This is a genomic window from Rhodoferax sp. GW821-FHT02C08, assembly GCF_059421805.1.
In genome coordinates, this window is record NZ_JBWKVR010000031.1 from 1 (window position 1) to 55526 (window position 55526).

General features: G+C 62.7%; 53 protein-coding genes and 2 pseudogenes (1 of these 55 running past the window's edge). 25 read left to right on the forward strand and 30 right to left on the reverse strand.

Annotation, left to right across the window (positions count from 1 at the left end):
- The first annotated feature begins 93 nt into the window (after positions 1–93).
- Positions 94–684 (forward strand): hypothetical protein, encoded by a 591-nt coding sequence (locus AC07VY_RS24165; protein WP_495099728.1) that lies wholly within the window; start codon positions 94–96, stop codon positions 682–684.
- 21 nt (positions 685–705) lie between these two features.
- Here AC07VY_RS24165 and AC07VY_RS24170 read toward each other — a convergent pair whose 3' ends face one another.
- Positions 706–1152 (reverse strand): SRPBCC family protein, encoded by a 447-nt coding sequence (locus tag AC07VY_RS24170; RefSeq protein ID WP_495099729.1) that lies wholly within the window; start codon positions 1150–1152, stop codon positions 706–708.
- A 289-nt stretch (positions 1153–1441) separates the two neighbouring features.
- Here AC07VY_RS24170 and AC07VY_RS24175 point away from each other — a divergent pair, with 289 nt between their 5' ends.
- Positions 1442–1876, forward strand: coding sequence for a DUF2846 domain-containing protein (locus tag AC07VY_RS24175; RefSeq protein ID WP_495099730.1), 435 nt, complete (start codon positions 1442–1444; stop codon positions 1874–1876).
- Between the two features lie 108 nt (positions 1877–1984).
- Here the strand turns inward: AC07VY_RS24175 and AC07VY_RS24180 are convergent.
- Together AC07VY_RS24180 and AC07VY_RS24185 are read right to left on the reverse strand one after the other, a co-directional pair.
- A pseudogene (locus tag AC07VY_RS24180) lies at positions 1985–2101 on the reverse strand (glutaminase); the annotation flags it as partial.
- A gap of 58 nt (positions 2102–2159) precedes the next feature.
- A complete protein-coding gene (locus tag AC07VY_RS24185; RefSeq protein ID WP_495099731.1) occupies positions 2160–3164 on the reverse strand; it encodes a zinc-dependent alcohol dehydrogenase family protein in 1005 nt (334 codons plus the stop codon).
- A 98-nt stretch (positions 3165–3262) separates the two neighbouring features.
- Between AC07VY_RS24185 and AC07VY_RS24190 the strand changes: the two genes are divergently transcribed.
- Positions 3263–4138 (forward strand): LysR family transcriptional regulator, encoded by an 876-nt coding sequence (locus AC07VY_RS24190; RefSeq protein ID WP_495099732.1) that lies wholly within the window; start codon positions 3263–3265, stop codon positions 4136–4138.
- A gap of 93 nt (positions 4139–4231) precedes the next feature.
- On the opposite strand, the gene AC07VY_RS24195 is transcribed toward AC07VY_RS24190, so the two are convergent.
- Positions 4232–5146: a glutaminase gene (locus AC07VY_RS24195; RefSeq protein WP_495099733.1), complete on the reverse strand. Its 915-nt coding sequence runs from the start codon at positions 5144–5146 to the stop codon at positions 4232–4234.
- Between the two features lie 288 nt (positions 5147–5434).
- Here AC07VY_RS24195 and AC07VY_RS24200 point away from each other — a divergent pair, with 288 nt between their 5' ends.
- Together AC07VY_RS24200 and AC07VY_RS24205 are read left to right on the forward strand one after the other, a co-directional pair.
- Positions 5435–6079, forward strand: a complete 645-nt coding sequence (locus tag AC07VY_RS24200; RefSeq protein WP_495099734.1) for a hypothetical protein — start codon at positions 5435–5437, stop codon at positions 6077–6079.
- Positions 6080–6164: 85 nt separating this feature from the next.
- Entirely contained in the window at positions 6165–7196 is a 1032-nt protein-coding gene (locus AC07VY_RS24205; protein WP_495119507.1) for a hypothetical protein, read from the forward strand.
- 55 nt (positions 7197–7251) lie between these two features.
- Here the strand turns inward: AC07VY_RS24205 and AC07VY_RS24210 are convergent, their stop codons facing one another.
- The 3 genes from AC07VY_RS24210 to lplT form a co-directional block, all read right to left on the reverse strand.
- Positions 7252–7740, reverse strand: a complete 489-nt coding sequence (locus AC07VY_RS24210; RefSeq protein WP_495099736.1) for a glutathione peroxidase — start codon at positions 7738–7740, stop codon at positions 7252–7254.
- A 34-nt stretch (positions 7741–7774) separates the two neighbouring features.
- Positions 7775–8650 carry a DMT family transporter gene (locus AC07VY_RS24215; protein ID WP_495099737.1) on the reverse strand — a complete coding sequence of 292 codons (876 nt, stop codon included), beginning with the start codon at positions 8648–8650 and terminating at the stop codon, positions 7775–7777.
- 213 nt (positions 8651–8863) lie between these two features.
- Complete coding sequence (lplT, locus tag AC07VY_RS24220; protein WP_495099738.1) at positions 8864–10144, reverse strand: lysophospholipid transporter LplT; 1281 nt, start codon at positions 10142–10144, stop codon at positions 8864–8866.
- A 291-nt stretch (positions 10145–10435) separates the two neighbouring features.
- Here lplT and alr point away from each other — a divergent pair, with 291 nt between their 5' ends.
- Positions 10436–11557 carry an alanine racemase gene (alr, locus tag AC07VY_RS24225; RefSeq protein ID WP_495099739.1) on the forward strand — a complete coding sequence of 374 codons (1122 nt, stop codon included), beginning with the start codon at positions 10436–10438 and terminating at the stop codon, positions 11555–11557.
- A 60-nt stretch (positions 11558–11617) separates the two neighbouring features.
- On the opposite strand, the gene AC07VY_RS24230 is transcribed toward alr, so the two are convergent.
- Entirely contained in the window at positions 11618–12160 is a 543-nt protein-coding gene (locus tag AC07VY_RS24230) for a gamma carbonic anhydrase family protein (protein WP_495099740.1), read from the reverse strand.
- Between the two features lie 95 nt (positions 12161–12255).
- On the opposite strand from AC07VY_RS24230, the gene AC07VY_RS24235 reads away from it, so the two are divergent.
- The 4 genes from AC07VY_RS24235 (at position 12256) to AC07VY_RS24250 (ending at position 17862) form a co-directional block, all read left to right on the forward strand.
- Positions 12256–13269 carry a glycosyltransferase family 2 protein gene (locus AC07VY_RS24235; protein ID WP_495099741.1) on the forward strand — a complete coding sequence of 338 codons (1014 nt, stop codon included), beginning with the start codon at positions 12256–12258 and terminating at the stop codon, positions 13267–13269.
- A complete protein-coding gene (locus tag AC07VY_RS24240; protein WP_495099742.1) occupies positions 13266–14177 on the forward strand; it encodes a glycosyltransferase family 2 protein in 912 nt (303 codons plus the stop codon). The genes AC07VY_RS24235 and AC07VY_RS24240 overlap by 4 nt, the downstream gene beginning before the upstream one ends.
- Positions 14178–14262: 85 nt before the next feature.
- Positions 14263–16239: an acyltransferase family protein gene (locus AC07VY_RS24245; RefSeq protein ID WP_495119508.1), complete on the forward strand. Its 1977-nt coding sequence runs from the start codon at positions 14263–14265 to the stop codon at positions 16237–16239.
- A gap of 186 nt (positions 16240–16425) precedes the next feature.
- Entirely contained in the window at positions 16426–17862 is a 1437-nt protein-coding gene (locus tag AC07VY_RS24250; protein ID WP_495099744.1) for an oligosaccharide flippase family protein, read from the forward strand.
- 13 nt (positions 17863–17875) lie between these two features.
- On the opposite strand, the gene AC07VY_RS24255 is transcribed toward AC07VY_RS24250, so the two are convergent.
- Both AC07VY_RS24255 and AC07VY_RS24260 read right to left on the reverse strand, forming a co-directional pair.
- A complete protein-coding gene (locus tag AC07VY_RS24255; protein ID WP_495099745.1) occupies positions 17876–19795 on the reverse strand; it encodes an alpha-amylase family glycosyl hydrolase in 1920 nt (639 codons plus the stop codon).
- Positions 19796–19967: 172 nt separating this feature from the next.
- On the reverse strand, positions 19968–20396 hold the full coding sequence (locus AC07VY_RS24260) for an Hsp20/alpha crystallin family protein (RefSeq protein WP_495099746.1): 429 nt from the start codon (positions 20394–20396) through the stop codon (positions 19968–19970).
- A gap of 210 nt (positions 20397–20606) precedes the next feature.
- Here AC07VY_RS24260 and AC07VY_RS24265 point away from each other — a divergent pair, with 210 nt between their 5' ends.
- Complete coding sequence (locus AC07VY_RS24265) at positions 20607–21572, forward strand: AraC family transcriptional regulator (RefSeq protein ID WP_495099747.1); 966 nt, start codon at positions 20607–20609, stop codon at positions 21570–21572.
- 109 nt (positions 21573–21681) lie between these two features.
- A complete protein-coding gene (locus AC07VY_RS24270; protein WP_495099748.1) occupies positions 21682–22998 on the forward strand; it encodes an Nramp family divalent metal transporter in 1317 nt (438 codons plus the stop codon).
- A gap of 74 nt (positions 22999–23072) precedes the next feature.
- Here AC07VY_RS24270 and AC07VY_RS24275 read toward each other — a convergent pair whose 3' ends face one another.
- The 13 genes and pseudogenes from AC07VY_RS24275 to AC07VY_RS24335 all read right to left on the reverse strand — a co-directional run bounded on the left by AC07VY_RS24275 (position 23073) and on the right by AC07VY_RS24335 (position 35466).
- A complete protein-coding gene (locus AC07VY_RS24275; RefSeq protein ID WP_495099749.1) occupies positions 23073–23882 on the reverse strand; it encodes an oxidoreductase in 810 nt (269 codons plus the stop codon).
- A 33-nt stretch (positions 23883–23915) separates the two neighbouring features.
- Positions 23916–24704, reverse strand: coding sequence for an SDR family NAD(P)-dependent oxidoreductase (locus tag AC07VY_RS24280; RefSeq protein WP_495099750.1), 789 nt, complete (start codon positions 24702–24704; stop codon positions 23916–23918).
- 51 nt (positions 24705–24755) lie between these two features.
- Positions 24756–25850: pseudogene (locus AC07VY_RS24285) on the reverse strand (alkene reductase).
- Positions 25851–25927: 77 nt separating this feature from the next.
- On the reverse strand, positions 25928–26896 hold the full coding sequence (locus AC07VY_RS24290; RefSeq protein ID WP_495099751.1) for an alpha/beta fold hydrolase: 969 nt from the start codon (positions 26894–26896) through the stop codon (positions 25928–25930).
- Positions 26897–27043: 147 nt separating this feature from the next.
- Complete coding sequence (locus tag AC07VY_RS24295) at positions 27044–27748, reverse strand: SDR family oxidoreductase (RefSeq protein WP_495099752.1); 705 nt, start codon at positions 27746–27748, stop codon at positions 27044–27046.
- Positions 27749–27772: 24 nt separating this feature from the next.
- Entirely contained in the window at positions 27773–28780 is a 1008-nt protein-coding gene (locus AC07VY_RS24300) for an NADP-dependent oxidoreductase (protein WP_495099753.1), read from the reverse strand.
- Between the two features lie 92 nt (positions 28781–28872).
- Positions 28873–29247, reverse strand: a complete 375-nt coding sequence (locus AC07VY_RS24305; RefSeq protein ID WP_495099754.1) for a hypothetical protein — start codon at positions 29245–29247, stop codon at positions 28873–28875.
- An 83-nt stretch (positions 29248–29330) separates the two neighbouring features.
- Positions 29331–29930, reverse strand: a complete 600-nt coding sequence (locus AC07VY_RS24310; protein WP_495099755.1) for a TetR/AcrR family transcriptional regulator — start codon at positions 29928–29930, stop codon at positions 29331–29333.
- 141 nt (positions 29931–30071) lie between these two features.
- On the reverse strand, positions 30072–31034 hold the full coding sequence (locus tag AC07VY_RS24315) for a threo-3-hydroxy-L-aspartate ammonia-lyase (protein WP_495099756.1): 963 nt from the start codon (positions 31032–31034) through the stop codon (positions 30072–30074).
- Positions 31035–31056: 22 nt separating this feature from the next.
- Positions 31057–32034, reverse strand: a complete 978-nt coding sequence (locus AC07VY_RS24320; protein ID WP_495099757.1) for an ornithine cyclodeaminase family protein — start codon at positions 32032–32034, stop codon at positions 31057–31059.
- 16 nt (positions 32035–32050) lie between these two features.
- A complete protein-coding gene (locus AC07VY_RS24325; protein WP_495099758.1) occupies positions 32051–32680 on the reverse strand; it encodes a helix-turn-helix transcriptional regulator in 630 nt (209 codons plus the stop codon).
- A 134-nt stretch (positions 32681–32814) separates the two neighbouring features.
- Positions 32815–34206 (reverse strand): YXWGXW repeat-containing protein, encoded by a 1392-nt coding sequence (locus tag AC07VY_RS24330; RefSeq protein WP_495099759.1) that lies wholly within the window; start codon positions 34204–34206, stop codon positions 32815–32817.
- Positions 34207–34380: 174 nt separating this feature from the next.
- Positions 34381–35466, reverse strand: coding sequence for an MBL fold metallo-hydrolase (locus AC07VY_RS24335; RefSeq protein ID WP_495099760.1), 1086 nt, complete (start codon positions 35464–35466; stop codon positions 34381–34383).
- A gap of 76 nt (positions 35467–35542) precedes the next feature.
- On the opposite strand from AC07VY_RS24335, the gene AC07VY_RS24340 reads away from it, so the two are divergent.
- Complete coding sequence (locus tag AC07VY_RS24340) at positions 35543–36172, forward strand: TetR/AcrR family transcriptional regulator (RefSeq protein ID WP_495099761.1); 630 nt, start codon at positions 35543–35545, stop codon at positions 36170–36172.
- Between the two features lie 102 nt (positions 36173–36274).
- On the opposite strand, the gene AC07VY_RS24345 is transcribed toward AC07VY_RS24340, so the two are convergent.
- A complete protein-coding gene (locus AC07VY_RS24345; protein WP_495099762.1) occupies positions 36275–36733 on the reverse strand; it encodes a hypothetical protein in 459 nt (152 codons plus the stop codon).
- 143 nt (positions 36734–36876) lie between these two features.
- Positions 36877–37791 carry a LysR family transcriptional regulator gene (locus AC07VY_RS24350; protein WP_495099763.1) on the reverse strand — a complete coding sequence of 305 codons (915 nt, stop codon included), beginning with the start codon at positions 37789–37791 and terminating at the stop codon, positions 36877–36879.
- Positions 37792–37888: 97 nt separating this feature from the next.
- Between AC07VY_RS24350 and AC07VY_RS24355 the strand changes: the two genes are divergently transcribed.
- Positions 37889–39097: an MFS transporter gene (locus AC07VY_RS24355; protein WP_495099764.1), complete on the forward strand. Its 1209-nt coding sequence runs from the start codon at positions 37889–37891 to the stop codon at positions 39095–39097.
- Between the two features lie 137 nt (positions 39098–39234).
- Positions 39235–39906, forward strand: a complete 672-nt coding sequence (locus AC07VY_RS24360) for a TetR/AcrR family transcriptional regulator (protein ID WP_495099765.1) — start codon at positions 39235–39237, stop codon at positions 39904–39906.
- A 15-nt stretch (positions 39907–39921) separates the two neighbouring features.
- On the opposite strand, the gene AC07VY_RS24365 is transcribed toward AC07VY_RS24360, so the two are convergent.
- Both AC07VY_RS24365 and AC07VY_RS24370 read right to left on the reverse strand, forming a co-directional pair.
- Positions 39922–40875 (reverse strand): DUF2145 domain-containing protein, encoded by a 954-nt coding sequence (locus tag AC07VY_RS24365; RefSeq protein ID WP_495099766.1) that lies wholly within the window; start codon positions 40873–40875, stop codon positions 39922–39924.
- Positions 40872–41357: a hypothetical protein gene (locus AC07VY_RS24370; RefSeq protein WP_495099767.1), complete on the reverse strand. Its 486-nt coding sequence runs from the start codon at positions 41355–41357 to the stop codon at positions 40872–40874. The genes AC07VY_RS24365 and AC07VY_RS24370 overlap by 4 nt, the downstream gene beginning before the upstream one ends.
- Positions 41358–41441: 84 nt before the next feature.
- Between AC07VY_RS24370 and AC07VY_RS24375 the strand changes: the two genes are divergently transcribed.
- The 3 genes from AC07VY_RS24375 to AC07VY_RS24385 all read left to right on the forward strand — a co-directional run bounded on the left by AC07VY_RS24375 (position 41442) and on the right by AC07VY_RS24385 (position 44002).
- Positions 41442–42119 (forward strand): DUF3313 domain-containing protein, encoded by a 678-nt coding sequence (locus AC07VY_RS24375; RefSeq protein WP_495099768.1) that lies wholly within the window; start codon positions 41442–41444, stop codon positions 42117–42119.
- A gap of 61 nt (positions 42120–42180) precedes the next feature.
- Positions 42181–42774: a helix-turn-helix domain-containing protein gene (locus AC07VY_RS24380; protein WP_495099769.1), complete on the forward strand. Its 594-nt coding sequence runs from the start codon at positions 42181–42183 to the stop codon at positions 42772–42774.
- Positions 42775–42832: 58 nt separating this feature from the next.
- Positions 42833–44002, forward strand: a complete 1170-nt coding sequence (locus AC07VY_RS24385) for an MFS transporter (protein WP_495099770.1) — start codon at positions 42833–42835, stop codon at positions 44000–44002.
- Here AC07VY_RS24385 and AC07VY_RS24390 read toward each other — a convergent pair.
- Positions 43994–45715: a GGDEF domain-containing protein gene (locus AC07VY_RS24390; RefSeq protein ID WP_495099771.1), complete on the reverse strand. Its 1722-nt coding sequence runs from the start codon at positions 45713–45715 to the stop codon at positions 43994–43996. The two genes, AC07VY_RS24385 and AC07VY_RS24390, sit on opposite strands and share 9 nt — an antisense overlap.
- A gap of 258 nt (positions 45716–45973) precedes the next feature.
- On the reverse strand, positions 45974–48064 hold the full coding sequence (locus AC07VY_RS24395; protein WP_495099772.1) for an EAL domain-containing protein: 2091 nt from the start codon (positions 48062–48064) through the stop codon (positions 45974–45976).
- 296 nt (positions 48065–48360) lie between these two features.
- On the opposite strand from AC07VY_RS24395, the gene radA reads away from it, so the two are divergent.
- The gene (radA, locus tag AC07VY_RS24400) at positions 48361–49731 is read left to right on the forward strand and encodes a DNA repair protein RadA (protein WP_495099773.1); all 1371 of its coding nucleotides are present in this window, start codon (positions 48361–48363) and stop codon (positions 49729–49731) included.
- Positions 49731–50501: a metallophosphoesterase family protein gene (locus AC07VY_RS24405; protein ID WP_495099774.1), complete on the forward strand. Its 771-nt coding sequence runs from the start codon at positions 49731–49733 to the stop codon at positions 50499–50501. The genes radA and AC07VY_RS24405 overlap by 1 nt, the downstream gene beginning before the upstream one ends.
- Here the strand turns inward: AC07VY_RS24405 and AC07VY_RS24410 are convergent.
- Positions 50498–51742, reverse strand: a complete 1245-nt coding sequence (locus tag AC07VY_RS24410; RefSeq protein WP_495099775.1) for an MFS transporter — start codon at positions 51740–51742, stop codon at positions 50498–50500. The two genes, AC07VY_RS24405 and AC07VY_RS24410, sit on opposite strands and share 4 nt — an antisense overlap.
- Positions 51743–51922: 180 nt before the next feature.
- Here AC07VY_RS24410 and AC07VY_RS24415 point away from each other — a divergent pair, with 180 nt between their 5' ends.
- From AC07VY_RS24415 to AC07VY_RS24435, 5 genes are all read left to right on the forward strand, one after another.
- A complete protein-coding gene (locus tag AC07VY_RS24415) occupies positions 51923–52867 on the forward strand; it encodes a branched-chain amino acid transaminase (protein ID WP_495099776.1) in 945 nt (314 codons plus the stop codon).
- Positions 52864–53070 carry a zinc-finger domain-containing protein gene (locus AC07VY_RS24420; protein ID WP_116607525.1) on the forward strand — a complete coding sequence of 69 codons (207 nt, stop codon included), beginning with the start codon at positions 52864–52866 and terminating at the stop codon, positions 53068–53070. Before AC07VY_RS24415 ends, AC07VY_RS24420 begins: the two co-directional genes overlap by 4 nt.
- The gene (gene waaF / locus AC07VY_RS24425) at positions 53060–54067 is read left to right on the forward strand and encodes a lipopolysaccharide heptosyltransferase II (protein ID WP_495099777.1); all 1008 of its coding nucleotides are present in this window, start codon (positions 53060–53062) and stop codon (positions 54065–54067) included. The genes AC07VY_RS24420 and waaF overlap by 11 nt, the downstream gene beginning before the upstream one ends.
- 164 nt (positions 54068–54231) lie before the next feature.
- On the forward strand, positions 54232–55263 hold the full coding sequence (locus tag AC07VY_RS24430; RefSeq protein WP_495099778.1) for a GGDEF domain-containing protein: 1032 nt from the start codon (positions 54232–54234) through the stop codon (positions 55261–55263).
- Between the two features lie 89 nt (positions 55264–55352).
- Positions 55353–55526: the beginning of a protein adenylyltransferase SelO gene (locus AC07VY_RS24435; RefSeq protein ID WP_495099779.1), read on the forward strand. Its footprint extends 1326 nt past the window's final position; the window shows 174 of its 1500 coding nt (coding positions 1–174); it begins with the start codon at positions 55353–55355; its stop codon lies off the right edge, out of view.

Consider the following 55526-nt stretch of genomic DNA (forward strand, 5'->3'; position numbering starts at 1 on the left):
ACGCCCAAGTGGCCGAAATCGGACCCTGGTAGATGCATGGGCCTATTTTGAAGAGGCTTGTTCAGCGTTGCCTTAAAGGAAAGACAAGGTTCTATGAGCTTCTTCGAGACCTACGGCAAAGAGATATTTGCACTCCTGGTGCCTATGTTCACCTGGACGTTAAACACAATCTTCAAAGCAAAGACAAAGCTCCAGGTCGCTCTGCCGCATCAGTTCACGTTTCTGGTTCAGGAGCCGCTGATCGACGGGGACGGCAATCAGGTAAAGCCAAATCAAACAGTACAAACAAACTCGTTCATTATTCGCAATGCAGGAAAAGTCTCAGCTACAAAACTTGAGCTAGTTTTCAACTGGAAGCCGATGTGCTTGAACCTATGGCCTGTCCGGCACTATGAGGAACATATTGAACCTGACAATCGCTATGTGCTCATTTTTGATAGCTTGGCACCAGGAGAAGTCTTGGGCGTTGAGGTTCTGTCAGTCAATGCGGATCTGCCGAATTTGACGACGGTTCGCAGCGCGGAGTGCGTGGCTCAAACTATCAATATGTATCCTCAGCCCATAGTCAAAAAGTCAGTCCAATATGTAGCTGCGGTTTTGATTGCACTTGGTCTGGCTACGGCAATTTACTTGGCGTTGCTGCTGATTCAGTTTCTCGTTTTGCGCACTCCAGTAGGGTATTAGCCAAAATGTGATGGATGTGCGTTAACTCGAACGAAAAGCTACTTGTTGAGGCCTGCTATTCGCTGCATCTTCCACTACGCGTTTGAGGGACTGCAGCACATCGGGGAAATCCGCCGTCACCATAGGCCCAAAGTCCGCAGCGCCGGGCCCGGTGATCTCGGTGCTGTAGGCGACCTTGACGCGCCCAGGTGCTAGTGGTTCGATGCGGTGGTGGACGAGCACGCGTGTGCCGTCAATGACGGTTTCGTCTGTGAAGCATTCGTTGCGGCGCACATCGACCAACGTGCTGGTGAATGCGTCCTCTCCAGGAGGCTGCATGGAGAAGGTCGTGCCGTTGGCAAATGCGCCATGCATCTCTATTTTTTCAATGCCGCTATTCCATTGCTTCCAGCCTGCAACATCGGCAAATAGATCCCAGACTTGGGCGGGCGTGGCGGCTATTTCGATGTCCTCTTCATGCTTCCACATGGGTTCTTCCTTGTTGCGTTACTAAGGAAGTGATCGTATGAGGGGTCCACTGACAGCATGGTGTCAGTAGCCTCGCGGTGACGCATGTTTCGGCTGACGCATTCGGTTACCCAGGATGGGGGACAAAGTGCGCGCCGGCGCGCGCGTGCAACCCGGTGGAGGCCCTATCGGGTGTGAGAATGGGCCGCCCAAATTCCAAGCCGCCAGGCGTGGATGTCTGGGCGTGTGCAAGATCTTGTGATCCTTCACAAGTTTCCATTTTTCTCATCACCTACAGAAAGATTTTCCAATGAAAAGCCTTATCGCCGTAACGGCCCTTGCCTTGAGCCTGGTCGGTTGCGCATCCGTCAACATGGGTGACCCCAAGCAAGACGCGGCGTTGAAGACATTCACGGTTCCACAAGACAAAACCGGTGTCTATATCTATCGCAATGAATCCATGGGTGCGGCCATCAAGATGAATGTGGAACTTGACGGCCAGTCCATCGGACAGACGGCCGCCAACACGTATCTGTACAAGGAAGTTGCCCCAGGAAAGCACACCTTCACGTCCAAGGCAGAGAACGATAGTTCCGTCGAGATAGACGCTGCTCCTGGAACACTGCTCTATCTCTGGCAAGAGGTCAAGATGGGTATTCTCGGTGCGCGCTCCAAGCTCCAACCGGTTGACCAGGCGCAAGGTCAGAAGGGCGTACAGGAAACGAAGCTCGCAGAAACCAAGTAGTCGGATAAGGGTCTGCGCGCCGCGGAAATGCAGCTTAGGGGCATCGTGTCGAGGTGCATGCTGCGTTTCCAGCAGCGCTGAAATCTACCTGGGCGCGTCAGCCCAAACCTAGAAAATCGTCAAGCCCGTGCGCCCCACAAACAGCTCCAGCGCGGGCGACCAGACGCACAGGGTGAGCTGGTCGGGCACCATGGCGACGATACCGCCGCCTACGCCGCTTTTGCAGGCAGGCCGATGCGGTAGATGAACTCGCAGCTGTGGTGCGGACCCCGTTTGCTCAGCCTCAATGCACGATGGCCAGCTTCCCAAAGTGGCGTCCACCGGCACTGAGTTCGGCATAGGCTGCGCCGGTGTCGGCGATATCGAAGATCCGGTCGATCACCGGCACGATGCGGTGGGCGGCAATGGCGCGGGTGGCCTGGGCCAAGTCGGCGACCGAACCGGTGTTGTTGCCGACGATGCGCAAGCCCTTGACGATGATGGGCATCAAGTTGATGGACGCTGCCGTGCCGGAGAGAAAGCCCACCGTGAATACCGTGCCGCCCATTGCCGCTGCGTTGAGCGAGCGGGCGATGGTGGCCTCGCCCACTGTCTCCACCACCAGGTCCGCGCCGCGCCCGTCGGTGAGCTTGAGCACTTCGGCGTCCCAGGCTAGGGTGGCGCGGTAGTTAATCGTATGGTCGGCGCCGAGCTGGCGTGCGCGCTCCAGCTTTGCATCGGAGGAGGAAGCGAGGATCACCGTGGCGCCCGACGCCTTGGCGAACTGCAGGGCGAAGATGCTGACGGCACCCGTGCCCAGCAGCACCACCACCGACCCTGGCCGCAGCGTTGCCGAGCGCACAGCGTTCCAGGCCGTGGTGGCGGCGATGGGCAGCGCCGCGCCTTGGACGAAATCCAGGTGCGCGGGCAAGGCGACCAGGCTGTGGGCGGGCACGGCGACGTAGTCGGCCAGCGAACCCGGCAAGTTGATACCCCGCATCGCGGCTATCTTGTGCGGCGCCATGGCGCCGTCTTGCCAGCCCGGCATGAAGTGCGGCACCACGCGGTCGCCCACCGCCCAGCCGCTGACGCCTTCGCCCAGGGCCACGACTTCGCCCGCGCCATCGGCTACCGGCACCATGGGCAAAGTCACGCCGGGTATGGCGCCAAGGGCGACGGCGACGTCGAGGTAGTTCAGTGTGGCGGCGCGCATGCGCACCAGCACTTCGCCATGGCCGGCCTGGGGGTCGGGCAGCTCGGTGCTTTGAAACGCGCTGAGGGAATGGGCGGTGAGTTGGACTGCGTGCATGGTGCTTTCTCTGAAATGAAGGAAGCTGATAGTGTTATTAATAAATTAACAGAGATAAACTGCGATTTGGTTGATAGATTTGAAATCAGGAGTGGTGAATGGATGTGTTCAGCAGCATGCAGGTCTATGTGCACGCCGTGGAAAAAGGCAGCCTCAGCGCGGCCGCCACGGCCTGCGGTATTTCGGCGACCATGGCGGGCAACCACCTGCGGACGCTGGAAAAGCGCCTGGGCATGCAGCTGCTGCAACGCACTACCCGGCGCCAGCATCTCACCGCCTTTGGCGAGGACTACTACCTGCGCTGCAAGGAAATCCTCCGGCTGGTGGCCGAAACCGATGCCCAGGCGCAGAACCAGCAGCTCGCGCCGGCCGGCAAGCTGCGCATCACCGCACCCGTGAGCTTTGGCGCCGAAGCCCTGATGCCGGCCCTGTCGGACTACATGGCGCGCTACCCCGAGGTGAGTGTGGATGTGGCCTTAAGCGACCACACGGTGGATCTGGTGGAGGAGGGTTTCGAGGCCGCCATCCGCATTGGCCCGCTGCCGGATTCGCTGATCGCCCGGCCGCTGGCGCCGTACCGGCTGATGGTCTGCGCATCGCCTGACTACCTGGCGCGCCGCGGCACGCCGGTCCGGCCCGAGGATCTGGCCCAGCATGAATGTCTGTCGTTCTCGCTCGCTGCCTTGCAGCACTGGCCTTTGACAGGGGAGGAGGGCACCTGCCAGGTACCGGTGTCGGGCCGGCTGCAGGTCAATAACGGGCAGGCGCTGCGGGTGGCGGCGCTGCACGGCTTGGGCATCGTGCTGCAGTCGGCCTTTCTGCTGCAGGCCGATGTACAGGCTGGTCGCCTGGTGCAATTGCTTCCCAGCTACACCCTGCCCAGCCGGCCGATGAGCCTGGTCTATCTGCCCGACCGCTACCGCTCGCCCAAGCTGCGCAGCTTTGTGGATTTTCTGGTTGAGCGGTTCAGCTAGTGGGGTGGTGATTGCTATCGTAAATGTAGCTATTGGTGCAGGTAGTACTTGCGCCAGCGGCCTATTTTCCTTGAATTCTTAGGTCGCTAAAGCTTAGAAAATCGACAAACCCGTACGCGCCGCAAACAGCTCCAGCGCCTGCATGCCCAGCAGCGAATTACCGCTGCCGTCCAGCGCTGGCGACCAGACGCACAGGGTGAGCTGGTCGGGCACCACGGCGACGATGCCGCCGCCTACGCCGCTCTTGCAGGGCAGGCCGATGCGGAAGGCGAATTCGCCGGCGGCGTCGTAGGTGCCGCAGGTCAGCATCAGCGCGTTGATGCGGCGTGTTTGGCTGGAGCTAACGACGGTTGCGTCCGCGCGGTAGGGGTGGCGGCCGTCGCGGCACAGGTAGCCGGCGGCGCGGGCCATTTGCTGGCAGCTCATGCGGATCGCGCACTGGTGGAAGTACAGGTCCAGCACGGCGGCCACCGGGTTGTCTAGCTTGCCAAAGCTCTTCATGAAGTTGGCCAGCGCATGATTGCGAAAGCCGGTTTGGGCTTCGGACCGGGCCACCTCGGGGTCCAGGTGCACCGGCTCGTCGCATAGCTCGGACAACAGGTCCAGCACGTTGCCTACGCCGTTGCCGTGCGACAGCAGCCGGTCGGCCACGGCGATGGCGCCGGCATTGATGAAGGGGTTGCGCGGCTTGCCTTGCTCGTTCTCCAGCTGCACCAGTGAGTTGAACGGGTTGCCCGAGGGCTCGCGGCCTATGCGCTGCCACAGCGCGTCGCCCAGGTGCTGCATCGCCATGGTCAGCGAGAACAGCTTGGACATGCTCTGGATGGAGAACGGCGTGGCGTAGTCGCCGCTGGCCGCCTCCAACCCGTCGCAGGTGCGCAGGGCGATGCCGAATTGCTGCGGCGACACGCGGGCCAGCGCCGGGATGTAGCTGGCCACCTGGCCTTGCACGCCCAGCTGGGGCCGCACGGCAGCAACGATGTCGTCGAGGATGGCTTGGAAGTTCACGCAGGGCTCCACTCAGAAATGAGTCTGGATTGTCCTGCATCCTGGCTGGCTGAGTAAACGGTTTGCTATGTAAACAATAGCTGCTTGCGCAGGTGAAATGTGCGCTGGGAGCCGATTCGGTTTAAATGCTTCATGCACCAGACCCTGGGGTTTGCGCCCGGCAGCGCATCCTGACAGGCTGTTGCAGGGCCACCACGTGTATGCATTCGGTAAAGGGCTTGTCACAAAGCCTACGTACGCTGCCCATGCGCTGTTAACTGAGAAAGTCTTGCTCAGGTACCAGTCACCATGAATCGCTGGATCGCGCGTTCGCGCCAGATCCGAAACCTTCGTTTTCAGGAACCCCGTATGAAATTCATAAAGATCGCTTTGTTGTTTGTTTGGATGGCCGCCCTCAGCGGTTTTGTCGGTGCACAAAACCTCAGTTCCCTCAATACCCGCTTCGAAGGTTGGCTCGGCAAGAACCAGCGGGGCTATTACTTGGATGGGTCAGAGTGGCACTATTGCTTCAGCAACAAGGGTGGTAGCTGCGGTACCGTAGGTTTGACGACCGGCCATTCGCAGTGCAGAACCACTGGCTTCAATATCGGTGGCAAATGGGCGATCCCGACCCGGATCGGTGGCATGGAGATCAATGCCGGCGCCAACCATTCCTGGACGGCCTGCAACATCCGAAGCGAAACCGTTACCTGCGGCCCCAACGTGGGCTACAAGGGCCGTGCGGTGATCAACTTCAGCGAACGCTGGGGGCGCATGCGCGTGTTGGGCGGTAACACCTACCTCACGCTGAATTCGAGTTGCCCCGCCGGCTGGCGGTCTGACTGGATGGGGGGGTCAAGCTGGCGCTGCACATACGATGGGGGCACCAATTACACCGTCGATGGCTATCTGCCAGAGTGGCGCGGCAGCAGCTGCCAGTACTCAAAGATCTAAGCACTTCGCGAACTGAGAGGCAGCAGAAGCGTATGCCAGTTGGACGCTTCTGCCTGCCCACGCACACTATTTCCAGAGGATTGCAGTGCCTTCCAAAATCTATTTTTCCTCGCCCCGCGTACCTGTGAAAGCCATCATCGGCGGATGTTTGCTGATCGCGGCGGGGATCTACTTTTTTGCCCGTAGCGGGTATGGTGCAGACCAGGCCGAAGCGCCGCAGGCAGGCAGTTCCAGCGCCCAGCCATCCCAAACGCCAGTGGTCTTTGGTGCGCAAGCGTCTATGTCCGCTGTGCCGAGCGGTTTCCAGGGGACGCTTGTCTCCGCCGATGAACCAGACGTCAAGGTATTCACGCCCGAAGAAGCGGCTGAGAGTCTCAGGGCCTTGTTTGACAAGATCATGAAGCGGGAAGACCTGTCGTCGAAGGATGTCGAGGAACTACAGGCGCGGCTCCTGGCGTCGATAGAGGGCAACCCTGCGGTTGCCAAAGTCGTGGAGCAGTTCTATCACAACATGCCGGCCGAGCAGGGCATGGAGCGGGACATGCTGCGCTCGCTGCTGGTCGGGTCGGCGGCGGGTCGGGGCATCGTTTTGCAGGAGGCGAACGCCATCTGGGCGGGCAAGAGCGAAGCCAAGTTCGCCGAGATGTACGAGACCTACTTCAACCTGCCGGGCCAGGCGCCGCAGGAGGTGCTTACCCGAGCGATGGCCGATTTGAAGGCGGGTGCGCAAACGGATGAGCGAACTGCTGTCGCGCGGCTGAACTTTATTGGCATGCTGGAGGATCAGAAAAATAGCGATACCGCCAACCTGCGAAGTGATGCCGTCCCGCTGTTGAACCAACTGGCGGAGAGCCAGGGCAGCGACGTGGTGCGGGCGCTTGCCGTCCAGAAGCTGTACCGCCTGAGCTCGCCTGCGGAGGCTTCCAACATCGCCATCACGCAGCTGTCCAAAGGTGCCTATGGCGACCTGGTCCGAGAAACACTGAGTTCGGTGAGCAGCGGCGATGTGGAGCTCACGCCGAACCTGCGTGTCGCGTTGACCACTGCCGTCAAACGCCCGGCCGCCTCCGCCGAAGAGAAGCAGCAACTCAACCAAGTCCTGGCCTCGCACAGCTGAGGTACGCGTTCGCCGCGCATGGTCAAAAGCCTGGGCGGCGGAAGAAGCGCCGGCTTTAAATTGCCAATGCCGCCTCGATGTCCTTTTGCAGGCTTTGGGGCGTATCCATTGGCGCATAGCGCTTGAGTACCTGGCCGTCCTTGCCGACCAGAAATTTGGTGAAGTTCCATTTGATCGCCTTGGTGCCCAGCAGGCCCGGGGCCTCGTTGACCAGCCATTGGTACAGCGGGTCGGCACCGGCGCCATTGACCTCGATCTTAGCCATCATCGGGAAGCTGACGCCGTAGTTCACTTGGCAGAAGCTGGCGATCTCGTCGTTGCTGCCCTTGTCTTGCGCGCCAAACTGGTTGCACGGAAAGCCCAGCACCGTCAGGCCCTTGGCACCGAAGCTTTTGTGCAGCTCTTCCAGCCCGGCGAACTGCGGCGTGAAGCCGCAGGCGCTGGCCGTGTTGACGACCAGTAGAACCTGGCCTTTGAACTGCGACAGGGCGACGGGTTGGCCGGCAATGTCTGTGGCGCTGAAGTCGTAGATGGAGGTAGTCATGCCTGCGATTTAAGCAGACTTCTCCCTGACGCGTTTATTCACTGCGTGCTGCCAACACCGACGCCAGCAGTATCAGCGCCGCTCCCACCAGCGTGCGCAGCGACAGCGTGGCCGCCCCCAGCGCCACCGAGGACACGCTGGCAAACACGATTTCGGTCAACATCACGATGGAGCTGTTGCTGGACGACATGCGTGCCGCACCATACTGCAGCCCCATATTGCTGATGAAAAACAGCAGGCCCAGCAGCACGATGGCGCTGCCCCAGCCCAGCTGTAGCGCAGGGATAGCCGGCACCAGCCCAAACTGTCCGCCCAGGGAAGCGGCCAGCCCAGCCATCAGCACGCCGCCGCCAAACATGGCACACATGCGCTCGGTGCCGGGCACATCCTGCAGGCGGCGTAACAGCACATTGGTCAGTGCGAAGCTGAAGCCACCCAGCAAGGCCAGTCCGTCCGCCGCCGAAAACGCCATGCCGGCCACCGCGCTCAGGCCGCCCTCGGGCCACAGCACCACTAGCACGCCGACCAGCGCCAATACCAGCCGCAGCAGCGAGGCCCGCGTAGGCCGCTCGCCCAGCACCAGCCAGGCCAGCAGCACGGCCCAGCCGGGCATCAGATAGAACAGCAGCACCACGCGCACCACGTCGCCAATCGCCACCGCCCAGTTGAAGCCCACATTCGTCATGCCGGTGGCCAGCAGCAACAGCCATAGCTCCGGCCGGCGCAGCAAGCCGCGTACAGCAGCGGGGCGGGCCAGCAGCAGGCCCGCCAGGGCCACGGCGTACAGCAGGGAGGTGGACCACAGCGGATGCAGGCCCAGTTGCTGCAGCTGGCGGAACGGCCACCAGGACACGCCCCAGATAAAGGCGTTCAGCATCAGCGCGAGAGCGGGGAGCAGGGCGGCGGGCATGCGGGAGACGTGTATCTTTGTCAGTGGAGCCTAGGGTGGTGGGTAGTTGTTCCACTGCGGCTAGCAGCCAGAGCGCACGCCTTCCAGGAACACCGCAGAACTGGCTTTGCCAGGCTGCTGGTGTTGCCCCCTGCGTGTCGTATCGGTTTTTCAAACCGATACGAGGGGGGCTGGCAAAAGACGCGAAGCGCTGCAGCCTGGGGGTGAGCCAAGTCAGTGGGTGTTGTCGGTACGGGCCAGCATCAAAAGATGGTCGACCTCGTCCTTGTATTTGATGCAGTTGTTGGCATGCCAGCGCTTGATCAGCCACATGAAGCCGGCCACCACCAGGCCAAAGGCGGTGATGGCGCCAAAGGACGACAGGCCCAGGCCGGTGGAGACGCTGTAGAAGGCGCCCAGGGCCAGGATGCACAGCTGCTCGTTGAAGTTCTGCACGGCGATCGAGCGGCCCGCGCCCATCAGATTGTGGCCGCGGTGTTGCAGCAGGGCATTCATCGGCACCACCATGAAACCGCCCAGGCCGCCTAGCACCACCAGGAATGGGACGGCCAGCCAGACGTTGTGGATGAAGTTCATCAAGATTACCAGCAGGCCCATCAGCAGGCCCAGTGGGATGACCTTGGTAGCGGTGTCTAGCCGCATGCGCATGGACGCTGCCACGGCACCTGCAGCGGTGCCTATGGCGACTACGCCCAGCAGGCTGGTCGATTGGGTGATGCTATAGCCCAGCGCGGTGGCGCTCCAGGCCAGCACGATGTATTTCAGGTTGCCGCTGACACCCCAGAACAGAGTGGTGGTGGCCAGGGTAATCTGGCCCAACTTGTCGGTCCACAGCCGGGAGTTGCAGCGCCAGAAGTCGGGCAGCAGGGCCAACGCGTTGCTTGGCATGGGACGCATTTCCACCCCAGTATCGGGAATGCGGGTGTTGAACCAAGCGGCCAGCGCGTAGACGGCGATGAGCACGCTCACGGCGGCTTGCGGCGGGGTGCTGATGCCGGTGTCCAAGAAGGGGAAGTCTAGTGCCAGCAGCTTGGCCGACACCGCCGGCCCTACCAGTTGCCCGCCAAACAGCACGCCCAGAATGATGGATGCAATCGTCAGGCCTTCGATCCAGCCATTGGCCTGCACCAGCTGCGAGGCCGGTAGCATCTCGGTCAGGATGCCGTACTTGGCTGGCGAATAGGCCGCCGCACCCAGGCCCACCACGGCCGTGGCCAGCAGGGGGTGGATACCAAACAGCATCATCAGACAGCCCGCCATCTTGATGGAATTGCTGGCCAACATCACCTTGCCCTTGGGGAACGCGTCCGCCAGCGCGCCCAGCCAGGGGGCCAGGATCACATAGAAAAGCGCAAACATGGGAACCAAGGCGGCCTGTTGCCAGGGAGCACCTCCGGCACCTCGGATCATCGCGATGGACGCCACAAAAAGCGCCTGGTCGGCCAGTGACGAGCAGAACTGGGCCGACATGAGGGTAAAGAAACCGCGCTTCATTAAATGCTTGTGGCGGCATCAGTCTGGCTGATGCAGGTTGATTTAAGACAAGTCTCCAGGGACAGCGGGTTATATCACGCGGTGGAATGCCAAAATCCCGGAATAACCATTCCCCCCCAGGCTTCGCGCACTGCGTGTCGCTTTCGCCAACCCCCTACAGGGGGCGAACCCTTGTGGCCCGGCAAAGCCGGTTCCACGGGTTCCCTTGGTGTGAGCGTTCTGACTCTGCAGCTTGGGGCGAAATAGTCAAAATCCAGCAACCCCATTTGTTTGCCCTACCGGAACCCACCCATGCCGCGTCCCATTCAGGCCACCATCCACACCGACTCCTTGCGCCACAACCTGGCCCGCGCCCGCACTGCCGCGGGGGATGCCCGGGTCTGGGCGGTGGTCAAGGCCAATGCCTACGGCCATGGCATCGAGCGTGTTTTCGAGGGCCTGCGCGGCGCCGATGGCTTCGCCCTGCTGGATCTGAACGAGGCCGAACGCGTGCGCGCCCTGGGCTGGCGCGGCCCGGTGCTGCTGCTGGAAGGCGTGTTCGAGCAGCGCGATCTGGAGCTGTGCTCGCGCCTGGACCTGTGGCACACCGTGCACTGCGATGCCCAGATCGACATGCTGGCCGTGCACAAGACGAATGTGCCGCATCGCGTGTTCCTGAAAATGAACACTGGCATGAACCGCCTGGGCTTTAGCCCTGAGCGCTACCGCTCGGCCTGGACCCGGCTGAACCTGCTGCCCCAGGTGGACGAAATCTCGCTGATCACCCATTTCAGCGACGCAGACGGTCCGCGTGGCGTTGCCGAAGCCATGGCCGTGTTCAACGCCGTCACTGCCGACCTGCCCGGCGAACGCAGCGTGGCCAATAGCGCCGCCACTCTGCGCCACACCCCCGGTGCGCCCCTGCAGCAGCCCGCGCTGGCGGCCCAGGTGGCGGGTGACTGGGTACGCCCCGGCATCGCCATTTACGGCAGCGCACCCGACTTTCCGGCCTACACCTCGGCTGATTGGGGCCTGCAGCCGGCCATGACGCTGACTGCAAAAATCATAGCTACGCAAGACCTGCAGCCGGGCGCTACCGTCGGTTATGGTTCCAACTTTGCGGCCGAGCAGGCGATGCGTATCGGCATCGTGGCCTGCGGCTATGCCGATGGCTATCCGCGCATCTGCCCCACCGGCACCCCGGTGCTGGTGGACGGCGTGCGCAGCCGCACCCTGGGCCGGGTCAGCATGGACATGCTGGTGGTCGACCTGACGCCCACGCCCCAGGCCCAGATCGGCACACCCGTCACTCTGTGGGGCCGGGCTGCGAATGGCGTTGTGTTGCCGATCGACGAAGTAGCACAGCAGGCCGGCACCGTGGGCTACGAGCTGATGTGCGCTCTGGCCCAGCGTGTGCCGGTGGTGGTCGAGTAAGCCAGGTTACTCATATTTTGATAGCTGCCAGCGCAAGTATTTACTGGGCGGAGGTGATTTTTACACTTTGGTTTCGCTGGCGAGAAAATTGTCCTTTACGCGCACATAGTGCTCGGCCGAATAGCGCAGATAGGCGATTTCCTCGGGGGTGAGCGCCCGCACCTTGGCGGCCGGCCGGCCCATGTACAGGTAGCCGCTCTCCAGTACCTTGCCCGGGCCTATCAGGCTGCCCGCGCCGACCATGGTGCGCGCCGGTACCACCACGTCGTCCATAACGATGCTGCCCATGCCGATCAGGCACTCGTCGCCAATGCTGCAGCCGTGCAGGATCACCGAATGCCCGATGGTCACGTAGTTGCCGATCAGCAGCGGCGAGCCTTCGGGCTTGCTGGCGCTCTTGTGCGACACATGGCCCATGCTCAGGTCCTGGATATTGCTGCTGTGGCCGATGCGGATGCGGTTTACGTCGCCGCGCAGCACGGTGTTGCACCAGACCGAGCTGTCGACGCCGATTTGCACGTCGCCAATCACCTGGGCCGAGGCGTGGATGAAAGTGCGTTCGGCCAGCACAGGCCGGGTATCGAGGTAGGAGGAGGTTGCCATGGAATGTGTTTGTATACAAAGCAAAGGTCCATCATAGGACAGCCCAGGCCAGGACCCGTCTTAGAATGCCGCCACGCTGTCCCCTGGAACCCCTTATGCCTGCAAGCGACGTCTCGGTCGTGATTCCTGCCTACAACGCCGCCCATTTTCTGGCCGATGCATTGCATGGAATTGCCCAACAAACGCTGCAGCCACGGGAGGTGATCATCGTCAACGATGGCTCCACCGACGATACGGTGCAAACCGTGGCGGCCTGGATTGCCGCCCATCCGCAGCCATACCCCATCCACTTGCACAACCAGTCCAACAGCGGCATTGCGGCAACGCGCAACCAGGGCATTCGGCTGGCGCAGGGCGAGTGGCTGGCCTTTTTGGATGCGGATGATATTTTCGAACCCGAGCACATTGCCGAGCTGATGCGTGCACTCGCTGCGGAACCCACGGCCAAAGGCGCGTACGGCGCCGGCCGTTTGTTGGCCAAGGGCGTGCTGCAAGACATGCTTTACGACGACTACTGGGACAGCCCCTCGCGCAAATTCGGCGCACCCATTGCGGGCACCGATTTCTACCGTATCGATAAGCAGATACTGCCGCGCATGATCAAGGGCAATTTCATCAAGCCGTCCAGCCTGGTCGTCTCCAGGGCTTTGGCCAACGAGGTGGGTTTGTTCAATGAAAAGCTGGCCACGGCCGAAGACCGAGAGTTCCTGGTACGCCTGCTGCTGAAGGCCAGCTTTGTGTACGCCCCGGTGGCCATCACCCAGTACCGATGGCATGACGACAACGCATCGCATGTGCGCAACGCCCGCCGCAATGCGGAAAACGGGTTGTTGGCCATCAAGATCATCCGAGACAATCCAAACATAGGCCTGGGGCCCGTGGAAATCGGGGCCTGTCAGGACGCGATTGCAAGCACCTTGCAGGAGTATTTCTATATGTGCAGCCAGCACGGTGTGGCTGCCTATGCGCAAGGCATGCGCTTTGCGCAGCGGCATTTCGGATGGGCTTCGGCACAAGCCTCCTTGCGGGTCAAAAACCTGGTTCGGAGCGTGATGGCCCTGTTTGTGGACCCACTTAAACGTCCTGCCAAAGATTACCCAGATTTATGAACCCCCAAGACATCTCTGCGAGCACTTTTTCTCTGGGGGAACCCCTGGTCAGTGTCATCATTCCCACAATGGCCGTTGCCGAACGCGCAGAACTCTTGCGCCGTGCAGTGCAGTCCATCCGTGACTCGTCTTCTCAGCCCGTGCGCATCATTACCGTCGTGAATGGCAGCCGCTTTGATGCCGCAGTGTGCGACTGGTTGAAGGCGCAGCCGGACATACAGTTTGAATACGTGGCCAAGCCCTCCTTGCCCAATGCCATTCTGAGAGGCCGGGAGCTGGTGGAGACGGAGTTTTTCTCGGCGTTGGATGACGACGACGAGTACCTGCCGGGCAGTACGGACCAGAAACTGGCACCCTTGTTAGCCGACCCGCAGGCCGATCTGGTGGTGGGCAATTACTATCGCCGCCGCGGCGGTAAGGACCTCCTGTGCTACGACCGTCTCGCTGACGTGCCTGCCCGCCCGCTGGACATGCTGATGGAGTTCAACTGGCTGCACAACGGTAATGCGCTATTCCGTTCTGCGCCTGTGGGAGCGGAGTATTTCCGTAATTACCACCACTATGCGGAGTGGACATGGGTCGGTTTCCGGTTGGCGTTGGATGGCAAGAAAGTTGCCGTCGTAGATGCCCCTGTGTTCCGTTGCGACGAGGAAACCCCAGGGTCTTTGTCCAAATCTACAGCCTACTTTAAAGCCTATATACCGCTGTTTCAGCGCATGCTGGACCTGGCGCCGCCGCCTCGCATCGCGCGCCTGATTCAGCGCAAGATGGGCGCGGCACACCATGATGCCTCGGTTACTGCGCTGGAGGCCGGCGAACGCAGCTTGGCACTGCGGCACCATTGGCAAAGCCTGGTTCGCACAGGCGGGCTGCGGTATCTCAGCTATACACGGCATTTGCTACGGTAATGCCTGAAACCTTGAACCGGCTTTAAGTATTTCCAATGGCTTATATGGTTCGCATTTTTTTATGAATGCATGTGGGTAATTATGTTTGCGCCGCAGCTCTTTAAAAATGCACCATATCCATCCCACTGTAAACCACTTTAAATATCGCTCCGATATCGATGGACTGCGCGCCGTTGCCGTTCTTGCTGTGGTGGGTTTTCACGCATTTCCATCCTGGGTGCACGGTGGATTTGTCGGTGTCGATATATTCTTTGTCATTTCCGGTTTTTTGATTTCTTCCATTATTTTTCTGAATCTGGAAAAAGATAAATTCAGTATTATTGATTTTTACGATAAGCGAATTCGAAGAATATTTCCGGCTTTGCTGGTGGTGATGCTGGGTAGTTTGGTATTTGGCTGGCATTTGCTGTTGGTGGATGAGTACAAACAGCTCGGAAAACATCTTGTCAGTGGCGTTGCATTTATTACCAACTTTATTTTGTGGAAAGAAAGCAGCTACTTTGATAATGTGGCAGAAACCAAGCCCATGCTGCACTTGTGGAGTTTGGCGGTGGAAGAGCAGTTTTATATATTCTGGCCCATTTTGCTAAGCTTCTTCTGGGGGCGGAGACGGGTTTTGGGGCTTGCTATTGCATTGATATTGGCAGGCTCTTTTGGGATGAATATATATTGGACCAGCAACCATCCCGATGCAGCATTTTATTTGCCGATGCCGCGTTTTTGGGAGTTGCTGGCCGGGGCCGTGCTTGCATATATCGCCATGTACAAGCCGGCGGTACACCAGCGGTACCCAAACGAACAGTCTTTCGCTGGGGCGGCGTTATTGGTGGTCGGTCTTGTTTATATCGACAAGACGCAACATTTTCCGGGCTGGTTGGCATTGCTTCCGGTCATCGGCGCATTTTTGCTTATTTCAGCTGGGCCCAACGCATGGGTCAATAGACATGTTCTAGGCTCCAAAGTATTGGTGTCGATTGGCTTGATCAGCTATCCGCTGTATTTGTGGCACTGGCCTTTGCTGTCATTTGCCCATATTTTGGAGTTGAATAGCCCTGAAATTAAATTGGCAGCAGTTTTCCTGTCATTTGTGTTGGCGATAGCCACCTATTTCTGGGTAGAGAAACCGGTTCGCTTTGGCGCGTACGGCAAAGAAAAATCCTTTGCCTTGCTGGGTAGCATGCTGTTGGTTGGTGTTGGTGCAGGCTATATTTATGCGCAGAATGGATTGGCCCGAATTGACGGTGGTGCGGTGGACCGGCCTGAGTTCTACAGGTATTTCTCTAATATTCCCAATGGCCGATTGGTGGAGGTGTTTGAGAAGAACTTCCGCCATGACTGCAATTTCTCTGATATTCAAAAAGAAATTTCGGGCGATAAAAACAGAACTCCCAAAGATGAAATCCCCAGCAGCTGCTACGCCAGGGACACCGCCAAATATGACAAAGCGGTATTCATATGGGGTGATTCGCATGCGCAAATGCTGAATTTTGGTTTGACCAAGAATCTGCAAAGCAACTGGCAGGTATTGCAGGTGGCTAGCTCGGGTTGCAGACCATCGGTGGATGTAGTCTCCGATTCATCTACCAGCTCTTGCGTCCGGTCCAACTGGTTTGCTCTGAAGGCGATTGCGCAGGCACGTCCTGATGTGGTCGTCGTGGCGCAACGTGCAGGGCATTCCGAAGTTGCGGCGCAGCTAATCAAGGCAAAACTGACGCAGCTCGGCGTCGCCAAGGTGGTTTTTACCGGGCCGACACCGGAGTGGGATTCCGATTTGCCCAAAATCATTGTTCGAAAGCTATGGAACGATACGGCGCACAGGAGCTTGGAAGGAATCGATGCAACGATTCTTGAAAAAGATAGGCTGTTGAAAAAATCGTTCAACGACACGCGGCTGCTGTATGTGAGCTTGGTCGATGTTTTTTGCAGTGTCGAAGGCTGCATGACATTTATCGGCGACGACCGAAAAAATGGCATTACAACCTGGGATTACGGCCACCTCACCCCGGTCGCCTCCGATTTTCTTTCTCGGACTGTGCTAGCGCGTGCGGTGGCTGGCAATTGAGCCAGCGCAATGGCTCGGCTGGCCGCTTCCTCGGCGCGCTTGGTTTTCACGGTCTGCAGCGGGGCATTCGGCTGCCCAGATGTTTGACGCTGTCTCTGATTCTTCGGTCCCTTGCCATGCATGGTTGCATGGCCTAATACGGCCTTCTTGCGTGCGCGTTGTTCTGCAAGCTATGTATTCCACACCATGTCCACTCGTAAATCTTTAGTTTTCTCGTTTCTGGACCGCTATGCGAGTTTGGCGATGTCCATCGTTTCGTCCATGGTGATTGCCCGTTTGCTCACACCTGCGGAGATCGGGGTGTTTTCCGTCACCATGGTGTTGTTGATGTTCGTGGCTTCGGTGCGGGATATGGGCGCCGGCTCCTACCTGGTGCAGGAAAGAGAATTGACGACCGAGCGCATCCGGGCGGTGTGGGCGGTGCAGCTGGGTTTGGGTGTGGGTCTGGCGCTGCTGGTATTGCTGGCCAGCTACCCGGTGTCGTTGTTTTACAAAGAACCCCGCATGCGCGACATCATGCTGGTGATCGCCTTGAACTATGCGGTCAATCCGTTTGGCTCTTTGACCTACGCCTGGTTAATGCGCGAGATGCGTTTTGACAGTGTTGCGCTGATGCGTTTTGCTTCTGCACTGAGCGGTGCATTGGTGTCCACCTTCATGGCCTGGAAGAACTTCGGCCCCATCAGCCTGGCCTTTGGGTCGTTGACGTCCACGGTGGTGAATGCGCTGATGGCCACGTATTTTCGGCCGAAGTCCTTCCCTTGGCTGCCCGGGGTGGCGGAAATCCGGCGTGTGCTGGCGTTCGGCTCGCGCTTGTCCGTCAGCTCCATCGTCGGCGTGGCGGCTGGCGGTGCGCCCGAGCTGCTGCTGGGCAAATTGCAGAGCCTGGCGTCGGCGGGCTTGTATTCGCGTGCAAATGGCCTGGTGCAGATGTTTACCCGCCTGGTCACGGATGCTGTGGGCTCGGTATGTTTGCCCTGGTTTTCCAAGCAGTCGCGCGAGCAGGGCGATTTTGTGGAGCCCTTTGTGAAAGCCACGGCCTATGTGTCGGCGGTGGGCTGGTTTTTTTGCAGCATGGTGGTGTGCATGGCCCACCCCATCATTCACGTGCTCTACGGCACGCAGTGGGATGAATCCGTGATCCTGGCCCGGCTGCTGGCGGTAGGCACGGCGCTGAGCGTGCCCACCTCTTTGTGCGGCGTCGCCTTGCTGTCGTCGGGCGCGGTGAGCACGATTGCCCGCTTGACCATCGTCAACGCGCTGATGACCATATGCCTGGTGGCCGTGGGCGCACTGCAGGGGCTGGTGGCGGTGAGTTGCGCGTCGATTCTGGGCTCTGGTGTCTACGCCGCGTACAGCATGCGCCTGACGTCCAGGCACATCGGCCTGGACCTGTCGCTGCTGTGGCCTGTCCTGGCGCGGAGTGGGCGCGTTACGCTGTTCGCGGCCATTGGGCCTGTGCTGGTCTTGGTGTTGTTTGGCCCCACCCCCGAGCATTCTTTGCTGGTTGTGGTGTTTGCTGGCTTGCTGGGTCTGGCGGGTTTTGTGACGGGCGTGTTCTTTTTCAAGCACCCGCTGCAAGAAGAGCTGCAGTCAGTTTGGGCCAAGATTCGCCGTCGTTGATAGGGCTGAATTTCTAGACCTGTCCGGCCCCGCCACAGGCCAGCCACAGCACCTCATACGCTGCCAGCGTCACGCCGCCCTGCAGGGCCAGGGTTTTGCCGCTCAGCACATCCACCGCCGTATCCGGCTGGGCCGAGAACACCCGCGCCGGGCAGTGCTGTGCTTGTTCGCTGAAGTTGGCCAGTACCAGCACATGCGTCCCCGGCGCGCCGCGCATATAGCCCAGCACACTGGGGTTACCGGCGCGAAAGCCGGTGAGTTGGCCGCCGGCGAATACCTCCAAAGACTGGCGTACTTCCACCATGCGGCGCAGGCCCTGGTAGATCTGGCCGGGCACACTGTTCTTGGTGGTCCGCTGCGCATACAGACTGGCGACGCGGGCTGGGCGGTGCACCCAGCGGCTGTCGCCGACCTTGGCCGGGTCGCTCAGATAGCTGGGGTCGTTCGGCGTGCCTACCTCATCGCCCAGGTAGATCAGCGGTATGCCTCCGGTACTCAGGGCCACGCTGTGCAGCAGCAGGATGCGCGCTGGCGCCAGCGGATCGCCTTGCTCGATGCCAGCCAGTGAGGCGCAGGTGCCGCTGATGCGGCAGTCGCCGGTCGCAGGGTTGTCCTGGAACGGCACGCCGCGGGCGAAGCTACCCTCGAAGCGGTTCACGTAAAAGCGGTTCAGAAACTGCCGGTGTGCAAAGCCGTGGATGCCCAGCTGGATCGCGTCCTCGTCGGCGAATGTCCAGCCTATGTCGTCGTGGCTGCGCACATAGTTGACCCAGCTGGTGTCCGGGTCCAGGTTGTGGCGCTGCTCCAGCGCCTGTTGCAGCAAATTCACCTCGCGCGTGGCCAGGCTGTTCCACAGCAAGGCCATCTGCAGCGGGTTGTACGACAGCTGGCATTCCTGCGGCGAGATGTACTTCACCACGTCGTCCGGGTGCACGATGGCCTCGCTCTTGAACAGCATGCTGGGCGCGGCGATCCGTACCAGCGCGCTGAAGGCGCGGATCACCGTGTGTGCTTCCGGCAGGTTCTCGCACACCGTGCCGAGTCGCTTCCACACAAAGGCCACCGCGTCCATACGCAGGATCTCGGTGCCCAGGTTGGCGATGGCCAGCATCTCGCCGGCCATGGCGGTGAAGACGGCGGGGTTGCTGTAATTCAGGTCCCACTGAAAGCTGTTGAAGGTGGTCCAGACCCAGCGGCCGTCGGCCAGCTGCGAGAACGCGCCCGGGTGCTGGTCGGGGAAGATCTCGCGCACGGTTTGGTCATACGCATCGGGCAGCGTGCGGTCGGGGAACAGGTAGTAGAAGTCGGTGTACTTGGGGTCGCCGGCCACGCAGGCGCGGGCCCAGTCGTGCTCATCTGAGGTGTGGTTGAAGATGAAGTCCAGCACCAGGCTGATGCCCTCGGCGCGCAGCGCGGCGGCCAGGGCCTGCAGGTCGGCCATGGTGCCCAGGGCCGGGTTCACCTCGCGGTAGCTGCTGACCGCGTAGCCGCCGTCGCTGTTGCCGTCCGGGCATTTGAACAGCGGCATCAGGTGCAGATAGGTCAGGCCCAGTTCCTTGAAGTATGGGATCTGCTTCAGCAGCCCTTTCAGATTGCCCGCATACAGGTCCACGTAGCACACGCCGCCCAGCATCTTCTGCGACTGGAACCAGCGCGGGTTTTTCTCGCGCTGCAGGTCCAGCGCCTGCAGATCGGCCGGGCGCACCAACCAGGCGTCGAAGCCCACGGCTAGCAAGTCGACCAGGAAGTCCAGAAAGTCGGGCCGCACGCCATACAGCGGCGCCAGCTCGGCCACCAGGGTGGGGAAGTGCGCGTCCAGCCGGGTGGCAAAGGTCTTCCAGGCCTTGCGCGCGGCCTTGGCTTCCGGGCGTGCGGCCAGCTGGGCCGTGACGTGTTGCTGGGCGAGCTGGGTTTGGTGGGCGAGGGACAGCATGGGCGGCGTATTCCGGTGGTCAGAATCAGGTTTTCAAAGCGCTTTGAATGTAGCAAAGATTGAAACCTGCTTGTGCCTCCAAGCACACAGGGGAAACACCGAGGTGGCCCGCCCCAGGAATACACAGGCAGGTCTCAGAATTCCTTCCAAGAGCTGCCTGTGCACGCGCCCATCAGTCGATGGCCAGACGCTGCGAGCTGGTGGCCGCTTTCTTGGGCAGGGTCAGGGTCAGCATGCCGTTGTCGTACTTGGCTTTGGCCTGGCCCGGGTCTACCTCTTGCGGCAGCTGGAAGCTGCGCGCCACCGCGCCGTAGTAGCGTTCGCTGCGCAGCAGTTTTTCGCCGTGGGCTTCACGGTCCTCCTGCTTTACCTCGGCGCGCAGCGTGACCGTGCTGCCTTCCAGGGACACCTGGATGTCCTCCTTGCGCACGCCGGGCACTTCGGCGTTGACGGTATAGGCGCCGTCGGTCTCGTGCACGTCCAGCTTGATCTGGGCGGGCGAGGGCAACGGGTCGCCATGCAGGGGACGGACGTACAAACTGGGCACCACGTCGCGAAAGAATTCATCGAACAAGCTGCCGCGGTTAACCAATGCATTCATGGGATTGCTCCTTTCTTACTGGTGGTGGCGACACCCCTGTGGTGGCGCCATACTTCTCAAATATTGGCCGTTGGCGTAGTTTCAAGAGCTGTTTGCGCAATCGCAGATGTGACTTTTTGTTGAACCAAGCGCTATAAAGAAAACAGGTCGCTGGCGCACATGTTGCGTGCGTCTGCAGCTAGCAATTCAATAGCGCTACACTGCGCCACCATGTCCTTGCCCCTTTCGCCGCGCAGCCATGTTGCCGAGTACACCCAGCGCATGAACCGGGTGCTGGACCACATCGACCGGCACCTCGATACCCCGCTGGACCTGGCGGGCCTGGCCGATATTGCGCACTTCTCCGCCTTCCATTTCCACCGCGTGTTTGCCGCCTGGATGGGCGAGACCCTGGGCGACTACCTGCGCCGGCGCCGACTGGAGGTGGGTGCGCTGCAACTGGCCCGCCTGCCGCAGGCACCGGTGCTGCAGATTGCGCTGGCCGTGGGCTTTGGCTCGGGCGAGGCCTTTGCGCGGGCCTTCAAGCTGCGCTTTGGCTGCACGCCCAGCGCCTGGCGCGCGGCCACACCGCAACGCTGGGCGGACGAGTTGGCCCATGTGCGCCGCCAGCAAGACCGCAATCTGGATCAGGCCCAGCGCAAGCCGGATCAGGCGGCCCACCGTGTTTCTGGGAACCATCAAGGTCTCAACAACCTGGAGCCTCTCATGCACGTCAGCATCGCCACCCTGCCCCCTACCCGTATTGCCTATATGCGCCACATTGGCCCTTACGGCGCCACTATCAGCCGCTTCTGGGCCGAGCAGTTCATGCCCTGGCGTAGCGCCCAGGGGCTGGATGGCGCGGCCTGCTACGGCATAGGCCGCGACGACCCCCACGTCACCCCGCCGGCCCAGTGCCGTTACGACGCCTGCGTGCAGGTGCCCGACGACTTTGTAGGCCGCAGCCCGGTCAGCGTGGCGGAACTGCCCGGTGGGCGCTACGCGTTGGGCGAGTTCCGTGGTACAGGCGTACAGATCGGCCTGGCCTGGAGCGAGATGCTGCGCGACTGGCTGCCCGCCAGCGGCATGCAGGCCGACGCGCGGCCGTTCTTCGAGTACTACCCTGTCGGCAGCTATCACGACCCCGCGACGGGCGTGTTCTCCTGCCAGATCTGCCTGCCCGTGCGGGCCTTGTAAGCTTTAAAGAAAATAAGGCTCTAGCGCAGGTAGGATCTGCGCAGACAGCTATCACAAGCATAGCAATTTCGCATCATACTTTGCTGCCCACCACCCTATACTGGGTCGCATGTTTTCACTGCCCCGCACCGCCACCGCTCCCTTTTGTCCGTCGGAAGTCAAAGGCTCGGTGGGCGACGCCATGGGGCTGCCCCTGCACAAAAAGCTGCTGCGTTACGCCGGGCCCGGGCTGCTGGTGTCGGTGGGCTATATGGACCCCGGCAACTGGGCGACGGACATTGAATCCGGCTCCCGCTTTGGCTACGGACTGCTGTTCGTGGTGCTGCTGGCCAGCCTGGCGGCCATGCTGCTGCAAACCCTGTGCGTGCGCCTGGGCCTGGTGACGCAAAAAGACCTGGCGCGCCTGTGCCGCGAGCAGTATTGGCCAGGTGTGAACCGCTTCCTGTGGCTGGGCGCCGAGCTGGCCATCGTGGCCCGCGACCTGGCCGAAGTGCTGGGCAGCGCGCTGGCCTTGCATCTGCTGTTCGGCGTGTCGGTGCCGGTGGGCATTGGCATCACCGCGTTGGACACCGTGCTGGTGCTGGGCTTGCAGGGCGCGGGCTTCAGGCGCGTGGAGGCCATTGTGCTGGGCCTGGTGCTGACCATCGCCGGCTGCTTCATGGTCGAGCTGGCCATGGCCCAGCCCAATTGGCTGGGCGTGGCCATCGGTTTTGTGCCCAGCCTGGAGCGGCTGCAGCAACCCGGCGCGCTGTACCTGGCGATTGGCATCGTCGGCGCCACGGTGATGCCGCACAACCTGTACCTGCACACCAGCATCGTGCAGACGCGCCGGGTCCATGCCTCCGAGGCGGGCCTGCGCGATGCGTTGCGCTTCACCACGCTGGACACCCTGGTGTCCCTGTCATTGGCCTTGCTGGTCAACGCCGCCATCATGGTGCTGGCGGCCAGCGCCTTCAACAGCAACGGCCACCGCAGCGTGACCGACATTGCCGATGCCTACCATCTGATCGAACCGGTGGTGGGCAGCGCCCTGGCCGCCAGCCTGTTTGCGATCGCCTTGCTGGCCTCGGGCCAAAGCTCCACTTTCACCGGCACCATCGCTGGCCAGATCGTGATGGAGGGCTTTCTGGACCTGAAGATACCGTGCTGGCAGCGCCGCCTGTTGACGCGGGTGCTGGCCCTGGTGCCGGCCTTCATCGGCGTCTGGTGGCTGGGCGAGGACGCCATCGGCAAGATGCTGGTGCTCAGCCAGGTGGTGCTGAGCTTCCAGCTGCCCTTTGCCATGTGGCCGCTGATCCGCTTCACCAGCAGCCGCGCGCTGATGGGCCGCCACGCCAATGGACCATTGCTGAAGCTGCTGGCCTGGGCCTTGTTTGCCATCATCAGCGCGGCCAATGTGTGGCTGGTGGTGCAGGTGCTGGCGTAAGACATGTTCAAAGAAGAGCCCGCACATGGCGGGCTCCAGCCTTTGCCCGCAACGCCTGTGCGTGCAGGGGGCCACTAGGCCAAGCCGAACTGCTTGTGCAGCACCTTATCGAACAGGGAGCGTGGCAGAAAACGCCGGGCAAATGCACCCTGCCGAGCAGACTTGCCAGAGGGGTAGCGCAGGTGCGGAGTTTGATCGCGCGCCGCGAGGACGATGGTTTCGGCCACGCTTTCAGCGGTATCTGCTATGGCCATGGCGCGCTCAAACGCGACAAGATACTTTGCGCGGCTTGCGTTGTAGGCGGCGAGCGGCGTATCGGCGAGGACCGTGCTGGCTTCAAAGGATGTCCGGGTGGCACCGGGTTCTATGACTGCGACACGCACGCCAAACTCGCGTACCTCATGGTCCAGCGCCTCGGAATAGCCCTCCAGCGCATGTTTGGTCGCCGAGTAATGGGCGCTGTACGGTGCAGGAATAAAGCCCAGCCCGGAGCCCACATTGAGGATGCGCCCACGTCTCTGTCCACGCATGATGGGCAGGACCGCATTGGTCACTCGGACGACGCCGTGGTAGTTGGTTTCGAACAGAGCGTGGACTTGCGCGATCGAGCATTCTTCGGCAGCGCCCGTGATCCCGGAACCGGCATTGTTGACCAGCACATCAATCTGCCCTTCCAGCCTTTGCAACTCGCTGACGGCAGCTGCGACAGAGGCGTCGTCGGTGACGTCAAGCGCCAGCATCGGAAAAGGCCGCTGACCCGATTGAGCTCCGCGTCGGCTGGTGCCGTAGACCGTGTAGCCTGCTGCCAACAGCTTGATGGCCGTGGCTTCACCGATGCCTGATGAGGCGCCCGTCACGAGCGCCACAGTTTTATCTTTTTTCATAAAAGTCCTGTTGTAGCCTTATTCCCGTTGGGCCTACGAGGCAACCTGGTAACGCTCCGCCGCATGTGCCTGACGGATGTCCGCCAGTAGTGCTTGCCGTGCGGCGTCCAGGGCATCCCAGCGTGCGGCGTCCTGCAGTGGCGGGATCGTCACCGGCTCTCGGCGATCGAAGCCAATCAGTGCGGCATCAACCAACTCGCCCACTTCCATCACCTCGGGCAGGGTATTCACGTCGATGCCTGCACGCCCCCAGATTTCCGTGCGGGTTGCCGCCGGCAGTACGGCCTGGATATACACCCCCTTGGGCAGGAGTTCCAGACTCAGTCCTTGCGACAGGAATAACACGAAGGCTTTGGTGGCACCGTAAACCGACATGCCGAATTCCGGCGCCAGTCCCACCACGGAGCCGATATTGACGATTGCGCCATTGCCGGCCTGCGCAAGCCGCGGCGCGATGGCGCTGGCGAGTCGAACCAGTGCGGTGGTGTTGAGCGCGACGATGCGGCCAACGTCGTCGGTCGCCTGGTCGATAAAGCTGCCGGACTGGGTGGCCCCGGCATTGTTGATGAGGATGCCGATCCGGGCGTCATCGCGCAAACGTGCTTCAACCGTGGCCAGGTCGGCGGTCTGTATGAGGTCGGCCTGCAGGATATCGACGGTGACGCCATGCGCCTGGCGCAGGCGGGTTGCGAGCGTATCCAGACGTGCTTTGTCGCGGGCAACCAGTACGAGGTTGTGGCCGCGTTGTGCAAAGCGCTCGGCATAGGTGGCGCCGATGCCGGAAGAGGCGCCGGTGATAAGGACGGTGGAAGGGGTGGTCATGTGTTTACTCTCTGGGTTGGGTGAATCTATGTGGAGGTGCAGGCGGCCTCGTCAGTCCTTGCGGGTACCTGCGTTGGCAAGGCTTGGGTAATCGGTATAGCCCTTGGGGCCTGGCGTGTAGAACGTCTCCATGTCTACGGCGTTCAGCGCTGCATTGGCCTGCATACGTTGCACCAGATCGGGGTTGGCGATGAACGGGCGGGCGAAGGCGATGAGATCTGCCTGGCCTGCCTGGAGTGCCACCTCCGCTCCGGCAAGATCGAAACCACCGGCTAGGATGAACAAGCCCCGAAACGCAGCACGAAGACGCGATTTCAACTCAGCCGGCACCGGCGGTGCACCGAGCGCCGAGTGGTCTAGCACATGGAGGTACAGCAGGCCCAACTTCGAGAGTTCCTGGGTCAGTTCCAGGTACTGGGTTTCCAACTCAGGGTAGGCACCCATGTTGTTGAACACGCCGTAGGGCGATAACCGGATGCCGACGCGGTCGGCACCGATGGCGGCCACCGTGGCGCGGGCTACTTCCAGTGCAAAGCGATTGCGGTGGGCGATGCTGCCGCCATAGGCGTCGCTGCGCTGGTTCACATTCGCGTTCAGGAACTGCTCGATCAGATAGCCATTTGCTGCATGCAGTTAGATCCCGTCGAATCCCGCTTCGATAGCGAGTCGGGCAGACTGGGCGTACTCCTCCACGGTGTGGGCAATGTCGGCTTCGGTCATCGCCCGGGGCATGCTGTGTGGCAGCATGCCCTGCGCGTCTGTGTATATCTCGCCAGGGCACACGTCTGCCGTCGACCCGAGTACACCCGCGCCCGCTGGCAGATTGGCAGTCTGGCTCACGCGGCCGGTATGCATGAGTTGTACGAAGATCTTGCCACCCTTGGCATGGACCGTATCGGTGATTGCTTTCCATCCGCGCACCTGGGCATCATTGAAGAGCCCAGGTATGCGTGCGTAGCCCAGTCCGTTGGGAGAGGGCGAGGTGCCCTCGGTGATGATCAGGCCAGCCGTGGCACGCTGACCGTAGTACTCTGCCATCAAGGCATTCGGTGTATTGGCATCGACGGCGCGGTTGCGCGTCATGGGAGCCATGACGGTGCGGTTGGCGAGTTGAAGCGAAGCAGCAATGAGAGGTTCGAAAAGCATGGTGGTCCTTTGATCTTGGAAGCAGTGAAGCGGGGGTGAATGGTTGGGCTTGGCCGCGACAAGCCAGGCCCAGTTCGCTAGCGCACGAGGAAGTCGAGCGCCTTGGGTACAAAGTCGGCGTTGTGTTGAAACACTCCGCCATGACCGGCATCGGGATAGATGACGAGGGTGCTGTTCGGCAGGCGCCGCGCCAGGTCGTGCGAATTGGGTGTCGGGACCATCCGGTCCTCGTCACCGTTGACGACGAGAACCGGTTGCTTGATCACGGAGAGGTCCACGGGCTTCTTTTGGCCCCATGCGCTCAATGCCTGCAACTGCGCTACATAAGCACCGACGGCGATCTCTTTGTCACGCCCCTGTGAACGCTCCTTCAAGCGCTCGAGGAACGCCTTGCCAGCCTCAATGCCATGGGGTGTGCGGGTGAAGAACAAGTACTGCTTCGGGTCTTGGCCCGTGAACGTTGCGCGGAGCAGGTCGTAGTTTGCGACGCCAGCGACCGTGCTGATACCTTCACCACCGGCGGGCCCCGTCCCGGCCAGAATCATCTTGCGAACGAGTTGTGGATCCTTAAGCACAATTTCCTGGGAAATCATTCCACCCATGGAAAAGCCAAAGAGGTCCACTTGTGTGAAGCCCATCCCTTTGATGAAGGTGATGGCATCGTCCGCCATTTGCTCCATCGAATTTGCGGGCGAGCCGGTGGACGCGCCGACGCCACGGTTGTCGAACACGACCACGTGGTGTTTTGCAGCCAGGCCATCCACGACCCGTGGGTCCCAGTTGTCCAGTACCGCGGCCAGGTGGTTCAGAAGCACCACCGGCGTCCCGCCATTGTGCTGTCCGAGTTCGCGGTAGGCGAAGTCCACGCCTCCAGCGGAGAGCGTTTTCGTTGGCACCTGGGCCCAGGTGATTCCCGCCGCTTGCGACGCTGCCGTTTGGCGGGTCTGGGCTGGGTCAGGCTGGCTGTCACCCGCTGTCGCCGCCTGTGAGGCGAGCGGTACGATCAATGCGACGGTCAGGGCGATTGCTTTTAATGGATTGCGCATTGGCGGATGTTCCAGGTTGAAGTCTGCTTGACAGGGGCGGCTGTGTTGGCAGCCACGCCATGTCGTTTTGAGCACGAGGTCTGCGCCCCTTGGGGGGCGATAAGGGTCATTCGGGAATGGATCGTTGACGGAGGGATTGAATCGATCTCACGCGCTCTGTGGCAGGTAGCTGGGCCTGGCTGCCGTCATCCCCTGCTTGACCTGCTGGGTGAGTTCGTCGGCCAGTACCTCGTCGAGGCCCGATTCGAGTCCGTCCAGCGCGCGCTGAACGATTGCCTCCGGGCTGGATTTCGGCACATCGAACCCGCGCGTAAGGTCGGTATCAACGTAGGCCATGTGCAGGCCCAGCACCTGGGTCTTCTGCACCGCAAGTTCGTTGCGCAGTGCATTGGTGAGTGACCAGGCTGCAGACTTGCTGGCCGAGTAGGCAGCCAAGTCGCCACCGTTGACCCAGGAGGCAACGGACAAGACGTTGAGCAAGGCACCGCCGCCATTGGCCTTGAGGATGGGCGCGAAGGCCTTGCTCATGCGCAAGACGGCGAAGAAGTTGGTCTCGAAGATGCGCCGTGCGACGTCTTCGCTATCGGCGTCAAGAAAACCTCCGGGTTGGGCAATACCTGCGTTGTTGATCACCAGCGTGACGTCCGATGCCAGCGCTGCGGCGGCGGCCACATCTTGCAAATTATTGACGTCGAGCCGCAGGGCTTGAACACCGGGCTGGGTCACGGTGGAGGGGTCACGCGCGGCCGCATAGACCTTGCGGGCGCCTCGGGCCAGCAGTTCACGTGCAAATGCCAGGCCGATGCCGCGATTGGCACCCGTGACGAGGACAACAGAATTCTCGATCTTCATAGCAAGCTCCAAAAATGAGGGAAATCAGACAGACTTGACCTTGACGACGACCTTGCCTTTGGCGCGGCCTGCTGCGACGTAGGCCAGGGCCTCGTTGGTTTGTGCGAACGGGAACACCTTGTCGACCACGGGGCGGATGACGCCCGCATCGATGAGCTGGCTAATCTGCCGCAGCTGGCTGCCGTTCGCCTTCATGAAGAGGAACGAGTAGTCCACGCCCCGGCTCTTGGCCCTGCGGCGTATGCCCGCGCTCAGCATGCGCATGACCAGCCGCACGAACCCGGGGGCGCTGATCTCTTGGCCGAATGCCGGGTCCGGTGGCCCGGAGATGGAGATGAGTTTGCCGCCGGCCTTGAGCACGCGCAGGGACTTTTCCAGCGTCTTACCGTCCTGGCTGTTCAGCACCACGTCGTAGTCTTTCAAGACATCTTCGAAATCCTGTGTCTTGTAGTCCACGACCACGTCTGCGCCGAGGCTCTTCACCAGTGCGACATTGCCCGCGCTGGTTGTCGTGGCGACGGTGGCGCCCAGATGCTTCGCCAACTGGATGGCGAACGTGCCGACCCCGCCGGAGCCGGCCTGGATGAAGACCTTCTGCCCCTTCTTCAGCTGGGCCCTTTCGACCAGAGCCTGCCATACCGTCAAAGCCACCAGGGGAATGGAGGCGGCTTCCTCCATGGTGAGGTTCTTGGGTTTGAGCGCCAGAGATGCTTCCTTGACCGGGACAAACTCGGCGAATGTGCCGATCCGGAAATCATCCGGCCGCGCATAGACCTCGTCGCCCGGCTTGAACTGCCGCACGCGCGGGCCGACCTTGACAACCACCCCGGCCACATCGTGGCCCAGGATCAGGGGCAGCTTATAGGGCAGGATGAGCTTGAACTCACCGTCGCGGATCTTCGAGTCGATCAGATTCACGCCGGCGGCATGTACCTGCACCAGGACCTCGTCGTCGCGCAGCGTTGGCTCGGGCATGTCTGCGGCCCGCAATGTGCGCTGTTTGCTGTATCTCTCAAGAATGAATGCTTTCATGGTTTTCCTTGTTGCTGGTGAATCCAGCGGGGTAAACGGTCCTGTCAGCCTGCGCTGCAAGGTGTGTTCTTTGTTCGGTGATGGGTGGTGAATTACCTGGTACGGGCGGCATGTAGAAGCGCTACAGCGAGTACGGTGTCGATGGCGACCGCCGCCAGGATGTCGGGCCGCGCATGGTTGTTGACAAGCTCCGCGGTGCCCAGCGCTGCAAGCAGCAGACAGGTGACGAATGCACCCCTCAGCATGGCCGTGCGGGCTGGCGACGGCGCGGCATTGCGTGCCAGCAAGAACATGACACCCAAGCCCGCATACAGAGCCGCCGACCTACGTCCCACCAGATTTGCCTGGTTGGCAAGATCAACGCCCCAGCTGGATGGCAGCACGTCCGGCGCGAGTATCCAGGTCAGTGCCAGGGTGAGGAATATGGCTGCGGACACCATCGCTACGCCGCGAAAACTGGTTTTCATGCTGTGTATCCTTCAGGTCGTGATTTACGTATGATGATCGTCATATTTTTAGGCGTGCGAAAAGCCAGCGTGTTCCAGCGGCTTCAGGCAGGGAGCAGGTGTTTCAATGCGGCCGCGCACAGGTTGTCGGACAGCGCGGGTTCGTCCACCGCACGGGCCAACAGCAGGGTGCCAACCATGGTGGCGATGGTCACCAGCGCACGCTCGTGCGCAGCGGGCTGTCCCCAGTCGGGCGACTGGCGGGCGGCCAGATCGACCATGGCCTTGACGTGCCGGGTAGTCACCCGGCGGACTTCGGGGGCCTGGCGTGGCGTCTCCGAGCCCAGTGCGGCCAGCGGGCAGCCCAGCTCGATTTGCTGTAGGTGCTCTGGGGACAGATAGGCGTGCAGCATGGACGCCAAGGCCTGCTCGGGCGGCACATTGGAGACGACGTTGCTTGCTATAGCGGCGGATTCCGCACAGGCCCGATCTGCGGCTTCGGCCAGCATGGCTTCGCGCGAGGGGAAATGGGCGTAGAAGGCGCCATGGGTCAGGCCCGCCTCCTTCATGATGTCGGCGACACCGGTGCCGTCATAGCCGCTACGGCGGATGGCCCGCGCGGCGGCGGACACGATGCGCTCGTGAGAGGCTTCCTTGGCCGCTGATCTGACGTTGTGTTTCGAATTTCGCATGATGCATATCATACAATATTTCAGAAAACACGTGGTGTGAAGTATTTGGCAACGCCGAAAGTTCTATATGGCGTCAGCACATCATGGGGCGAAAGGGGCTGCGGCTCGGCCATTGGCCGTTGACGCCGCTGTCTGTTGCTGTGTCTTGAGTGCCTACCCCGCCATCAGTGCGGCGAAGCGGTCCAGGTCCACGTTGCCGCCGCTGATGATGATGCCCACGCGCTGGCCCTGCAGCTGGGTCTTCAGTTTGCGTGCGGCGGCAAAGCCCAGGCAGCCGGTGGGTTCGACCACCAGCTTCATGCGCTCGGCGAAGAAGCGCATGCCGGCCACCAGCTCGGCATCGCTGACGGTGTGGATGTCGTCCACATCGCGGCGGATCAGCGGGAAGGTGTAGTTGCCCAGGTGCTGCGTCTGTGCGCCGTCGGCAATGGTTTTAGGTGTGTCTATGTGCACGATGCTGCCACTGTGAAACGACTGCTGGCCGTCGTTGCCGGCTTCGGGCTCCACGCCATAGACCTTGCATTGCGGCGCCAGTGCACGCGCCGTCAGGGCCGAGCCCGACAGCAGGCCGCCGCCGCCCAGGCAGACAAATAGCGCGTCTAGCGGGCCGGTCTCTTCGAACAATTCCAGCGCCGCCGTGCCTTGGCCGGCAATCACGTCTGGGTGGTCGTAGGGCGGTATCAGGGTCAGGCCGTGCTGCTCGGCAAGCTGGCGGCCGATCTGTTCGCGGTCTTCGGTGTAGCGGTCATATAGCACCACCTTGCCACCGTAGCCCTTGGTGGCGGCGACCTTGGCGGCGGGTGCGTCCTGCGGCATCACGATGGTGGCCGGCATGCCCAGCAGCTGGGCGGACAAGGCAATCGCCTGTGCGTGGTTGCCGGACGAGAACGCCACCACGCCGGCGCGGCGCTGTTGCGCGTCGAACTTCGACAGCGCATTGAAGGCGCCACGGAACTTGAAGGCGCCCATGCGCTGCAGGTTTTCGCATTTGAAAAACAGTTGTGCGCCCAGCTCGGCATCGGCCGTGCGCGAGCGCAGCACGGGTGTGCGGTGGGCATGGCCGGCCAGGCGTTGGGCGGCGGCGGAGACATCGACAAAGGTAGGAAGGTTTTGCATGGTCTGTGAGGCAGGTGAAGGCTTACCAGGGCCAGTGGATGCGTGTGCCGGCCTGCGTGGCCGTGGCGCGCTGCTGCAGCAGTTGGGCCACGGTCAGGTCCTGCAGGGCGATGCCGGTGGAATCGAAGACGGTGATGTCGCCGGGCTGGCGCGTGAACTGCGCCTGGCCGGTTAACAGGTCGCCAATCTCGGTGCAGGGTGTGGCGGGCGCCCACTGCAGTTCGCCCAGGGTGCTGGCCTGGGCCTGGTCATCCACAAACAGGCGTGCGCGCGGCAGCAGGCCGTCTGGCAGCTCGCGCTTGCCACGGGTGTCGCTGCCTATGCAACTGAAGTGGGTGCCGGGCTGCACCGCCGCCAGGTCGAACAATGCGCCGCCGCCGGTGGTGGCGGTGATGACCACGTCGCTGGCGGCCACTGCGGCGTTCACGTCGCGCGCGTGAACCAGGTCGCAGCGCGTGCGGTAGCGGGCTTCGAAGGCGGCATTGCGCTCGCCGTTCGATGTGGCGTAGCGCACCTGCTGCAGCTGGGGCAGGAGCAGCAGGGCATAGTCCAGCTGGATGCGGCCCTGCACACCCGTGCCGAACAGGCACAAGCTTTGGCTGTCGGGCCGAGCCAGCAGCTGCAGACCCATGCCACCGGCTGCACCGGTGCGCAGGGTGGTCACGGCGTTGCCGTCTACCAGGCACAGCGGGCGGCCGGTGGCGGGGTCGATCATCAGAATGGTCGCCTGGTGCAGCTCGCTGGCCAGCGCACGGTTGCCGGGCCAGAAGCCGGCAGCCTTGAAGCCCAGCACGTTCTGCGCGGCGATGTCGCCAGACTTGATGCCGAACACGCCGCCGGTGTGCAGGCGCTCGCGCACCAGGGGGAACACGCGGCCCTCGCGCCGGCTGTGCAGCGCAAAGGCTTGGTGCACCGCGTCCAGCACCGGCGCCAACTCCAGCAGAGCCCCTACTTGGTGGCTGTCCAGCAGCAGCAATTCGGTGGTTTTGGTGGCGGCCATGGTGGCTATGGCGGGCTTATTTGGCATAGCTGTACACGGTGGCACGCGACACGCCCAGGTGCAGCGCCACGGTCTCCATGGCGCGGCGGATGTCCATGTAGCCGGCGTCTTTCAGCTCGCGCAGTAGCGAGCGGCGCTCTTCGGCTTTCAGCGCGCGCGGCGTGGTGGACAGGCGGGCGGCGAACGCGTCGATACGGCTGCGGATGGCGTCGGCGCCGGCCGGGTCCAGTGACTCCTTGGGCGCCTTGGTGGCGTCCACGCTGCCGAACTGGCCCAGCACATGCTGCACGCTGCGGATCTGCGTCAGGTCCACATTCATGCACAGCGCGGCGATGTATTGGCCGCTGCTGTCCTTGATGCCGATGGAGGTGCTCTTGGCCTGGCGGCCATCGGCAAACTGGTTGGCGTAGTTGCTGATGACTTGCGGGTAGCCGGGGTCGGCAATGCGGGCCAGCCCGAGTTCGGTGGTCGGGTCGCCCACCTGACGGCCGGACAGGTTGTTGTGGATCGCCAGGATGGAGTGGCTGGGCGTGCGCAGGTCGTGCAGCACCACCTCGCAAAACGGCGCAAAGGTGGCGGCCAGGCCCTGGGCCACCTGCTGCATCTGGGCCAGCAGGTGCTGCTGCTCGGGCGTGGATTTTGTCATCTGGATAGTTTATCCAGAATTAGACAAATTGCAAAGATGCTGGTTCGTGAAGCCATTTTGGCTGCCAGCGCAGGTTTTATCTGCACTGGCAGCTATCTAATGCATAGCATTTGCCTGAGCGGACGCTGCAGGCCTCATGGCTTGGCTTCGCCTTCTTCCAGCTTTTTCTTCTCTTTTTCCTTGGCGGCGCGGGCTTTTTCATCTACGCCGTGCTTCTGGCCTTCGGCGCGGCGGGCGGCTTCCTGGGCTGCTCTTTCCTGCTGCGCCTTTTGCATTTGCTGTTGTTGCATCTGCATCTGGTGTTGTTGCTCCATCTGCATTTGCATCTGATGCTTTTGTTGCTGTTCCATCTGCATCTGGCGCTGCTCTGCTTGCTGTTGCTGCTGGGCACGCGCCTTCTCCTGCGCGGCCTCGGCCTGCGGGGGCGGAGGGGGAGGAGGTGGCGGTGCCACGGGCTTCATGGCTTCTGCCGGTCTGGGCATTTCCATGGGGCGCCGCTCGGCTTCATTGGGTCGTGCCGCGCTGGCCGGGGGCTGGGCGGCTGGCATGGGCAGGAAGTGTTGCGGCGGCGTGGCTTCGACGTTCGGCAGGTTGGTGGCGGCACGGGCCGGCGCCGGCTGGCCGGGCGGGTGTTCTGCCGCGGCGGCTGGTGGCGGGGGCTTGGCGGCGGGTGGCGGCGCCGGCATGCGGACCACGGGGGCCTGGGCGGCGGCCAGGTGGGCCAGGGCCGGCACGTGGGATTCGAAGGCCTGGCCGTTGGCGGTAGCGCCGGGCGGGGCCACGATGGTCACGTTCGTGATGTTGGTGACATTGGTGATGCGCTGCGCGTTATTGACCGTGTTGTTCACCGTGTTGTTGTTGACGGTATTCGTGGTGTTGTTGCTGTTCACCTGGCTCTGGATGTGCATGCCCACATGCGTCACGGGCGGTGCGCCCACCACCACGGCCGGCGGCGTACCTATCGGGGCCGGGATGATCAGGCCCAGGCGCGAGCCGGGGGGCGCGGGCACGAACACGCCGGACGGCCCCTGCGGCCGCGGTCCGCCGATGTTGATGGCTACGTTCAGGCTCAGTGTGGGGGGCGGCGGTACAAACACCGCGCCGGGCGGCGCCCAGTGGCCGGTGATGAAGACCACCACGCCGTCGCGGTTCTCGTAGTAGGGGTGGACCCAGTGGTATTCGGGCTGCGGCGGCGGTGCCCAGCGCCCGGTGGCCCAGACCCAGCGGTCCTGCCAGGCCCAGTAGCCGCCGATCCAGACCGCGCCGGCAAACGGCATGGGCGGTGGCGGCTCGACCAGCATGGGCGGCGGTGCCGAGGCGATCACCACGGGCGCGGGCTGGTACAGGGGCGGCTCCACATAGACGCTGACCACCGGCGCGGCAGGGGCGGGGGCTGGCGCATAGGCCACGGGTGGCGGTGGGGGGCTGACGTAGACCCGTTGCGGCGGGGCTTGCACCACGCAGCCAGCCACCGCGAGGGTGGCCAGGGCGAGTACGGTGGGGCGGAGCAGTTGGGGTCGTTGCATTGCTGGTGGTCAGAAGTGGACTTGCTCTTCCAACGTGCCGCAGCGCCGCCAGGCCGACTGCTTTGCGCCCTGTTCACCAGGACTTTACCTCTGTGAGTTTGTGTGAGAACGTATAAGAAATAGGCCTCTGGCGCAGGATTTACCTGCGCCAGTAGCTATCAAAATAAGAGTACTTCACGCGCCCGCTGTACGCCACCAGTGGGTGGACGGCGCGGGTGCCTGCAGGTCTAGCCGCTCGCCCATGCGCGGGGCTACCACCGGCACCTGGGCGGCGGCGGCCAGTGCGCTGATGCGCTCGAACGGCTCGGTCCAGACATGCAGCGCCAGGTCGAAAGTGCCGTTGTGGATGGGCATCAGGTGCCGGCCTTGCACGTCGATGTGGGCCTGCAGGCTTTCTTCGGGCTGCATATGCACGTCGGGCCATTCATCGCCGTAGGCACCGGTTTCGATCATGGTCAGGTCAAACGGGCCAAAGCGCTCGCCGATCTTCTTGAAGCCGTCGAAGTAGCCGGTGTCGCCGCTGAAGAACACGCGGGTATCGGCCGTCATCAGCACCCAGGATGCCCACAGCGTGCTGCTGCCGTCCGACAGACCACGGCCCGAGTAATGCTGGGCCGGCGTGGCCACCAGGCGCATGCCGCCCACTTTTGTGCCCTGCCACCAGTCGAGCTGCTGCACCTTGGCCGCCGGCACGCCCCAGGCGATCAGTCGGTCGCCCACGCCCAGCGGCGTGATGAAGTGCGCCACCTTGGGCGCCAGTTGCAGGATGGCCGTGCGGTCCAGGTGGTCGTAGTGGTCGTGCGACAGGATCACGCCGGTGATCGGCGGCAGGTCGGCAATGCCCATGGGCGGTGCGTGGAAGCGCTTGGGGCCGATGAACTGCAGCGGCGAGGCACGTTCGGCAAACACCGGGTCGGTCAGCCAGAACTTGCCGTCCATCTTCAGCAGCATGGTCGAATGGCCGAAGCGCCACAGGCTTTTGTCCGGCGCGGCCAGCAGCTCGGCCTGGGTCAGTGCCTGCACCGGTAGCGGCTGGGCGGGGGAGGCCAGTGCGGGCTTGTCCACCATGAAGCGCCACAGCAGGGTCAGCGCTTTCCAGGTGCCGATAGCGTGGCGTGGCACCGGGTTGCGGAATTTGCCGTTGCTGAATTGCGGCGACGCGGTGTAGGCGGGGGAGGGCTGGGCGGGCGGGCAGAGGGTGTAGGCCATGGCGATCAAGCAGATAAGGGCAATACCAATCCAGGAAGAACGGAGCTTCATGGGTCGACGTGAAAAGTACACTGCACAGTGTAGTGCAATTGATAAAAAAGTAAACTACACAGTGTAAAATTTGTATATGTTGTCTGAACCGTCCTCACCCACCCTGCTCACGCACCGCAAGCGCGAGGCCATACTGCAGGCCGCCATCAGCGAATTCCGCGCCCATGGTTTTGCCGGCACCAGCATGGACCGCGTGGCCGCCGTGGCCGAGGTGTCCAAGCGCACGGTCTACAACCATTTCCCGAGCAAGGACGAGCTGTTCGCCGCCATCCTCACCCAGCTGTGGCAGCGCGCCCAGGGCCTGCTGGCCGTGGCCTACAACCCGCAGAAGGCGCTGCGCACGCAGCTGCTGGACTGCCTGGAGCAGAAGATGCGCCTGCTCAACGACAGCAGCTTTCTGGACCTGTCGCGGGTCGCCATCGCCGAAATGATGCAGTCGCCCCAGCGCGCCCAGGCCATGGTGGCCCGCCTGGCCGAGAAGGAAGAAGGCCTGGTCACCTGGATACGCGCCGCCCAGCTCGACCAGCGGCTGCGCGCCGACGTAGACCCGCAGTACGCCGCCGACCAGCTGCAAGGCATGGTCAAGTCCTTCGCCTTCTGGCCCCAACTGGCCCTGGGTCAACCCCCGCTGGAAGCCGCGCAGCAGCAGCGTGTGCTGGCGGATTGCGTGGATATGTTTTTGGGGTTTTACGCGGCCGGGGCGTAGGCTGCGTTTTCTCGGATGTATTAAGGAACCAAGGGCCCTCTAAAGCCTGCGCGTCCGGCGTATTCACACAGCTGTGGCCTGAAGCGGCCTGTCGCGAGGGAGCTACCGCTTCTCGTAAATGTCTATCAAAGAATACATGCGCTGTAACTCGTCATGGGCGCCTGGACGCCCTTCGAGTAGATCTACCTCGTGGCGTATGCGATAGAACTCGGCCTCAGTCCGAATTTTCCCGCGCTCAAGCACCTTTTGCAGGCGCTGCTGTTCGGTGGTTAAAAACTCGGGATAGGCCAGCAACGTTGCGTCGTGCCATGCTTTGGAAACTGTGGCCCGCCACTCTTGAGCGACACGCTGAATTGACTCCGGCGTTTCGCGCCATCCTTGTTCTAGGCCTGCCGCGACCTGTGACGGGGTCGGTTTCGGGGTCCCCTGACGCGCCCCTGAAACGAACTCTCGCACACCCAAGCACATACGAGACAGCGCCTTTGACTCGTCATTTGGAATAGTGGCGATTGCTTGGCCAAATTTCTCGTATGCGTCGCACAATTTTTCGATTTTCGACATGGTTTTGTGGTCCGTTTATCGCTTACTAGGTGCGCACGGCATCGGTGAATTGCATGGTCGGCCTTTGGGTGGATAAGTTTGCGAGATTAGCGGGGTTCCGCGCTGGGCCCACCTGTGCCCTTCCCTAATTTGCGGTATGTCGGCTAGACCACCCGCTCCAGGCCTTGCAGCAGATCGGCGCGCACGATCTCGGAAAAGCGGCGCAGCTTGGCCGGGTAGAACTGGGCGTAGGGGTATAGCAAATACATGGGCAGCGGGGCCGCGTGCCAGTCCGGTAGCAGGTGCAGCAGCCGGCCGGCTTTGACGTCGTCGGCCACCGCCCAGGCAGATGCCACGCAGACGCCCAGGCCCATCAGCGCGGCGTTGCGCATGGCAAACAGGCTGTCGGTGCTGATGCGCGGCTGCAGCGGCAGGCGCAGTTGCTCGCCGCTGCTGTGCTGCAGCGTGATGTCGTTGCGGTAGAAGGTGCGCAGGGCCAGCCAGGGCAGGGCGGCCAGGTCGGATGCGTGGCGAGGCAGTGGGTCATTGCCCAGTACCGAGGGCGCGGCCACCACGATGCGTGGGATCTCGGCCATCTTCACCGCCACTACGGCCGGGTCTTCCACCGTGCCGACATGGATGGCGCAGTCAATGCCGTCGGAGATGAAGTTGGGCGTGCCGTCGTGCAGCAGCCACTCCACCGCCACGCGCGGGTACTGGCGCAGGTACTGGGCCAGCGGCGCGATCAGCTGCCGCTGGCCAAAGGCGTGCGGCGCCATCACGCGCAGCGTGCCCTCGGGCAGGTCGTGGCTGCCGCGCAGGTCGGACTCGAAGGCCTCCCAGCGGCCCAGCAGCTCCTTGGCGCGGTCAAAGCAGCGTGCGCCGTCTTCGGTCAGTTGCATGGCGTGGGTGGAGCGCTGCAGCAGCTTGATGCCCAGCGAACGCTCCAGCGTCTGCAGCCGGCGGCTCACCGTGGGCTGGGTGGCTCCCATTTGCGCGGCGGCGGCAGACAGGCTGCCGGCCTCCACGATGCGCACAAAGGTTTGCATCAATTCAATCCGATCGGGGGCTGTCTTCATACGTAGAGCGTATAACAATTCTGCCCAGCATGGGCGTTCCCAGAGGCAGTGCATTCCGGGACACTTGCGGCATTCTGCAAAAGCAAGGGTTTCCACGATGTCTTCTACCGTTTTAACGCATAACCAACCGGCCGCCATGCCCGGCGCACTGGTGCTGCTGCTGGCCGCTGGTGCCGGCTTGGCCGCTGCCGCGCTGTACTACAGCCAGCCAATGCTGGGCGTGCTGGGCGGCGAGTTCAACGCCAGCCCCGGTGCCATCGGCCTGGTGCCCACGCTGACCCAGCTGGGCTACGCCCTGGGCCTGCTGCTGCTGGCGCCCCTGGGCGACCGCTTCGACCGGCGCCGCATCATCCTGGGCAAGGCAGCGGTGCTGACCCTGGCCCTGCTGCTGGCCGCCGCCGCGCCCAACATCCAGCTGCTGCTGGTGGCCAGCCTGGTGATCGGCCTGTCGGCCACCCTGGCGCAGGACATCGTGCCCGCCGCCGCCACGCTGGCACCCGAGGCGCACCGCGGTAAAACCGTGGGCACGGTGATGACCGGGCTGCTGATGGGCATTCTGTTGTCGCGCGTGGTGTCCGGCTTTGTGGCCGAGCACGCGGGCTGGCGCGGCATGTTCGTGGTGGCGGCGACCAGCATCGCGCTGCTGGGTGTGGCCGTTTGGCGCGGCTTGCCGCGTTTCAAGGCAACCACGCAGCTGTCCTACCTGGCGCTGATGGCCAGCCTGTTCACCTTGCTGCAGCGTTACACGCCGCTGCGCCGGGCTGCTCTGGCTCAGGGCCTGCTGAGCGTGGCTTTTAGTGCCTTCTGGTCCACGCTGGCTGTGATGTTGCATGCCGCGCCCTTCCATCTGGGCAGCGCCGCCGCCGGGGCTTTTGGCCTGGCCGGTGCGGCTGGTGCGCTGGCCGCGCCGCTTGCCGGCCGGGTGGCCGACCGCAAGGGCCCCGAGGTGGTGACGCGTTTGGGTGCGGCCCTGGTGGTGGCGTCCTTCCTGGCCATGGCCGTTGGCGAAATCGGTGGCAGCGGCCCGTTGTGGCTGATTGCCGCTGGTGCGGTGGTGTTCGACCTGGGCGTGCAAGCCAGCTTGATCGCCCACCAGACCATCGTCTACAGCCTGGAGCCCGCTGCCCGCAGCCGCCTGAACGCGGTGCTGATGAGCAGCATGTTTATCGGCATGGCCAGCGGCGCCTGGCTGGGCAGCCTGGCCCTGGGCCAGTACGGCTGGCAGGGCGTGTGCGGCTTGGCGGCCGTGGCGGCTAGCGCGGCGTTGGTGGTTCGCCTGTGGCCAGGTATGAAAAAGGCTGTTTGAGCAGATATATTCTGCGCTAATAGCTCTTTATTTAATAGCAAAATGGCCCATCTCTCGGGTCCATCATCTGGCAAATGTTACAGTGCTACTGATAGATCGGTCATTAGCAGGCCGCATCTGACCAGGAACCAGAACGGATGACCCAGAGACAAGCCCCCGATCTGCCGCCCACCGCCGCGGCAGACCTGCCCGCCAAGCCCAAGCGTGTACGTCTGATGCCCGAGGTGCGCCGCCAGCAGATACTGGATGCGGCGTTGGTCGAGTTCGGCGCGCTGGGCTTCACGGCGGCCAGCATTTCCAAGATTGCCGCGCGCGCCGGCACGTCCAAGGCCAATCTGTACGTGCACTTTGCCAATAAGGACGAAATCTTCGAATCCCTTCTCAAGGTCCTGCTGGTGCCCACCAACAGTATCTGGAGACCTATGCAGCCGGGCCAGGACATGCAGGCCTCGATAGACACCTATGTGGACGAGTTGTTCGGCGGGCTGACGCCGCAGTCCATGGCCATCATGCGCCTGCTGATTGCCGAGAGCCACCGCATCCCGGCCCTGGCCAACCGCTGGTACGAGCAGACTATCGTTCCTACCAAGGTCGAGCAGCAGCAACACATTGACGCGTATGTGGCCGCAGGCCAGCTGCGCAAGACGCCGCTGAGCGACTACTTCGGCTTCGCCATGGCGCCGGTGCTGTATGCCGCCATCATGCAGATGGTGTTTGGCGGGGAGATTGCCGAGAGCGAGTCGCACAAGGCCAAGGAAACCCTGCGCAAGCTGCTGCACATGATGCTGCCGCCGGTGGCCGCCAGCTAGTCCTGCATCGTGCCGCTACGGCCGTAGCGGCACGATGCGGTCGCCTGGCATGGCCACACAGTCTGGCGCGGCGGCCGTCCAGCCGCGGTGCACCACGGCGTTCTGGCCGTCGTGGCAAATCTCCACGCGCTGGCTGTCTGGCAGGCGTTGGTGCACAAAGTTCTCCACCGATGCGGGCAGGCTGATCTGCAGCGCCAGCGCGTAGCGGTCGTCTGCCGGGTGGTCGTCCACATGCAGCAGGGGTATGAAGTTGGCTGCAAACATTTGCCAGTGTGTGACGCGTACCGGCTCTGGCGCGTAATGCGCCTCGGCCAGCCAACGCTGGGCGCGGCCGCGCAGCTTGTCGCCCTGGGGCAGATCGCCCCAAGCGGCGGCCAGCAGCTCCACCAGCCACTGGTTGCAGTTCTGGTAGCGCAGCCCGTAGGCATAGGCGCTGGCGCTGTAGTGGCTGGCCAGCAGGCCCAGCGCACGGCCGTCGTCCAGCGCGGCCTGTTTGAGCTGGGCGGCGGCCGCCGGCGGTAGCGTCACCATCGAGATATAGCCGCGCGCCGGGTTGTCCGTGCCCACCACAAAGCCGGCTAGGCCCTGGTCGTAGATACGGGGGCGGCTCTCGTCGCAGGCGTAGTAGAGCTGCCGCACGGTCCAGCTACCGCCCTGGCCCTTCCAGGCCACCGCGGCATGCGAATAGCGGATCTGGAATTGCGACAGGTTCAGCCCCGAGCGGCTGATCAGCACGGCGCCAGCATCGTCGCCCATGCCGCTGCCACCACTGCCCACACCCAGGTTAGACAGCGCATCGCGCACCACGGCGCTGAAGCGCAGCAGCCGGTCCTGCTCTGCGGCGGTGAGCGCGGCGGTGCGGTCGCAGAACCGCGATGCCGTGGAAGCGCCGGAGGCCGCCTGTGCAGCGGGCATCCACAGCCCTGCTGCGGCGGCCAGTGCAATGGCCGCCCAAGCGGATGGCGTCACAGCTGCGTCACGGGGCGTGCAGCCAGCTCGCCGTGCCAGTCGTCGGCCAGCACCAGGTAGAACGGCTCGTGCGCGTCGGCGCGGGCGAACGCAAAGCCATAGGCTGGGCGTTCCACGCGGACCACGTCGCCGACCTGCAGCGCTTGCGCCTGGAAGACGGCCTCTGGCAGGTTCAGTGCCAGTGTCTGCTCCGATGCGTCGGTGCGCATCTTCACCCGGAGCAGGCCATTGCCGCCCGGGGCCTGTGCCACCTCGGTGATGCGGTAGTCGCCAGCGGCGGTTTTCTCCTTGTGCGACGAGCTATCGCTGGAGCCGTCCAGCGAGTTCGAGATGCTGGCGCTGGAGGTGGATGCCGCGCTGGACGCGGAGGAGGTAAAGCTTTCCGCATAGACCGTGCCGGCCAGGCCCCAGCCCAGGCCTATGCCCAGTGCCAGGATGGCGCCGGTCAGCGGGAGAGGGGCGGGCTGTTGATGGATTTTCATAGCGTGTTCCTTGGTTAGTGAACGATTGGTCGTTAGTAATGTACCATTGATACCGATCGATCGTTCATTAACTAAGGAATCACCATGCACACACCACGCACCCTGGCTTCATCCCTGGCTACCTCGGCCCTTGTTCTGGCCGGCGCTCTGCTGGCCACGGGCTGTGCCGTTACCCGGACGCCGGCCTACACCGGCCTGGCCTCTGCCCCGCAGATGCAGCCCAATGCGCAAGATGACGCCGAGCAAAGGCCGTATGTCTACCGCTCCGCCGTCAACTGGAATGACTACAAGGCGGTACTGGTAGAGCCGGTGTCGGTCTATGACGGCGCCGACAACCAGTTCGGCGACCTGCCCCAGGCCGACAGGCGCGAACTTGCCCAGTACATGTCGACCGAGTTCAACAAGCAGCTGGCCAAGCGCTTCAGCCTCAGCCGCACGGCGGCGCCGGGCGCTTTGCGCCTGAAGCTGACGCTGACCGGCGCCACGACGAATACCCCCGTGGTGTCCACCTTCACCCGCTTTGATCTGTTTGGCCTGCCCTATAACGCCGTGCAGTCCGCACGCGGCAAAGAGGGCATCTTCATGGGCTCGGTCAGCTATTCCGTGGAGATCTACGACGCCATGAGCAACCGCCTGGTCCAGGCTTTTGTGGCCAAGCAGCACCCCAACGCCATGAACGTGGCCGCCACCGTGGGTGCCCTCAGCGCGGCCAAGACCGGCATCGAGATAGGCGCCGAGCAACTGCTGCGCGATTTGCAATAAAAAGGCCTCTGGCGCAGGTAGACCGTGCGCAGGCAGCTACTATTTCGATAGTATGTCGGGCATGACGGATTGCGCTTTTCCCCTTCTGGCCAGCCACGCAGACGCGGCTGGCCTGCCATCCTTCGGCCAACGGCTCAGGCGCCTGCGCCGCAGCAAGGCCCTGAAGCAGGACGCGGTCGCCCGGCTGGCCGACGTGAACCAGGCCACGGTGTCGCGCTGGGAGGCTGGCACGCTGCAACCGTCCGCGCGGGCCATGCAGGCCGTGTTGCAGCTGCTGGCCAGCCTGCCCACGCAGGACGCCGCCTTGCAGCGCCTGGTGCAGCACTGCAGCCAGCCCGCGCACCTGGTCACCGATGTGGACCACCGGTTGCTGGCCGCGTCCCTGCCGCGCCAGCAGATCTGGGGCGTCTCAGCGCATAGCTTGCTGCAGACCTCGCTGTGGCGCTTTGCAACCGATGACATCGCTGCCGCCGAGGCCAGCCTGGCCGCCAGCGGCTGGTGGGAACAGGAGGCACCCGCGCCCGTCACCGTGCAAGTGCGCACGGCCCGCACCGAGGGCCTGCAGATACGCCCCAGCACCATGCTGTGGGAGCGGGTGTGGCTGGCTAACGGCCTGCCCGCGCGGCTGTGCACCACGCTAACCAGCCACGCATAACTTATGCGTTGACGCCCCGGGCGGGCGCCGCCAACATCGGGCGATGTTGAATCCCCCCATGCTTTCCACCCCCTGGCCCCGCGTCATCACCCTCTGGCTGTGTGGCGTGCTGGCGGCCATGCAGTTTTCCAAGGTCTCGTTTGCCTTCCAGGCCCTGCAGGCGGCCTACGGCGCCACGCCGGCGGCCATGGGCTGGATCTTGTCCACCGTGGGCATGGTCGGCTTGGTGTTCGGTGTCACCGTGGGCCTGCTGGCGCCGGCCCTGGGCTACCGGCGCCTGCTGCTGCTGGGCATGGGTTTGGGGGCGGCCCTGGCCGGCCTGCAATCCTTGGCGCCGCCGTTTGCCCTGCTGTGGTTGACGCGGCTGTTGGAAGGCGTGTCGCAGCTGGCGGTGGTGGTGGCCGCGCCCACGCTGATCATGCAGCACAGTGCGCCACGGCACCGCGCCATTGCCATGGGGCTGTGGAGCACTTTTGTGGGCGTGGCGTTTGCGCTGACGGCGGCCGGCGGTGGCTGGGTGCTGGCGCAGTTCCAGCTCAGCGGGTTGCTGCTGGCCCATGCCATCGGTATGGCCGTGATGTTTGTCGCCCTGCTGTGCATGCTGCCGCCGGACGGCCCGGCACAGCCCTGGCCACGCCTGGCCGACTTGCCGCAGCTGCACGCGCGCATCTACAGCCAGTGGGCTACGGCGTTGCCGGGCTGCTGTTTCTTTTTTTACACCGTTACTGCACTGGCTCTGTTGACTTTCATTCCGCAGCAGGCCGGGGCGGACCGGCCTTGGCTGGCCGTAGTGCTGCCCCTTGTGAGCATTGCCGGCACGTTTTCGGCGGGCTGGCTGGCGCAGTCGGTGCTGGCGCCGGCCTGGTTGGTACGTGCCGCGTTTGCTGGCGTGACATTGGCCGGGCTGGCCCTGGGCGGCTGCCTGGGCATGGGTTGGCCCATCGCGCCGATGGCCTTGCTGCTGGTGTACGTGGTGGGCCTGGCGGGTGGAGCTTCGTTCGCGTTGATTCCGAGCCTGAGCCAGGTGCCAGCGGTGCAGGCACGCGCCACTGGCGCCGTGGCCCAGATGGGCAACTTGGGCTCTACCCTGGGCCCACCGGTGTTTGCCTACGCCATTGCCAATTTAGGCGGCGTGGGCCTGGTGCTGCCGGTGCTGGTGTTTGCGCTGCTGGGATTGTGTTTGGCCACAGTAGGTGTGCACCGCTACCAACGGTCGATTTCAATCTGAAGCCGGGGACGATGGTGGCGGCATATCTGCCAGCACAGCCCTATTGCGACCCTGGGCCTTGGCTCGGTAGAGAGCCTGGTCGGCTTGCTTCAACAAGTCTTCTGGTGACAGCCCCTCCGCAGGGGCCATGACTGCCACGCCGATGCTCGCCGTAACGTAGCCGAAGGGCGATTCAGCATGTGGCAGCGCCATTTTCTCAAGCGCGTGGCATAGGGCCTGGGCATGCTGCAGTGCTTTGTCAGGATGGACTGTGGTGGCGATCAGCACAAACTCCTCCCCGCCGTAGCGGGCCACCATATCGCCCGCCCGCAGGGCGTGGGCTTCCAGTATTTGGGCAACGCTGCGCAGGCAATCGTCACCTGTCTGGTGTCCGTAGTGGTCGTTGTATTTTTTGAACCAGTCCACATCGATCATCGCCAGCGACAACAGTGCCCCCGAACGCTGGGCTCGCCGCCATTCGCTGTCCAAAGCTTCATCGAAATGGCGGCGGTTGGCAATACCGGTCAGTCCATCGGTGGAGCTCAGTGCGATCAACTTGCGATTGGCTTCCTCCAGCGCGGCGGTGCGGTCCTGTACCTTGATTTCCAGCTGTTCATGCGCGTCCTGGATGCGTTCTGCCATGCTCGCAAAGTCCCTGGCTAGTTCGCCGATTTCGTCGTTGAACTGGATCGGCAGGACGTCCCGGTCCAAGCGCTCTTTGGATACACCGACCCGTCGCGTTGCATGCATCAGACGAGACAGTGGAATGGCTACCTGCTTTTGCAAAATGGAGCGAAGGACAAAGATTTCAACCAGCAGCGTGAGCAGTCCGAGGGCGATCACGATGACCAAGTTGTCAAGAATGGCCGCGCTCATCAGCGCCCTTGGATAGTGGACGGCGAGCACCCAGGGCGTTCCTGGGATGATGCCCATCGCAATGATGTCGTCATGCTCTTGCACGATCGTTGCCTTGCCAGGGAGCAACGATGGAATGGCGCTCAACAGCGGGTAGTCGTGGGCCATTTTGAGCGACTGGATGGACGCTTTGCCCTCGCTGCTTTTGACTTGCTCCATGACGCTGGGGTGGTAGAGCAGTGTGCCTTCGCGGTCTGCCATCAGGATGGTGCTGTAGGCGCCCTGCATGACGGGCTTGGCGGTGCGTTTCATGAGTTCGTCCAACAGCACATCGACGCAGGCCAGGATGTGGTGCTTGCCAGACGCATCGGCCACGTCGGGCGTGGCGATGGTGGTCATCCAGGCATTGTTGGAGGGGTCCCAGTAAATGCGGGTAAACAATGTGCTGTTGCTCGGTGAACCAAAGCCACGCTCGTAGAACTCAAAGGTTTCAAGCTTGAGAGCATCCGGGCCTGAGTAGGTAAACACCTTGGAGATGTCGGCGTCCTGGTAGATGGGAAAGCCTTTTTCAGGCACCACGCCGTAAAAATTGAACAGCCGGCCCTTGGTGCTGGAGCCGTATTTGTGAGACAGCATGTATGACAGCGTAAACCGTGCTTTGGTGTCGTCGTTGGGCGGTGTGTCGGGTGCATAGGTTGCCGACATGCCGGCGAAGCGGCGGCCATCGGCCAGCGCTTGACCTTCGAACAGCATCGGACGCTGCGTATAGGAGCCGTCCTCATGGCGGTAGAAAATTTGGTCGAAGTCACGCGCCAGAGTGGCATTCATGCCCGGCCGGTCACGGATAAGCTTGAATTCATCCAGAAAATTTTGTTGCAAATTCTGGATTTCCTGAAACGGCAATGACTCTCTTTGCAATGTTTGCTCGGTGGACAAAAACAGCTGTCTGGTAACAGACTGCTCGATCGAGGACAGGTTGACAAAATAGGAAATCGCGCCAGCGCAGAGTGAGACCAGGCCGATACGCAATAAAGCCAGCCGGAGGGCACGCGAGGCGAGCGAGCCCCGACGGGATACGAAACCAGGGTCTTGTTGTGTCATCTATCGATTTCCTGTCTAAGCAGTTTGTGGGTCATCTCAAGCCATGAGGGGCGGTGTTGCCAGCGGTGCGGCGTTGTTGCGATGGGTGCTGTGCGCCAGCAGGTATTCGACGCAGGCCGCGGCAGGCAGCGGCGGGCTGTACAGATAGCCTTGGAAAACATTGCAACCCAATGTCTCCAACACATCGCGCTGTTCCATGGTTTCCACGAACTCTGCTACCACTTCGACCTGCCGCGAACGCCCCAGCGCGCCAATTGAGCGAATGATGTCGCAGCTTGTGGGATTGGTCAGCACATCGCGGGTCAGCGATCCATCGATCTTGATGGCATGGATGTGGAAGCGCCGCATGTGCAGTAGCGATGAATAGCCCATGCCGAAGTCGTCCATGGCGAGAGAAACACCGGTGGAGACGATCTGAGCCAGGTTCTGGTCCACTATCTTGTGAACCGGGATGGATTGGCTCTCGGTGATCTCTAGCTCAATTTCGTTCGGGGCCAACCGGTACCGCTTTAGGCAGTGGGCGATCAACTCCGGTAACTGGGGGTCGTTGAGCTGGAACGGCGAGACATTGATTGCCATCGTGATGTGCGACAGGCCGACCGTATTCCAATGCGCCTTTCGTGCGCAAGCCTCTTCCAGTACCCAGGCGCCGAGGCGCCGGATGAGTCCCCCGTCTTCGGCCAGCGTCACGGCTACATCGGCGCGGATCGGTCCATGGCGTCCATGTGTCCAGCGCAGCAATGCTTCCATGCTGACCGCCGCGCCGCTGCAATCATGCTTGGGCTGGAATGCCAGCGTAACGGCTGGAGTGCCCAGGTCGCGCGTCAGGGTAAGAAATAGGCCCCGGGCAATCAGACCCACCTGGTCGTTGCGTTGTACCGAGCGCAAATATTGCCTGCTTTGGGAAACGATGACTTGGGTGGCTGTGTCGAAAGTTTCCGCCTGGTCGCGCACCCTGCGTGCGTCAGCTTGGCGCACGAAGGGCAGGTAGATCAGCGTGCTCACCAGCAGGCCCACCGCCTGCAAAGCCGCGCCGCGCCAGGAGTCGGTGAGCAGGTAGCCCGACAGCAGCGGCGGTGTTGTCCAGGGTATGGCGATGTTGTGCATTTGCACGAGACCGGTGTGTACCGCCGTCAATGCCAGTCCGGTCAGTGCCAGTGGTGCCAGCAAAAAAGGTCGCAGGAATATCGGGTTGAGCGCAATTGGCAGTCCAAAAATCAGCAGTTCGTTGATGTTGAAGAGTGACGGCAGCAGAGACACCAAGCCCAGCCGCTGGAACGGACTCTTACGTCGGGACACCAGCAGGGCCAGAATGAGGCCCAATGTGGCACCGGATCCGCCCATATGTACAAATATGTCGATAAGTGGGCGCCAGGCTAGCGCTGGCGTGTATGCGGAACCTGCTACGCCGAAGAGTGCCTGCGCCTGCTGGTCCAATACTTTGCCGCCATGGATGCCAAAAAACCAAAGGAGCTGGTTGAATAGCACTGCGCCGCTGTTAAGCAGCCAATCCGCATCCATCCAGGCATTGATCGCCGGAGGCAGTACGGCCAACCAGTGCATTCCCAGGGGCGGCAAGGCTGCTTGCACCTCAGCCGCCAGTACCACGGTGAGGCTGACGATCATCAATGGTGGCGTCATGCGCACGGCATAGTAGAACGTTGGATCGCTGTCATAGGCAGGAGATATCCGGCGCAATGCAGGCAGGGCGGCCAGTAGGCGCAACAATTCGGGCGTCACCAGTCCGATCACGATGCCCAGTAGCATTGAGTCATGCCCCAGCACGGCAAGGGTCGGTGTGCTGCTGAGCATCACATACAGCATGAAGTTCATCAGCGTGGCAACGCCCGTCCAGGTTTGCGGCAGTGCTTCCTCCCCTTCGCGTACGGGCAGTCGGCGTGCCAGCTGCATGCTGAGCACCACCGCTAGCGCGAGACCGAAGACGCCGCTGGTGGCATTGACCACGCTTTGGGTAGCCGCCTGCCATCCCGGACCGAGGACCGGGTCTATCAGGCGATGTATGGCAGGGAAGGGGAGGTTGCCCAGCAGGGTTGCGGCAACCCCGAAAAACGTGAGTGGCAGCAGCACTACAAAACTGTCCCGTACCGCGACCGTCCAGAGCGTCAAGCGGGAGCGCAGCTTCCGCGGCAATGCAGATATTGCAGCCACCGCGCTACCCAGCAGGGAAGCAGATGTCTGCATTGAGAGCAAGGATCGCCATGGTGGTGGTTGGAGGTGCATGACGTCTTGTATTCGCAACTTGCGTTACTGGCGGAAGTGCCTGACGCCAAACACAAATTGATACATGGTATGCCATGTGGCAACGATGTGGCGAGCTGCTGCGTCCTAACAAAACGGGTTGCGTGAAATTTGTCAAGTCTGTGATACTGTGTTTTTGAACAGCCTTCGGCTATAGTCCCGGCATGGCCAAAGAAAAAACCATCTACACCTGCAACGAGTGCGGCGGCACCACGCCCAAATGGCTGGGCAAGTGCCCGCACTGCCAGGCCTGGAACACGCTGATCGAGTCCATCGCCGAGCCGGCAGGGGCCAGCAAAAACAACCGTTTCGCCGCCCTGGCCAAGACCGCCGAGGTGATGACTCTGGCCGACATCGATGCTACCGACTTCGCCCGCACCCCCACCGGTCTGGACGAGCTGGACCGCGTGCTGGGCGGCGGCATCGTCGAAGGTGGCGTGGTGCTGATCGGCGGCGACCCCGGCATCGGCAAATCGACGCTGCTGCTGCAGGCGCTGGACGCACTGCAACGTGCGGGGCAAAAGACGCTTTACGTGACCGGCGAAGAGAGCGGAGCCCAGGTGGCGCTGCGCTCGCGCCGCCTGGGCATCGTCAACAGCCAGGTGCAGGTGCTGGCCGAGATCCAGCTGGAGAAAATATTGCACACCTTGCAGGCCCACAAGCCGGCGATTGCGGTGATCGACTCCATCCAGACCGTCTATTCCGACCAGCTCACCTCCGCTCCCGGTTCGGTGGCCCAGGTGCGCGAATGTGCGGCGCATCTGACGCGCGCCGCCAAGTCCAGCGGCGTGGCCATCGTGCTGGTCGGCCATGTGACCAAGGAAGGCGCACTGGCCGGCCCGCGCGTGCTGGAGCACATGGTTGACACGGTGCTGTACTTCGAGGGCGACACGCACAGCAGCTTCCGCCTGGTGCGCGCCATCAAGAACCGCTTTGGCGCGGTCAACGAGATTGGCGTCTTCGCCATGACCGAGAGCGGCCTGAAGGGCGTGAGCAACCCCAGCGCCATCTTCCTCAGCCAGCATGCCGAGCCCGTGCCCGGCAGCTGTGTGATGGTGACGCTGGAAGGCACGCGCCCGCTACTGGTCGAAATCCAGGCGCTGGTGGACAGCGGAGGCCCCAGCCCGCGCCGCCTGAGCGTGGGCCTGGACAAAGACCGCCTGGCCATGCTGCTGGCCGTGCTGCACCGTCACGCCGGCGTGGCCTGCATGGACCAGGATGTGTTCGTCAACGCCGTGGGCGGCGTGCGCATCAACGAACCTGCCGCCGACCTGGCCGTGCTGCTGGCCATTACCTCCAGCCTGCGCGGCAAGGCGCTGCCCAAGGGCTTTATCGCTTTCGGCGAGATCGGCCTGGCCGGCGAGGTACGCCCCGCGCCGCGCGGCCAGGAGCGCCTGAAAGAAGCCGCCAAGCTGGGCTTCAGCGTGGCCATCGTGCCCAAGGCGAATGCGCCGAAGAAACCCATCGAGGGCCTGACCATCCACGCCGTGGAGCGGGTCGAGCAGGCGATGGAAGTGGTGCGGAGCCTGACCTGATGAAACTGGCCGTGCTCTCCGACATCCACGGCAATCTGCTGGCGTTACAGGCCGTACTGGCCGATGTGGCGCGCCAGGGCGTCGACCAGACCGTGCATCTGGGCGACCTGCTCAGCGGCCCGCTGCAGCCGGCCGAGACCGCCGACCTGCTGATGGCGCAGAACCTACCCATCATCCGTGGCAACCACGAGCGCCAGGTGCTGGCGCTGCTGGACCAAGGCCGGCCGCTGGACCCATTGGATACCGACGGCTATACCGCCGCCCAGCTGCGGCCCGAGCACATCCACTGGCTGCGCACATTGCCGGCGAGCCTGGCGTTGACGCCGGATGTGCTGTTATGCCACGGCACACCCCACAGTGACCTGGACTACTGGCTGGAGACCACCGAGCCCGGTTTCGGCCAAGGCCATGCCACCGGCCTGCGTGCTGCCACGCAGCTGGAGGTGGCGGCCCGCTTGGGTGGTGTGCCGGCTTCGCTGGTACTGTGCGGCCACACGCATGTGCCGCGTGCGGTGCAGGTCGGCGATACGCTGGTCGTCAACCCTGGCAGCGTGGGTCTGCAGGCCTACGACGACGTGCACCCGTACCCGCATGTGGTGGAGGTCGGCACGCCGCACGCGCGCTACGCCGTGGTGCAGCGCTGTGCGGCGGGCTGGCGGGTTGATCTGCGCGCTGTGCCTTATGACCACGGGGCCCAGGCCGATCTGGCCGACAGCCGAGGCCGGCCCGACTGGGCTTATGCGTTGCGCACGGGCTGGGCCATGCGTTAGGCCGCTGCTACGGCTTTGCCAGCGTGGCGGGCCACCACCGCCCCCAGGAGCATCAGAGCGCTGGTCGCCAGGAACACCGCGCGCATGCCGATGTGTCCGCCCACCAGGCCGCCCAGCAGCGGCCCCGCTACCTGCCCGGCGTACTGCGAGGAGGTGGAATAACCCAGTACACCACCAGCCACCGCCGCTGGCACGCTGCGTCGGATTACGCTGGCAATGCAGGGCAGCAGGCCGGCCAGCGCCGCGCCCATCAGCAAGCGCAGCACAAGCAGCTGCCAGACATTCGTCACAAAGGCCTGCGGCAGCAGCAACGCGGCCGCCACCAGCAGGCAGCCCACGATGACGCGGTGGTAGCCCACGCGGTCGGCCAGCTTGCCCAGGCGTGGCGCGGCCAGAATGTTTCCCATTGCGCCGGCCGACATCGCCAGGCCGGCATACCAGGTGACCGCGCCACCGGGGGGCAGCAGCTGCGCCACATAGACGGTGATGATGGGTTCCACCGACATATGCGCCAGCGTCAGCAACAGGCCGGTGAGCAGCATGGCGTAGACCGGGCTGCGATCCGGGATCTGCGCCCACAGGCCCTGGTGTGGCGGGGCGGCTGCGGTGCGCGGCGCGCGCACCGGGCGCTTTTCGTGGACCAGCAAGCAGGTCGCCAAAAAGGCAATGAAGATCACTCCGCCGGCCAGGAAGAAGGTGGCACGTATGCCGATCAGCGGCGGCAGGCTGCCGCCCACCAGGGGGCCCAGCAGATTGCCCGCCATGAAGCCGGAGGACAGCGTGCCCAGCGCCCAGCCGGTGCGTTCCTTGGGCGTCTGTGTGGCCACCAGCACCGTGGAGCCGGACGCGTAGCCGCCCACCAGCCCGGCCAGTAGGCGCAGGCCGACCAGTTGCCAGGCGGTATCGACCACGCCGATCAGCGCCATGGTGATGGCCATGCCCAGGCTGGCGCGTACCAGCATCAGCTTGCGGCCATAGCGGTCGGCCAGGCGGCCCCATAGCGGCGCCACCAGGCCGGCGCTGAGGAAGGTAGCGGCAAAGGCCAGGCCCGACCACTGGGCCAGTGCCGCGTGGCCTTGCACGCCCAGTTGTTCCAGATACAGCGGCAGAAAGGGCAGCAGCAGCGTCATTGCCACGCCGGTGGTGAAGGAGCCGAACAGGCAGACGTAGAGGTTGCGCTGCCAGTGCGGAAAGTCGGAGTCGGCGGGCGCGGTGGCAAGGGATGCAGTAGGCTGGGGCATCCGGCAAATTCTAGGTAGCGTGGGCCTTATGTGGGCTGCCGAATGGGGATGGCCGACCCCGTGGTTTGCGGGGACGGCGGGGCAGGGTGGAAATTGCATGCAAGCCATGTTGTGCCTGCCGTATGCCTGCGCAGGCCCTAAAATCGCCTGCTTTCCCCCACGCATTTCTGAGGAACCGCTATGTCCCCGCTTCCCCCTTCAATGGCTGACCGCGACGGCAAAATCTGGATGGACGGCCAGATGGTCGAATGGCGCGACGCCAAGATCCACGTGCTGACGCACACCCTGCACTACGGCTGTGGTGCTTTCGAAGGCGTGCGGGCCTACAACACGGTCAACGGCCCGGCGATCTTCCGGTTGCAGGAGCACACAGAGAGGCTGTTCAACAGCGCCAAGATCCTGCGCATGAAGATCCCGTTCACCCAGGAACAGGTGAACGAAGCGCAATGCGCGGTGATCCGCGAGAACAAGCTGGAATCTGGCTACCTGCGTCCGTTGACCTGGATCGGCGACAAGAAGCTGGGCGTCAGCCCCAAGGGCAACACCATCCACTTGATGGTCGCTGCCTGGCCCTGGGGCGCCTACCTGGGTGAAGAAGGCATGAAGCGCGGTATCCGTGTGAAGATCAGCAGCTACACCCGCCACCACGTCAACATCACCATGACGCAGGCCAAGGCGGTGAGCAACTACACCAACTCCATCCTGGCCAATATGGAAGCCACCGACGATGGCTACGACGAAGCCATGCTGCTGGACGCCAACGGTTTTGTCAGTGAAGGCGCGGGCGAAAACCTGTTCGTGGTCAAGGGCGGCGTGGTCTACACCCCCGACCTGTCGGCTGGTGCGCTGAACGGCATCACCCGCAACACCGTGTTCCACATCTGCAAGGACTTGGGCCTGGAAGTGGTGCAAAAGCGCATCACCCGCGACGAGGTCTACATCGCTGACGAGGCCTTCTTCACCGGCACCGCTGCCGAAGTCACGCCCATCCGTGAACTCGACCGCATCGAACTCGGTAGCGGCTCGCGTGGCCCGATCACCGAAAAAATCCAGACGGCCTTCTTTGACATCGTCAATGGCCGCAACCCCAAATACGCCCACTGGCTGACGAAGGTTTCCGCATGAGCAACGCCAATATTGAACTCCTGGCCAAAGACCTGAACGCCCAAGGCGGCGTGTTCTGCCCCAGCCCCAAGGCCGACATGAAGCTGTGGAACAGCCACCCCAAGGTGTATCTGGACGTGGCCCACACCGGCTCGGCCAAGTGCCCTTACTGCGGCACGGTCTATGCGCTGAAAGCCGGCGAACACTTCGGCGGTGGCCACTAACTCCCTGGTCATCGCGCCCCAATGGATTGGGGACGCGGTGATGACCGAGCCGCTGATGCGCCGCTTGCATGCGCGCGGCGAGCGGCTCACGGTGGGGGCTTTGCCCTGGGTGGCGCCGGTGTACCGCGCCATGCCGCAGGTGGCCGAGGTCATCGACTTTCCCTTTCAGCATGGCGGCTTGCAGTGGCAGGCGCGCCGCGCAATGGCGGCGCAACTCAAGGGCCGTTTCGATACCGCCTATGTGCTGCCGAATTCGCTGAAGAGCGCGTTGTTGCCGTTTCTCGCGCGCATTCCGCGCCGCATCGGCTATGTAGGTGAGTCTCGCCTGGTGCTGCTGAACCAGCGCCTGCCAAATCCGCCCAAGGGCGAGCGCCCGCCCATGGTGGCTTACTACTCGGCCCTGAGCGGCGAAACCGGGCTGGAGCAGGACCGCCCGCATCTGCAGCTGGATGCTCAGCCGGTGGCCCAGACCCTGGCCGCACTGGGCTTGCAGATCGGTGGCTATGTGGTGTTTGCGCCGGGCGCCGAGTTTGGCCCTGCCAAGCGCTGGCCGGCTGCGCACTTTGCGGCCCTGGCCCAGCAGCTGGACGTGCCGGTGGTGCTGTTGGGCTCGGGCAAGGAGCATGCGCTGTGTGAGGAAATCGCCGGTCCGGTGAACGCCGTACGCCCCGGCTGGGCCATGAACTTTGCAGGAAAAACCACACTGGCGCAGGCGCTGTCTGCGATAGCTGCTAGCAAAAGTGTAGTGAGCAACGATTCCGGCCTGATGCATGTGGCGGCGGCTTTTGGCGTGCCCCAGGTGGCGGTGTTCGGCTCCAGCAGTCCGCTGCACACCCCGCCGCTGAACGACCATGCCCACGTGCTGTGGCTGAAGCAGGATGCGACCTACCAGCCACCGCTGGATTGCGCGCCGTGCTTCCAGCGCAATTGCCCCTTGGGACACACACGCTGTCTGGTAGACGTGGGGCCGGAACGGGTATTGCATGCGCTAGCATGAGAAACTGCCGCAGGCTGTGTATACACATCGCGTGGTGGCAGTTTTAAAAGAAGCTGTTACAGTCCACCGCCACAGCGGCTAGGTACCGCACATCGGAACCAGAGCCTGCAGCCGCTCCAGGTTCTTGGATAAACAACAGAGAAGTGTTTGCCCCATTGATCGCGATGACACCCAAGAATCTCACACCCGTTCTGCAGCACCTGGTAGACATCACCGGCCACCGTGACCACTCCCGGCTGGAGCTGTCCGTGGTTTCGGCGCTGCGCCAGCTGATGGGCATACGCCGCATCCGCAAGCTGGAATTTCTTACGCAGGACGATGTGACCTATGTGCGGCCGCATCTGCTGCTGGAGCACGACCAGGTGTTTGCGATAGAAGAAAACAGCAGCGATGAAAATTTCGACCTGCTCAGTGACTACCCCGAGCTGGCCAAGTGCATAGACCAGCAGACCGACCGTGTACAGCGCCTTGAGGCAGATGGTTCCGATATCCTGTGGCTGCCAGTGCGGCTGGACAACAAGATCGTCTCCTGCATCGAGATCACCAACGACACGGCCTACAGCGCGCAGGCCATCGACATGATCCACGGCATCATCGAGGTCTACCGCAACTACCAGAGCCTGCTGGACTACAGCGAGCGTGATGCGCTCACCGGCCTGTTCAACCGCAAGACCTTTGACGAGCAGTTCTCACGCTATGCCCGCAATACCGCCGTTGGGCCGGCTGGTGAGCGGCGTACCCACGGCGACACCCAGTGGCTGGCCGTGGTGGACATTGACCACTTCAAGCTGGTCAACGACCGCTTTGGCCACGTGTACGGCGACGAGGTGTTGATCCTGGTGGCCAACTTGCTGCGCTCCTCGTTCCGTAGCAACGACCGCATCTTCCGTTTTGGTGGTGAGGAATTCGTAGTGCTGTTGCGCTCGGCCGACCTGGAGCACGCGCGTGGCATCTTTGAGCGCTTCCGCCAGAACATTGAAGAGTACGACTTCCCCCAGGTGGGTCGCGTTACCGTCAGCGTGGGCTTTACCGGCACCAGCCAGGGCGCTCCGGTGGAAATCCTTGGCCACGCCGACCAGGCCCTGTATTACGCCAAGCAGCACGGCCGCAACCAGGTCTGCTTCTATGAAGAGCTGATGTCCGGTGGTCGTCTACAGGTTGCTGATATAGCGCATAACGACGTCGAATTGTTCTAAACAGTCAGCTCGTTTTACACGCGGCTGCTTTAGCCTAAAGTAGGGGGTATACAGGGTTCTCCCTGCCCCGCTACCCCGAAAGCCGCGCCATGCCCCTTGAGACCGACGTCGCCTTCCGCTTCGATAACAGCTATGCCCGCGAATTGAGCGGCTTCTACGCACCCTGGCAACCGGCCCAGGTACCCCAGCCTGCCATGGTCAAACTCAACCACGCTCTGGCGGCCGAGCTGGGTCTGGATGCCGAGGCCCTGGACTCCCCCGAA

What these genes read in the sequence shown, in the direction of transcription:
- AC07VY_RS24200 (WP_495099734.1), top strand. Translation starts at nt 5,435, where the DNA reads ATGAATCGCTGGATCGCGCGTTCGCGCCAGATCCGAAACCTTCGTTTT.
- AC07VY_RS24335 (WP_495099760.1), bottom strand. Translation starts at nt 35,466, where the DNA reads ATGAAGCTCCGTTCTTCCTGGATTGGTATTGCCCTTATCTGCTTGATC.
- AC07VY_RS24350 (WP_495099763.1), bottom strand. Translation starts at nt 37,791, where the DNA reads ATGAAGACAGCCCCCGATCGGATTGAATTGATGCAAACCTTTGTGCGC.
- AC07VY_RS24370 (WP_495099767.1), bottom strand. Translation starts at nt 41,357, where the DNA reads ATGAAAATCCATCAACAGCCCGCCCCTCTCCCGCTGACCGGCGCCATC.
- AC07VY_RS24385 (WP_495099770.1), top strand. Translation starts at nt 42,833, where the DNA reads ATGCTTTCCACCCCCTGGCCCCGCGTCATCACCCTCTGGCTGTGTGGC.
- AC07VY_RS24320 (WP_495099757.1), bottom strand. Translation starts at nt 32,034, where the DNA reads ATGGCCGCCACCAAAACCACCGAATTGCTGCTGCTGGACAGCCACCAA.
- AC07VY_RS24295 (WP_495099752.1), bottom strand. Translation starts at nt 27,748, where the DNA reads ATGAAGATCGAGAATTCTGTTGTCCTCGTCACGGGTGCCAATCGCGGC.
- AC07VY_RS24210 (WP_495099736.1), bottom strand. Translation starts at nt 7,740, where the DNA reads ATGACTACCTCCATCTACGACTTCAGCGCCACAGACATTGCCGGCCAA.
- AC07VY_RS24170 (WP_495099729.1), bottom strand. Translation starts at nt 1,152, where the DNA reads ATGTGGAAGCATGAAGAGGACATCGAAATAGCCGCCACGCCCGCCCAA.
- AC07VY_RS24270 (WP_495099748.1), top strand. Translation starts at nt 21,682, where the DNA reads ATGTTTTCACTGCCCCGCACCGCCACCGCTCCCTTTTGTCCGTCGGAA.
- AC07VY_RS24275 (WP_495099749.1), bottom strand. Translation starts at nt 23,882, where the DNA reads ATGAAAAAAGATAAAACTGTGGCGCTCGTGACGGGCGCCTCATCAGGC.
- alr (WP_495099739.1), top strand. Translation starts at nt 10,436, where the DNA reads ATGCCGCGTCCCATTCAGGCCACCATCCACACCGACTCCTTGCGCCAC.
- radA (WP_495099773.1), top strand. Translation starts at nt 48,361, where the DNA reads ATGGCCAAAGAAAAAACCATCTACACCTGCAACGAGTGCGGCGGCACC.
- AC07VY_RS24235 (WP_495099741.1), top strand. Translation starts at nt 12,256, where the DNA reads ATGCCTGCAAGCGACGTCTCGGTCGTGATTCCTGCCTACAACGCCGCC.
- AC07VY_RS24250 (WP_495099744.1), top strand. Translation starts at nt 16,426, where the DNA reads ATGTCCACTCGTAAATCTTTAGTTTTCTCGTTTCTGGACCGCTATGCG.
- AC07VY_RS24240 (WP_495099742.1), top strand. Translation starts at nt 13,266, where the DNA reads ATGAACCCCCAAGACATCTCTGCGAGCACTTTTTCTCTGGGGGAACCC.
- AC07VY_RS24265 (WP_495099747.1), top strand. Translation starts at nt 20,607, where the DNA reads ATGTCCTTGCCCCTTTCGCCGCGCAGCCATGTTGCCGAGTACACCCAG.
- AC07VY_RS24415 (WP_495099776.1), top strand. Translation starts at nt 51,923, where the DNA reads ATGTCCCCGCTTCCCCCTTCAATGGCTGACCGCGACGGCAAAATCTGG.
- AC07VY_RS24260 (WP_495099746.1), bottom strand. Translation starts at nt 20,396, where the DNA reads ATGAATGCATTGGTTAACCGCGGCAGCTTGTTCGATGAATTCTTTCGC.
- AC07VY_RS24230 (WP_495099740.1), bottom strand. Translation starts at nt 12,160, where the DNA reads ATGGCAACCTCCTCCTACCTCGATACCCGGCCTGTGCTGGCCGAACGC.
- AC07VY_RS24315 (WP_495099756.1), bottom strand. Translation starts at nt 31,034, where the DNA reads ATGCAAAACCTTCCTACCTTTGTCGATGTCTCCGCCGCCGCCCAACGC.
- AC07VY_RS24305 (WP_495099754.1), bottom strand. Translation starts at nt 29,247, where the DNA reads ATGAAAACCAGTTTTCGCGGCGTAGCGATGGTGTCCGCAGCCATATTC.
- AC07VY_RS24340 (WP_495099761.1), top strand. Translation starts at nt 35,543, where the DNA reads ATGTTGTCTGAACCGTCCTCACCCACCCTGCTCACGCACCGCAAGCGC.
- AC07VY_RS24280 (WP_495099750.1), bottom strand. Translation starts at nt 24,704, where the DNA reads ATGACCACCCCTTCCACCGTCCTTATCACCGGCGCCTCTTCCGGCATC.
- AC07VY_RS24175 (WP_495099730.1), top strand. Translation starts at nt 1,442, where the DNA reads ATGAAAAGCCTTATCGCCGTAACGGCCCTTGCCTTGAGCCTGGTCGGT.
- AC07VY_RS24290 (WP_495099751.1), bottom strand. Translation starts at nt 26,896, where the DNA reads ATGCGCAATCCATTAAAAGCAATCGCCCTGACCGTCGCATTGATCGTA.
- AC07VY_RS24165 (WP_495099728.1), top strand. Translation starts at nt 94, where the DNA reads ATGAGCTTCTTCGAGACCTACGGCAAAGAGATATTTGCACTCCTGGTG.
- AC07VY_RS24330 (WP_495099759.1), bottom strand. Translation starts at nt 34,206, where the DNA reads ATGCAACGACCCCAACTGCTCCGCCCCACCGTACTCGCCCTGGCCACC.
- lplT (WP_495099738.1), bottom strand. Translation starts at nt 10,144, where the DNA reads ATGAAGCGCGGTTTCTTTACCCTCATGTCGGCCCAGTTCTGCTCGTCA.
- AC07VY_RS24375 (WP_495099768.1), top strand. Translation starts at nt 41,442, where the DNA reads ATGCACACACCACGCACCCTGGCTTCATCCCTGGCTACCTCGGCCCTT.
- AC07VY_RS24255 (WP_495099745.1), bottom strand. Translation starts at nt 19,795, where the DNA reads ATGCTGTCCCTCGCCCACCAAACCCAGCTCGCCCAGCAACACGTCACG.
- AC07VY_RS24310 (WP_495099755.1), bottom strand. Translation starts at nt 29,930, where the DNA reads ATGATATGCATCATGCGAAATTCGAAACACAACGTCAGATCAGCGGCC.
- AC07VY_RS24410 (WP_495099775.1), bottom strand. Translation starts at nt 51,742, where the DNA reads ATGCCCCAGCCTACTGCATCCCTTGCCACCGCGCCCGCCGACTCCGAC.
- AC07VY_RS24355 (WP_495099764.1), top strand. Translation starts at nt 37,889, where the DNA reads ATGTCTTCTACCGTTTTAACGCATAACCAACCGGCCGCCATGCCCGGC.
- AC07VY_RS24190 (WP_495099732.1), top strand. Translation starts at nt 3,263, where the DNA reads ATGGATGTGTTCAGCAGCATGCAGGTCTATGTGCACGCCGTGGAAAAA.
- AC07VY_RS24360 (WP_495099765.1), top strand. Translation starts at nt 39,235, where the DNA reads ATGACCCAGAGACAAGCCCCCGATCTGCCGCCCACCGCCGCGGCAGAC.
- AC07VY_RS24185 (WP_495099731.1), bottom strand. Translation starts at nt 3,164, where the DNA reads ATGCACGCAGTCCAACTCACCGCCCATTCCCTCAGCGCGTTTCAAAGC.
- AC07VY_RS24300 (WP_495099753.1), bottom strand. Translation starts at nt 28,780, where the DNA reads ATGAAAGCATTCATTCTTGAGAGATACAGCAAACAGCGCACATTGCGG.
- AC07VY_RS24430 (WP_495099778.1), top strand. Translation starts at nt 54,232, where the DNA reads ATGACACCCAAGAATCTCACACCCGTTCTGCAGCACCTGGTAGACATC.
- AC07VY_RS24345 (WP_495099762.1), bottom strand. Translation starts at nt 36,733, where the DNA reads ATGTCGAAAATCGAAAAATTGTGCGACGCATACGAGAAATTTGGCCAA.
- AC07VY_RS24405 (WP_495099774.1), top strand. Translation starts at nt 49,731, where the DNA reads ATGAAACTGGCCGTGCTCTCCGACATCCACGGCAATCTGCTGGCGTTA.
- AC07VY_RS24325 (WP_495099758.1), bottom strand. Translation starts at nt 32,680, where the DNA reads ATGACAAAATCCACGCCCGAGCAGCAGCACCTGCTGGCCCAGATGCAG.
- AC07VY_RS24215 (WP_495099737.1), bottom strand. Translation starts at nt 8,650, where the DNA reads ATGCCCGCCGCCCTGCTCCCCGCTCTCGCGCTGATGCTGAACGCCTTT.
- AC07VY_RS24420 (WP_116607525.1), top strand. Translation starts at nt 52,864, where the DNA reads ATGAGCAACGCCAATATTGAACTCCTGGCCAAAGACCTGAACGCCCAA.
- AC07VY_RS24380 (WP_495099769.1), top strand. Translation starts at nt 42,181, where the DNA reads ATGACGGATTGCGCTTTTCCCCTTCTGGCCAGCCACGCAGACGCGGCT.